Here is a 41905-nt window from a genome sequence, read left to right on the forward strand (position 1 = left end):
ACTTTGCCTCCCCTTTCCGGTTTCGCTTGGCCACTACTTGTTGATAGCCTTCCTCATATCCCTCCAATAAATCAGGGATCAGTGCAGGGGGATGCTGCAAATCAGCATCCATAATAATCACCGCGTCCCCCCTGGCGCTCTCAAGTCCGGCGAAAAGGGCAGCCTCCTTACCGAAATTGCGTGTGAATGACACATATTTCACTTCTGAATATGTATTTGCCAATGTACGGATATTCTTAAGCGTATCATCACCGCTTCCATCGTTTACAAAAACTACTTCCCACGAATAGGAAAGTCCTGCAAACTCGTTTTGCAGCGCTTCATGTACCAGCTCAATATTCTCCCCCTCATTAAATGCCGGGATGACCACTGAAACCAATAACTTTTCCATACTCTACCTCCGCACGAACGTCGTTACTAATCTGATATAAACATACCCGAGCGGAGAGAAAATGAAACTTAGGGGAAGTTATGGATTTGAAGGCTATCAACCTCTATATTGCATACATAATTCAACCCAATTACTAATCCTTATTCGTTCACCGCATACCTTAAAAAGGTGGTGTAATTTTATGGTAATATGGACATAAGGTTTTTCGGAACGTGCAGATTAATAGATTACCATTCGGTTTTATGAGGAGGAAGATATGTGATAGGAAGAATATTTAATTTGAATATGTTATATATCCTTTTGGCAATAATCGCTATCGGTTTCCTGCTGCTCCCGCGAATAATGGAAGGCATCAATCTACAATCCAAAGGGATCGGCTATCTAACAAGTAACATAGAGGATTATTATTATAAAACCTTTCCTGAAGAGGGAAAGTATACCGTAAAAATTGATTTAAATGATATAGAAAGTAACGAAGGAAAAGTGCTCTTAGAGGAAAGTGAAAATAAAATTCATGTAACAGAAGTATCACAAATGGATTCAGGATACGAAATAACTTTCAGATCAAGCGGGAGTTATGACGCGGGTGGTGCGACATTAATTTCTGGTTTGGAGCACGTACGTAATGATAACGGTTTTTCTAGTCATTTCAAAGCGGAAGCAGAAGCATTTTATAAAGGCGAAGCTTATCAATTATCCCCTTCTGGATCTTCCGGGTTGACTTACCGTGATGGGGACCAATTCGGATTTCAGTTATCCCTTCCAGACCAAATGAAAAACATTGATTTAAAAGAAGACCCTATCATAGAGGTGACGATTACTGATTTACAAGTGAATTTATGGGTGAAGAAGCCAAATAAGTAATTCGAAGGTTGATCTTCTCCAGATAAAAGAACGCAACCCTTTTAGTTAAGACTGTGTTCCATAAAATCATGCCTGATATCCTTTAAGCTCAGATGTGAAATATTAAGAAGTGCTTTGAAGTTCTGATTCTTCTTCGAAATATCCGGATTTGCTTGGCATCACAACTAACTTTATTTGCCAAATGCTTAGAACTAGCAATAAAGTCGAAGCAGCAAGGATACTGTATCTGACCGGAATGATATCACCTGTAAAACCAATCAATAAAATAAAGATGACCTGAAGAAGACTTTGAAAGATTCCGTATATGCTAGAAATCCTCCCCATCATTTTAACAGGCACGTTATTTTGATAAAAAGTCATAAATCCAGTGCCAGAAAAGGGGTTGAAAAATCCTAAGACCATAAATCCGAATGCTACTGTCCAGAATGAAAAAGAGAAAGCATAAACCAAATAACCAACCGATACCAGGAAATAGCCACTGGACATCAGAGCTCTTATAGACAATTTTTCAGCCACGAACGAAACAGTAGCTGCTCCTAAAATTGAGCCGACGCCTGTGAGACTTATGAGTAAGCCGTAGTCTGTCTCAGATAAATTTAATACCTTTTGAGTAAAGACGACCTCTTGTGCATCCATTCCAAGTGCTACAATCATAAAAAATTGAGCTAAGAAGTACACCTTTACAATAAATAGGTTGTCCTGACTGAATTTAAATACTTCTTTCCAATCACTTCTCAATATTTTCAAGCTGAGTCTGCCTCCTGTTTCATCAGCCTCAGTATTCACGTTTGGCAGTAAATACACCATTATGGCTGATATAACAAAAGAAAAAGCATTAATCCATATGGATATATGGACAGTAGTAAGGAGAAAAAGTGCTCCCGAAATAGCAGGACCGATCAAGAAAGCACTGGAAGTGATCAAACTTCTGAAAGAGTTAAACCGTTTTCGTCCATTCTCAGGAACAACGCTAGTTATATAGGTGATCGCTGCGGGTTCAAAGAAGGCTTTTGAAATGGATAGACAGAATAGACATACATAGATAAGCCATATAGAGCTGAAGAAAGGAATGATCGCTACTAAAGTTGCGCGAATGATGTCTGTTCCAATCATTATTCTTCTTATATTCAAACGATCTATCATACTCCCAGACCAAAATTTCGTTAACATCGAAGCTATAGGTCCTATAATCCATAAACCCGCTACTGCAGCAGCAGAACCGGTTAATTTCAATACTAGAACATTGATGGCGACGAGATAAATAAAGTCTCCTAAAGTAGATATGCCCAATCCAAATAGTAATAAATAAGAATTCTTTTTTTGGGAAAAGCTTTGTTGACTAATAGTAACACCCCACATAAGAATTCTTTCTACAAAAATTGGAAATCACCTGTAAATGTACATAGTTGTCACAAAACATACATAACTGAAAAAACTGCTTGCTGTGTTTTCCTCAAGATGACGGGCCATAGAAGACAGCAAGAAATACCAGTGCTAAAATAGATAATATGAGAATTTCATTGATAGGCGTACGCTTTCTAATCCAGTATTAGAAAATAGGATACTTTTCGGTAGTAAAATCCGTTATACGAATTTATCTTAAGGAGGCTTGAGGCATGGACCGGAAGGAAATCGATGAGCAAGTCATTTACCAATACAAGCAAGATGAACAAAAGATGATTTTAATTTTCGCTCAATGGTGTGTGAACAATGAATTGGACCCTTTTGAAATATATAAAAAAGCTTATCCAAATCAGTCAAACAATACTGCTTTGGCGGATGCCGCAGAATTAACACTCACTCCAAATGAAGCCTACCAGATTCCTGTAGAAACTTTATTAGAAGTGTTGTCTTTATTCGGTAATGATGACCTTGCATTTGTAGTCAATGAGGAATGGAGCCGATTGGAACGTAAAAACAAGCAATAACTGCTATTAATACCAGGCTCCGTCGATTTCCGACCGAGCCTGTTGCAACGGGGAGGTCAAGTGCATGACTTATTCAAAAGACTCTGCCACTGTGATCAGATCACCTTTTGATAAGCCCTCTACATCCCCCTTCAACTCATAGGTGATCGATCCGTCTGACCAAATCAACCGTTGAGTCCCGCCTTCGTTTCCAGCATATTGACCTGTTTGATCCCCGATAGAAACCTCTTTCGTGTCCAAGTCCTGATAGGTGATTTCACCATCCTTGACGGTCATCAGTTCCATCGTTTCATCCTTTTCGGCATGAAAGATGAATGTTAATAAGGTATCCTTCTGCTCCATGACTCCAGGTTCTATTTCTACACCATCAACTTCAAAAGGCATGACAGTCGGATACATAGGCTGATAGACTTCATCTCCGGTCCGGCTCACCAACATAGAATGATCGTATTCGTATAGTCCTTCTTCTGTTTCCACGGCCGTATCAAAAGCGTTCATCAATGATTGAGTGTCAATGTAGTGAATTCGAGTGATTTTGCCCTCTTCGTTCGTGTTCACTCTCCCACTGACCTCCGCTGACTGACCATTACTGACATCGATTTGCATCACAAAATCAAAAGCGTTTTCTGTGTCCTCGCTCTGCTCAATGCTCCTATTGCCAATCTCCATGTTAACTTCATTCCCATACGCCTTCTGGTGAAAGCCGCCAAGCAGATTGGTGTTCACCGCCTGATTCATGTACTCTTCGGTAAAGAATGATTCGAAGTGGTCCGTGTAGTAGTCAAAAACCCCTTCATAATCATCCTCTTCATAAAATCGAGTCAGCTCTTCATCAGGTCCAGAAAAAATTTGCTCCAGGACCTTTGTTACATCATCTTCTGTCGTATTCTCACCAGTAGACTGGTTAGATGCGCAACCGGCGGCTATAAGGAGCGTAATAACAATAAATAGAGTTTTTTTGATCAATAAGACGACCTCCGTTTTATCTTCTTTATACGTGTACGATTACACACTGGCTTCCGTTTCAAAAGTCGGGAATCGGGAAGCTTGGAACAGGAGACACACTGATTATATTTTTCAAAAAAAAAGCTACCAAAAAGACAGTCTAAGCCTTAATATATGCCTTGTTTGACCTTGGCATTTCCCTTTAACACTTTCTCCCCACCCCACAAAACGGTTTCGATGACAAGAGCTATTAAAACCACCCATGCCCACACAGACAGGAAATGCTCATGGAAATCATAGAGATGTTTTTTGTAAGAAGCGTTTTCATGCATTACCATTGTAAAAGCATAAAACATCCCGAACGTGAAATTTCGTGACCACTGGCTGACATTATAGGAGAAGATGCCTTTTCTCCAACCCTTTTGCCGGATTCGCTTGATAGCACGAACGACTTCCAAACCTTCCACCAGACAAAAAATTATCAGAACAAGCATCCAATAATAAAGCAGAATCTCTCCTTGGAACATTTTTGTCGAAACAATGGCAAGCCCCGTAATCGAAAGACCACCATGGATAATGCAATTGGTATTCGTCCAATCTTCTGTTAAGGACCAGTCTGTTTCAAGATATCGTTTAAAAATAAGAATCAGGCCACCGATATAAAAAAGGGCCCCCAGGGCAAATGCAGATAGACTGAAAATATCAGGCAAAGAAGGAAACAATTCATTCCATAAGATGACCACTGATTGAGTTGCTACAGCAGACAAAAGTACAACACCATGAGTGGCATGGAAAGCTGGACGAATCCACAATTGCTTGAAATTCATAAAACAAATATAAAGAAACATTACCCACAGCAATGAATTGACAACCGCCAAAGCAGCCACCATAAAATGAAGCAAAGGTAGATACCTTTCCAATACGATACTCAACACAGAAAAACCAGCAATCCACGAACCGAGAACGAAGGAATTGACTGGGTTTTTAAGTAATGAGGGAAGAAAACCTTTTTGGAAGACCTGCCGGAACAATTTTGAATATATGGCAATAGAAAGAAGCAGATAAGCAAAAACAAACCATCTACCTGCTGTTTGATTTAAAAAATGGTTCATCGCCCCTTGCAAAAAAATACCTAACGCCATGACAATCGCACCCGAGGCTGGATTGAATATTTTCCTTTTATGAACATTCATTGTACTTTTCACCTCTTTTAACTCACAAACCACCTGTTCATTGTACGGTTTCCTTCCAATAATTTAAAGAATCAGGTACGCTATAGCAATTCTACTCCTTCATCTGTGTAAAGTTCTTATTTTTTCTTATGTAAGTACTTACTTTTAATAAGCAATCGTCCACGTAGAACTCATGAATACTGCCCCAGCTTGCAAAACATGATCGGGGCGGCCTCTCGTAGAAATTAACAAAAAAAAGACGTGATAAGTAATGTATCCAGTCATTGCCGATTATGTTCATTTTTTATTGTTCCATGTCTAATTGATCTTTTTATCCTTACTTATTGTTGATTTGTCGAATAATATCCTTAGTAGCATCAATCACGATTTTCGGCTCTGATAACTGTGGAAAATGCCCACTATTTTCAGCTACAATGTGTTTACTGTTTTCTGATAAGGATAGTAATTTCAATTGATTCTCCAGGCGTTTTCGACGAGCTTCCTCTGGCATCATACGGTGTTCTTTCCCACCCGTAATTACGTACACAGGTATTTCTGGAAAAGAGTCTATTTGTTTAATTTGATTCACGGTTTTCTTAACAAAATTCACTTCGCTAAATTGTTTTTCAGATGATAAGGAGTCAAAGATTGAGAACATCTTGTTAATAGTTTTTACAATTTTCCCTTGATATTTATCGAGGCTTGTATCATTTGGATGACTGGATTCCAGAAAGATAACGCCTGCTACCTCGTTTGGATAGAGTCGGGTGAATAAATTTGCATACAAGCCCCCTAATGAGTGTCCTACAAGCAAATAAGGGGGTTCAAATCCGATCTTTTTTAGTGCCTCACGTAAATTTTCGACAATAGTTATTCCCTCTTGTGGTTTCTTTGGCTTGTCACTACCCCCGACACCAAAACGATTACAGGAAAATACTGATGCTATTTTCGATACCTCTGGTAAAACTTTCATCCAACCTTCTATTGGTCCCGAACCTCCATTAATTAATACTATATTGGGTTTACCGCTACCACTTATGTTATATTTTAATTTTCCTGCTGAAGTTTCCACTATATGTTTCTGTATTTTCAAACCATTTCACCTTTCCTTTTATAAGTTTTATGAAAATGAAATCACTATTTTGAACAAACCTGCTATGTTAGTTGAAATGCTAATTAAGGCTACCGATCCCTATTGTGGAAAACCTGATCTCGAGATATTAAAGTAGACTTTAAGTTTGATTTTTAATACGTTATAATCCCGATTAATTGAAGGTCCATTATAATCTTTATAGTGACTTTTTCAACTTATAAACATTTTGATTTGTTTACTGCATGGGACGATGTTCAAAGATCCTTTCTATATTACCGCTTTAACTATAAATGTCCCCCATCATTTATTCATTCTTCGCATTTATAGAATCCAGACATACTAATCCACCGAAAATATCCGCTTCTGCCCAAGCACCACTTCAAACAAACTTAAATGTTAAAAACCACTCAGAGCATTGACCTCTGAGCGGTTTTATAAAGGTTGGAGGGTAAACTCCCTATTAAATAACATAGCTGTATTTTTTCTCAACATATGGAGACACCATGAGGGAAAGAAGTGCTCCATAGTTCAAATTGAAGGTGACTTCATCACCAACTCTCAAGTTGCTATCTTTGGCATTAATCACTGTATGATCACTGCTTGAGCCCAGGATTTCAATATCTAATAGAGGAGTTAACCCTGAAACCATCACGTCTTGATTTCCCACACCCACGATCACTCGATTCATGAGGCCACGGTCTTGAAATTGCGGAACCTCTCCAAAAGCATTCTGCCCTATTTCTCCATAAGGCATCGAAGGTTTTACTTTTGACTCGATAACCTCTGAAATGAATGTAAATGCGTCCGTATACAATTCTGGTATCACCAATCGATTCAACGTTTCCCGTCCCAAATAGATCGATTCCCCCAAACGCAGATTATTTACTTTCCCAACATCTGCAGCACCCATAAACCACTCGTAATTGGCTGAATTCCCACCTGATACGTATGAAAGGGGCAAGGTGTATTTCGTTTCAATCATGGAAGCGAGTAAGGATAAATCATCCATTTTCCGGTTGTCTGGTTTGACCCCACCGAAACAGGCAAAATTCACGCCTATTCCCACGATTTCAATCCCCTTCAAGGTCAAAACTTCTTGAATAAAACAATCAAGATCTTCGGGCATGATCCCTTCTCTTAAATCACCCATCTCGATCATAACAATAATGTTCTGCACAATATTACTTACCAGTGCTGCCTCAGATAATTTCGTAACGACAGCAAGTTCAGTATTGATGCTTATGTCAGCATATTCAATGACCATGTCAACTTCGCTTAAAGAGGGTGATCTCAGATACACAAAATCCGCCTTGATACCAGCATCCCGCATTCTTTTAAGGTTGAGGAGCTTTGAATCAGCTAGCATTGGAATCCCCTGTTCTAACAGGACCTTAGCAATTTCAGGTGCTCCGCAAACCGTTTTCGTTACTCCCATTAATCCAATATTTTTAGCTCCATATATTCCGACTAACGTTGACGCATTATGAGCGATTTTTGCCAGGTTAATTTCAATGCGCGGAGTAAGTGATCTGGTCAATGAGTGGTGACACTTTGTTTGCTTTTTAAGGTTGGATAAGCTTCAAAGACGCTTGAGACTAATTTATCACAACCGAATTTAAGAGCATCCGTTGTTGGGAGATTCAGGTCATCTTCATATTCCGATATTGTACGATCCAACTCTTCATCAGACATATTTTCGTGATTTATTGTGACAGCAATGACTTTTGATTTCGCAAAGTTTTCGATTAAATCAATCTCACTTTTGACTGTTGGCATTTTCATATAGCTGAAATCACCAAGGTGCTCCCGTTTCGGGGCATGCTGCACAATAACGGCACCAGGTCTTGAACCTCTTATAATTCCACATGAACTGATGTATGCTGGATGACTCAATGCCCCTTGTCCTTCAACAATGATGATATCCGGCTTTTCATTTGTCCATGCTTTCATGATTTGGTTCTCGATTTCACCTGTCATGAACTGAGAAGGAATCGCATCAATCGCGACACCGTATTTTGCCCCCTGGATTAAACCGGTCTGGCCAGTAGCGATAAAGGCGACGTTTAGTCCCTGCTTGATCAAGGCATCTTCAAGCAACACAGAAGTCGTTCGTTTTCCGATGGCGCTATCAGTGCCAAGTACCGCTATGACTGGCGTATCAATTGATAGAATTCTACCTGAAAAAAGATGCATATCTTTCTTTTCCGGAGGCTTCCTAACATCGTTTATCCTGACATTACACTTTTTTGAATGCTCTACAAATTCCTGATCATTTGTAAAAAATTCATGAAGTGGATTAACGATATTCATCCCCTGTTCCATTGCATAAAACAGAAGATTTCGTTCCGCTTTTTTCAAAAATGCCTCTGAAGGCGCTATTCCATATATAAAGTGGTCTGGAACTTTCCCCAACAACTCCAAAGCATGGTGAAGATCCTTGAAGATAGGGATACCATTTTCCTTTCCAAATAGAAATTCACCGGCATCCTTCCCTGCCTTTGTACTATCAATAACTCCCACGATATCGAAGTTTCTTGAACTTCTTACGAGCCCATTGGCTGTCTTTCCATCCATTGTTCCAAATTTATCTTCACAATACACGATTGCACATTCTTTCATAAGGCTATTCCTCCCAAATCTATTTTTACTACAGTCATTCCGCGTAAAAGAGATTCTACATTTCGGCCAAGAAAACTTCGCCATATAGAATAGCCAGTAAGTGAATTTTCTAAAAAATAGCAACATTCACACGCATATACAATTATAGCACACAAACCAGGAAATTTTTGTTATTTATATTTTTTTGAAGTTTTTCATACAAAAACACCAATATAAAATGTTTCTCCTTTGACACTAAAGGTTGAAGTACTGAACAGCGAAGATCTTTGCAGCAATCAGCCAATTCAGACCTTAATGTTGTTTTTTATCCAAAAAGAAAACCGCCCTAGGCAAAGGCGGTAAATATAAATATCATTCTCTTTTTCTTTTAACGATTTCCGAAGAATTGTTCCTTATTCTTTCTCCAGTATAACAAGTGAAGATACCATTGGCACCAAACCGACTGGACTCTGAGATACAACCTTCCATCCCTCTTCAAGAAGTTGATTCAATTCACTTACGTTGTTCTTTTTATCGGATTGATAATGAACAGTGATTGCCTTTTGCATAATACACCTCCTGAACCCAATAGGCTATACATCATACTCCATTAACTTCCCATTATCATGGGAGGAAAAATAAATAAGTTTAGTCAATTATGATAACCAAAGCTTATCAGAAGATAAATCTCATGGCGATATCCAGTATTCTCAAAGTAATGATATATCGAGAATGAATATACAGGTAATAGATAAAAGTTCAACTATATATACACTACTATTTCCACCTAGTTTATAGCTATAACACAAACACAATCCGCGGATTTCATTTTCTTATAATGTATCTGGTTTTCTGAATAACCTGCTTCTCTTAAACAATCATTGATTTTTTCACCGAACTTTTTTGTGGTCTCGTTGGTGGCACCTTTCGCTCTCGGATGGATAGTAATCGCTATTTTCCCATTAGGTTTTAAACGCGCACGTAAATTTATGAGTGTGTTAATGGGGTTTTCCCAAAACATGAAGTTATTAACACTTAAAATGTAATCAAACTTTTCTTCAAAAGGTAACAAGTCAGAAACATTCCCCAATCTTAAATCCACAATGCCTTTGTTAATAGCCTGCTTATTTCTTTTACTCGCTGCTTTTATCATTACTTCAGAAATCTCAATCCCTGCAATGTAACCCTCTGTTACCTTTTGCGACAATGCTTCGATAGCTATACCAGGTCCAAAACCTACTTCCAATACCCTGGCCGATTCAGTAGGATTTAACAACGATACCGTCCAATCACTTTTTTCTGGTTCCTTAGCCATTAAATATCCTGCAACTCCCCCTAAAAAACCTTCAGGCTTCTTAAACTGTTTGAGAAATTCCTTTAATACTCCCATGCTTGTAAGAACACCCTTTCATAAAGTGTTGCTCTTGGCCGTCACTTCACCTATAGAAGATAGGCATAGCTATAAGAAAAATCTAATTCGAGCATCGGCTCACCCTCCAATAATAGATCTCTAAATCCAACCAATCCATGCGGTTAAGTCCACTCTCTTCCATGCTCATTTATGAATTTTATTTCGTTTTCATAATGCTCAAGATGTCCATCGTCTATCATTTTTTGAAAAGCAATGTCTCCTTCATTGGCCTTTCTCTTCATGTATTTACATAAGCCTTCTAATCGCAACAAAACCATCTCTAAAAAACCCTTTTCCATCCCTTCAATACCGTAGTAATCAAAAAACAATTTAACTCTTCTTTGTACTCGTTCAGCATCATGTAAAGGATTATAATAGACAGCCTCACCTGTTTCGGTATGATAAAGTCTACTTAAAGGAACGCATGTATATAGGGTGTAAGCTATGTCCCAAAGCCTTGGACCAGGAGCAGCAACATCAAAATCAATTATACCTACTGGCTGTTTATGATTAAAAATAATATTGTATATGGCAAAATCATTATGACATAAAACCTCAATGTTATCAGGGGTATTGTCAATTGGTGCCCACTCATTTAATGACGGAAAATCACTAACTGCATCATGATAGAGACGAAGCATATGTGCTATTTCTTTTAAAACATCATTAGACCACATATATTTTTTCAAAGGATAATTACCTGCTTCCCCTTCTATAAATGATAATCTCTCTCTATTTCTTTCATCAATACCTAAAAACTTAGGAGCATGATCAAAACCTTTACTTTCCAAATGCTGCAATAATTTATGAATTTTAAAACTATCAGGCTTTAATTCTCGTCGAACTGTATCTTCCGCACGATATACGTTTGATACATTCCCTCCTTTCAGTTTTTCTTCGTTTATGTTGTTTGGCATTTATAACTCCACCCCTTATTAATACGCTTATACTAATCCTTATTATTCAAACCATCCTTCACCGTTAATGAAAAAGCAATTATCCATATTGAACAATTGCTCTCTTTGTCATATCATAAAACTTGATTACAAGAAAAATCTGATAAACCTATATTAATTATCCATTGAACATGTATTATTCAGGTAACATGACTTTAGTAAATTCACTTAAGAATTTTTCATAATTAAGATTAATGGCGATCCTTGTCTTTCCTTTTTTACTTGTTGGACGAAGATCGATATAAGATTGTCCCCTGGCTTCAAATCCCTCAACTACGTTCGCATCATAATAAATGTAGTCCGCTACTTTAGGATTCTTAACAACGATGAGGGTCAGTAAATCATGCATAGGGGCACCGACAATCCCCGGCAAAGTCTTCTGATAAAACTTATAGTAATACTCAAAAATAGGAGCCATTATGAAAGAATAGATGTTTTTCTTGTTTCTAGATATTTCATCTGCAAGATTAGAAGTGATTATAGCGAATTGAGTGACATTTAATGGAGTTATCGTTAGGTTATGCGCAAACTTAAGAACATAATTAGATGAAGTTGGATCTCCATAAAAATTCGCTTCTGCCAGAGCCGTTACATTTCCTGGGACGAAGAATGCTCCACCCATGACGTAAAATGATTGCACCAATTCTATATGATCCGGGAATAAGATAAATACAGTTGCCAAGGTAGTTGAACGTCCCGTGTCTACGATAATTAACTCATTCCTATACCTCTCAATAATGAAACGAATCGTATCAAAAGTGTAAGTCTGATACTCCAAATTTCTCGGAGGCCTTATAGGACCAATCCCTTCCTTACCATGGATTTCTGGATAAAAAGCCACTTCCTCCTGTTGAACAGGACTCGAAGCTCCAGGGATAATCGGAATATCTTTTCTTCCTGCCAATTCTACTAAATATGCAGCGTTTGCTGTTGCTTGTTGTTTAGTAACGTTCCCATAACTTGTGACGATACCTACAAGTTCTATCTCGGGATCCATCAATGCGTACATAATTGCTAAAGAATCATCAATCCCAGGATCGCAGAACAAGAGAATTTTTTTCACCATAGGTATCCCCTTCCTTTATAACTATATATTCCAACACTCCATTATCCATACTTTCTTCCATATTTCCCCTTCGTTTATGTAATAGGCGAGTACTCAATACTCTATTGAGCAAGACTTTGATCGGACAAATATTTATTGTTAAAGATTCACCGTCATTTCCAGAAGACTAGACTTCAGGAAAATAATATTGTAAATACAATAATTATATGTGGATATTTTAAGGTAGCAATATATCGAAGGAAGTTATATTATGTCTAAAAAATCCTTTCAGTAAACTGTCTTATAATATTAGGCAATACTAACCAAAAAGGTATATTTATAACTAGCGGAAATGCCAAATAAAATAATGTGTCAACGTCTTTCCTTGTACTCTTATCTAGAAATAATAAAATACAAATTGTAAATATAGGATATAAAAGAAGACCAATAACCAAAGAAGCATTGAGAATATCCTTAGGACTGTTGCCAAGGAAACTAAACAAAGGATAAAAGCCTATTTCTGATAGGGAAAAGATTCCTATTGCCCACCAGAACCATGCAGGTTGCTTCCATTCTTTCATAACTTACTTCCCTCCAAAAATAAAGTCATATATAAAAAAGGATAGGAGGCAAGACGCCATTCCTCATTGGAAAATCCCTCCGTTTAATGAAACCTCAGAATCAAAAGATAAAAATGACCACTTAAAGTATTACAGATAAAACATTCGTCACCAAACTAATTTCCCCTTTATCACCTAACTATACGTTGTATAAAGCATTAAGTTTCATTTCTTACTTACTGAACTAAACAGCTTAATCAGTTAAAAATCTAAAGTGCCTGATATATCTTGTGCTTATGTAATAAAGGCGAGTTCTCTATTGAGTACTCGCCCCGATTGTTTAAGATTCGAAATCAATATAAATAAACTAAATCATTAAAATTATCTGGTGTTTTTATGATTTTTATTTACTGATCTTTAGCCAGTTCATATTCAAGATACAACCTAAATCATTTACTTGTTTGTAACTTGAAAAACTGAACACCCTCTTTTTAAATTCGTAATGAAAATAAGCTGACCCTTTCTAATTGAATATTATTGGAAAAGTAAAAATAACAAAAGCTGCCCAAAGTCCGTAGACCGGCAAATACTTTGTAACGGCATCTTGGATAGCTGAAAGTTCGGATTTGTTTTGTAAAAAACGCATATAGGAGAACATAATCCAAATTAGATTCACCCATATAAGTATGTTTATTCCTAAAACAGCAAATCTATTTGGAGTAATTCCAAAAGAAGAAAGTCTGAACACGATGGCTGACAAAGCCACACTATCGATGATGAGTGCAAGGACAATCAAGGCAACATTGATATAATCTGAAATGTTTTTTTTCTCGTCTGAATCTCTTTCGGTAATGGAAAATATGGTGACAGCCAATACACCAAGAAGAATTCCGTTGAAAGCTATCAGGAAATTGCGGTCCAGGAAGGGGTTATTACCCACCCATATAACCGTTACAAGATAGACTAGCAATGTAATAAGGACAAGAGGGCTGAAAATTTTCGCTAAATATGGTGTGATATTCTTAGCCAGTTTAAGATTCATTGATACCACTAGATACGCAGCCACAATTGCGAGAGCGGCAGCACCAAATAAAACAATATTACTAAAATAGAAATCTTCTATATCCAGGCCGACAAAGCTGAATAACCGCATGGTTAATGCTGCTAGCAACATTCCGCTGACTGCCATACTGGCATAGAGAATACCATATTCCAAGTTAAATTTAATATAAGATATTCTTCTACTGCCTTTTGAATAGCCGTCTCCTGTAAAGGCAAGCCCTACCAATATCCATAAGAAAATGGGAAGGTGTAAATATGCAAGGATAATACTGTCTGAATAGTTTAGTGGGAGCAAATTAAGATAAACCACAGAAATGATGAGCAACGCTGTAAGGGAATAAATAATACTTCTTTTCGGTGTATTACTATAAACAAAGTAGGCTACGATAAAGGGAATTATACCAAAAGCCAGGTTAACCGGAGCAATTGCTTCCTGTTCGACAAAATGGAAAATAATCCTGGTGCTTATCCCGGCAAGAATAGCTAAAAGCCCCATGAATAAGAAACTCTGTTGAAACAAGGAAGGTTTATTTGTCTTCGCTGTCTCCTCAAAATGCAACCTTTCGTACCAGACACCAAGAACCTGTGAATCAGGATGTTGTTCCCATGCGTATGAGAATGATGTTTTAAATGTTTTGGGGTCTTTCCGATACATTCTCTCCAACTCATGTGGGTCAGCAATATTTTTAAGAACCGAATTGTTCATATCCATCGTCATACCTCCTCAATAATTATTAGGTGAAGTTTCGGTATATTCATTATAAATAAATATTTATCGTTTTACAATAAATTTTTGTTTTGAAATCAATTTTTGTGTGAAGCATTAAAAGTATTTCTCATTCAATAAAGCTCTATAAACTTTTAAACTTGTACAACCATCTTGCCCCGTTCAACAGGGAGGGAGGATGCTTTTTTAATCTCCGAATGAATGATAATACCCTTTCCTTATTAAATTACTCTAAAAAAAAGACACGTAGCGTTTACGTGTCTTCCTTCTCCTGCCAGAACAGGTCATCCAGCGACTTATCAAGCACCCAGCAAATCGATAAGCAAAGCTGGAGTGACGGGTTGTATTTCCCTAGCTCAATCAGCCCGATCGTCTGCCTGGAGACACCGACTGTCTTGGCTAATTCCTGTTGGGATAAATCATGTTCGGCGCGAGCCATTTTAAGTTTTTTATTCTTCAAGTCCAATCACCGCACATCTTCATCATCATCCAATTGCGCGTCATTGACGCGATCACTTTTATTTTTTGCCAATATAAATGGCACTACTATTATCCCAAGCATCACAGGAATATAGATTGCCATGCAAGTGAAGAAGATCATCAAAAAGAAAGAAATCTCTTCGCCAGCACTATCTGCATAGCGCTGGGAGTTCCTGATTGCAAGTGTAAGCGAAAACCCAATCCCTACAACCAGACTGACAATGAAATTCTTCTTGTTCAGCTTTATTTTACTGAATCGATCATGCATCTCCACTTCATCAGAGAAAATTCCCAGGCTGGATACGCGGATCAAGTAGTAGACTCCTCCCCCGATAAGGATGATTAACTCCGTCCAAATATTCCGATCATCGTTTATCGTTTTTATAATAAGCGATAACACCCCGACAATGGCGACAAACATGTACAGCTCACGGTAGACTTTATTTTGAAGGTTGGTGACGCGCTCATCCTTCTGTTTCCTTCTGAAACCGAAATTCATCTTCATCCTCCTAGTAATCAGTTTTTGGCAGTTTGTAATAGGCGAAAAGGAATAAAAGTAGATTTACAAGTATAATCACCGTCATTTCTGAATTGGACAGCGCAAGGAATGGCACTTGGCTCGGCAGGCTGTACAGGGGAGAATAGGCGACGATATCCTTCATGAATGCTGGAATCGCCTCGACGCGGAGCACCATCCCAAGAAGCCCTGGGAGCACGAGTATGAACATCAGTGCTAACACAAGCAGGTTCATGGCTTTTTGGTAATACATCGAAATGATCATGAACAATAATGTGAAAAATGTTCCGAACAATACGTAGTGAAGAAGGGATGCACGGACATCCGTCCACATGAACGCCTGGCTGTTCCAGAGGTGGTTCACATATAACAACGCACTGCAGCCGATTCCGAAGAGAAGTGATACGACTCCGATGACGACCACGCGTGAAAGAAGGAAGCGGAGTCGGTCCTTTGTCGATTTGAAAAAAAGATAAATCGTTCCGTAATGTAAATCTGCAATAACCATTTTAGCACAATAAATCCCTAGTGCTACCGTAGCAATTGTCGCGTAAAGTCCGGCAACGTTTCTGGGCTGGAATGGGCCACCGAGCTCGTGGATCGAATAGATGATCCCCCCGCCGAGCGCAAGGGAAAGGCTGATCGATAATACCAGGTGCATGCTAATGACATTTCTTCGCAGTTCCAAAACTAGCAATTGTGAAAAGTTCATTTGGTTTCACCCTCCATATTGTCGAAATAAAAATCCTCAAGGGTCATGCTCCTTCGTTTCACTTCCCTAGGGAAAATGTCCATTTGCCCCATCTGTTTCAATAGCGGCTTCATCTCCCCATTGTAATGGAAGATCGCTGTAAAGTTATGGGTGGTGAACCCTTCGAAATCCCGCAGAAGAGGCACAGCCTCCTGAAGGTCGTGTTCATCCTCAAACGTCATATCAATCAGTTGCTCCTTTGCAGTAGAAGGCGCGTATTCACTGATCATCCGCCCATTTTTAATGACATATACACGGTCGCTGATCGCTTCGATGTCTTTCAAAATATGGCTGGAAATCAGCACCCCGATCTTGCGCTCCTTTGCCAGCTTCTTTAAATAAGCTAGGATGCTGCGGATGCCGTCCGGATCCATCCCGTTAGTCGGCTCATCGAGAATCAGATAAGCCGGTTCAGCCACCAGTGCCAGCGCAATACCGAGGCGCTGCTTCATCCCAAGCGAGTACTGCTTCACTTTTTTCTTCAGATAGGAACGAAGATCAAGGGAATTGATGATTTCTTCCACTGTCTCTTTCTTAGTGCCGTACAGTGCTCTGAAATAATCCAGATTGTAACGCCCGCTTCGGTTCGGAAAATATTTCGGTTTTTCAATCAGGCTGCCGGTTTTTTCTGAAGTTGGTAATATGGACTGGCCGTCATAACGGACAATAACCCCGGCAAGAATTTTCATCAACGTCGTTTTACCCGCTCCGTTCGGTCCCACCAATCCGACGATCTCTCCACGATTCAGTTGGAAATCAATGTCCTTAAGAGCACATTCCTTTTGGAAAATTTTAGTAACCTTGTTCATCATAATGCTCATATCCTTCTCCCCTTCAAGTCAATTTCTTGATTCATATTATAATGTATATATTACATAATGCAATATATATTGTACATTTTGCATTAAATATATGACTCCGGTCCTTTTAGGAGGAGGCACTCACATTAAATTCACATCAAAAAGAGACTTAGTTTTTTTCTAAGTCCCTTTTTGACGGAAATACCTTATGAAAGTTCCTTTACAATCCAGCATTAAAATTAAAGTGCTAATGTTTAAAAAATCCTTGAATTTATGAAAACTTACCAAAGAGGTAGTAGTCATAATGATCCTGGTGCTTTATTACTTCAATGATAAAAAATCGAAGGATCAGCACGACAAAAAAAGGAAAACACAATTAAAACTCAACTTGCCCGAGGGAGAGAAACGCTGTCATATTTGTTAGGGCAATCCTTTCAAAAATCTTAAATCCCCACTATGCTGTTTGCAAATAAAACGAAATCATCCAAATTCAAACTTTCAACTAAATAAGTTAAATTATAGCCTTTCACTTAAATATAAGAGCAATATTTTCACCTAATGTTTAAATGTATAAAATCACGTATTGGTCAAGGCCTTCTATTTATGTGGAGGTCTCTTTTTTACATTAAAAACAGAAGGATAATACTAGTGTATGCAACATATTTTCATAACAAAAGAGAGCACTGTTTATTCTTCTCTAAAAAAATCCTGAAACTTATGGGACTTCGAAGGTTGTGACTAAAGTTGATTCAAAACTGTTTCACTGACGATCGAAGTCCCTTTTAATTTTCTCTATCTATATTAGAACCAACCGACTACTACTTGAATGGTTACCCATATCGTCAAAACGGTGGTCAACACTAACACGATATTCTCCACAACATTGGCTTTATGTTTGCCTAAGTGGCTTGATTTGTTCGCAAGAATTAAAAGTCCGATAGCGACAAGCGGAACAGTAACCGCTTGCAATCCAGTGACAAAAACAGCCATAGCGACAAACCCTGGCATACCAGGAACAGACCAAATGATCGGGGATACTAGAATAAATAAGCTGACCCATTTAAACCACGGATCATCTTCGAATTTCTCTCCGAATTTTTCTCTTCGTTCTTTTTTGACAATATGCAAACAATCAATAATTACTTTAGGGAAACCATTTGCAAATCCGATCACGCTGCTGTAAAGGATTCCGAAAGCACCCAAATAAAAGACAATTCCCCCCAAATAGCCTAGCTGATTGGAAAGAGCTCTGGATATATCCTCCAGACTGTTTACTTCGATCCCATTTGGTCTAAGAATTTCAGCCCCAACAATCCATATTGCCATGTTTATTACAATAGCAGCACTAATACCGAATAAAAGATCGTTGCGCTGGAGTTTCTTATAGAATGGCCCATTCCATCCTTTTTCTCTTACATAATAAGGATAAAGAAAGTTGGCCATCGATCCGGCTACCGCTCCTATTAATGAAAGGGCGACCGCAAAAACTCCAAAGGCACCCGTATTATCCGGCACACTAAATCCAATAGTTCCTTTTATGATTCCACCAACGTCCGGAAGTGCATAGACCGCCAATCCAAGCAAAGCGATCGTTAACAGACCAAGAAAGATTTTCATGATCTTTTCAATGGTGTTGTATACATCACGTCCAATTACAAACAAACTGACCAAAACCACAATTACTGACCACAAAAATGGTGAACCAAAATTAAAAATCCAAGCAAGTGCCTGTCCCGCTCCTTTTATCATATACGCGTTGAGCAAATGACCGCTAATTAAAATAGCAATTCCCAAAAACCAGGGGAAATACTTGGATACGTCATTATATCCCTCTAGTATTGATTGACCTTTCAAATTGCACACCTGATATCTTCCCATAACGTTTACAATCACAAATCGGATAATTAAAGAAGCAGCAAGGAGCCACATCAGATTGTACCCATAATTAGATCCAGAAACGGAAGAAGTGACAAGGTCTCCAGCCCCCATCATGCTCAATACTGCTATAATTCCAGGCCCGAATTCGCGAAGGGTACTTAAAAATCCTTTCTTTTGAGGTCCCATTTTTTGAGGTCCCAATGGCGTTTCATATTTGGCTTTTTGTTCCATAAATTTTCCTCCCCTTTATAATTTAGGGTTATCTTAGAATTTCTTGATTTCCCTCCGAATTGCTTTTCATCAATACATTCTTCCATTACTTGGTAATTTAATTCTTTATACTGTATGAAGAGTTCACGAGTTCTCTTTAGATGAACCATAATTTTCCTTTCTAGCAATCAGTAAGAAACCTCTTATTAACCTTGTTTAGTAAGCGTTTTCAAAATACTTTTTGAAGAGATTAATTGCAGGGTATTTTTTAAAGGCTTCTCATTTTATTTTATAAAAAAGGCAGACCACTGTCTGCCTTTTGTTCCACTTTACTTGACGAAGACCGTTTTGATGTCCGTGAAGAATTCCTGAGCTGCTTTCCCCTGCTCGCGAGAATGAGAACTCGACTGCTTCATGCCGCCAAATGGTGCCTGCAATTCCACCCCGGCGCTTTCCGCATTCACACGAACTAGACCGGCATCCATGTCATCGATAAACGACAGCGTATGCTGTACGTTTGTCGTAAAGATTGCTGCGCTTAATCCGTAATCCACATCATTGGCAATATCTAATGCTCCTTCCATGGTGGAGAAAGGCATCAAGGCAATGACCGGACCGAATATTTCTTCCTGCGCAATTGTCATCTTATTATTTACCTGATCGAAAATGGTCGGCTCCAGGTAGTAGCCGCTGCTGTCTTCGATTTGCTTTCCTCCGCAAAGAAGTTCAGCGCCCTCTTCCTTACCCTTTTCTATATAGCTTAACGCGTTGTCCAGCTGGGACCTCGAAGCACAAGGTCCCATCCAGACATCTTTCTCCAAACTGTCGCCTACGGTGATTTTTTGAGTTTTTTCAACAAGCAACTGCTTGAACTCTTCATAGATATCCTGATGGATAATGACACGGCTGGTTGCTGTACATTTCTGGCCAGTAGACTTGAAGGCTCCGGAAATAGTGGCATCCGCAGCAGCTTCTAAATCAGCATCTTTCGCAATAATAACCGGATTCTTGCCGCCCATTTCCAATTGGTATTTTGCTCCCCGCTGCAAAGCATTTGCCCCGATAGTGCGGCCCACCGCATTGGACCCTGTGAACGTAATGCCATCGATGTCTTTATGGGTGGATAAACCGTTTCCGATGAGCGAGCCTTTGCCTGTTACAACGTTCAATACCCCGGCCGGCAGTTCTGCTTCTTCAAAGCATTCAGCAATTTTTGCGAATGTAATAGGTGATTCACTTGCCGGTTTAATAACGACCGTATTTCCATATATGAGAGCAGGGGCTGCTTTCCATAACGGAATTGCAATTGGAAAGTTCCAAGGAGTAATAACTCCCACCACTCCTAAAGGAGAACGCTTCGTAAACATTAAGGCATCTGGATCCGTGGAAGGAATTACATTGCCCTCTTCCCTCATACCTTCCCCGGCATAATATCGAAGAATGGCTACACCTCGCGCCGTTTCCCCTTTTGTTTCCGCAAGGGTTTTTCCCATTTCTCTTGTTGCAATTTCTGCAACTTCATCTGCTTTCTTTTCCAATATTTCGGCGGCTTTATATAAATATTGGCCTCTGGCGGCACCAGACAGTTTGCGCCAGGCTGTTTTCGCTTCTTTGGCACTCTGAATGGCCTGCTGTAAATCATCTTCGGTGGAGTCCTGGAAAGTTCCTACTTTATCCTGCAGATTCCCCGGGTTGATGATATCAGTCGTTTGGTTGGAGGCGCTCGCCGTCCATACACCGTTAATAAAATTTTTCATATCCATGTTGTTTCCTCCTTAAATTGATACTGTTGGATTATTTCGTCTGGAGAGAGTATTTATCGAAAGCAACATTGATAACAGCTTCCAATTCCTTATAATGAGATGATTCCACCGGCGTTAATGGTGGCCGCACCGTATTTCGGACAGGCAGACCGACAATTTCCATCCCGGCTTTGATCAAAGCGACAGCGTATCCCGGCCGTTGTTTACGGATGTCATTAATAGGAAGAATCACGTCACGATAGATATCTGTCACCGTTTCCTTATCACCATGTAGTAATGACTCATAAAATAACCTTGAGATATGAGGAATGTAATTGGATATGGCGGAGGAATACCCCTCAAAACCGAGCGGTATGTAGGCTGGCATGGTTACTTCCGCCATCGGCATGCCATTCATCCACTGCAGCCGATCTCCCACTGCCTGCGTCAGTTGGATGTTTCGTTCCATATCGCCAACCCCGTCTTTAAAACCGACCACCTGAGGAATGGTAACTAATTGCTGTAACGATTCTTTGGTTAGCAGCACGTTGTTTCTTTGATAAACAATGGAGTTCAGCTGCGTACTCTGGGCGACCTGAGAAATGTACTCCACGTTTCCCTGAGGTGTCCCTTCAACTAAATAAGGTGGCAGGATGAGATACCCGTCTGCTCCCTTTTTCTCGGATAGTTCAGCCTGCCGGACGGCGGTGCGAATATTTCCGCCAACCCCGGTGTATATTGGTACTTGGCTTTGAGTGGCTTCGTGTGCTATATCGATCATCGTCTCGTATTCGTCTTCGCTGATCGCATGAAATTCTCCGGCGCCACAGCCGATAAAAATACTTTCGAGCCCATTGCTAATTAAGAAGGAAATGTTTTTGTAAAGAGCCTGCTCGTCCAATTCGTCCTTTTCGTCAAAAGGAGCTACGGGGAAACCCAAAATGCCTGTTGGAATGTTTCGTTCGGAATCCATATTGATCACCTCACTTTTATTTGTCTTACATTATATTGTATGACAAATAAAATGTAAACGCTTTTTTGTCAGAAAAAAAAGTCTTCCTTCGTTATAGAAGGAAGACTTCTTGATATAATAACTCATTGGTTCAATACTTTATCCCGAACAAAAACCAAATGAGCATACATTTCCTGAGTTGCTTTCTGAGGATTTCTTTCTTTCAAGGACTCGTATATAGCTTCGTGATAGGCAATAGTTTTTTCCTTTTCCCTATTAGGAATTTGAATGTTCACTTTTGTATGGGTCAATAGTAACGAGTCAATCATACCTTGGATCACAGGGTTTTCTACACTTGAAGCGATGATTTGGTGAAAAGCAATGTCGTGTTCACCGTAATCGTTATCTACACTTTTCCGAATCGCGTCGATGGTCTCTCGCAAACGCTGAAGGTCTTCTTCAGTTATTTTCTCCGCTGCTAGAGCTACTAATCCTAATTCCAAGGTCATTCGAGCTTCGAGAATGGCTTCTAAATTGTTGTTCACAATCGAGAGCATAACAGAAAACGGGTGGTGGCCGATTCTTTTAGTAAAATATGTGCCACCTTTCGTCTTTCTGCTGATGATCCCCAGTGATTCCAGTGAACTCATGGCTTCCCGAAGAACCGAACGACTGACGCCAAGCATATCGATTAATTCCATTTCTGATGGCAGTTTGTCTCCGGGCTGCATCTTATCTTGCAGTAACAAACCCACGATTTTTTCTTCCACTTGTTTGGACAATGTTTTTCTGGTAAGCGGCTGATCAATTAGATGGTTATTCTCATACATTAGATTAGAAACATTAATATCCCTATCTGCATTTAATGTTTCTTCCTCCCTTTTTTAATTAATAGTAGCTATAATCCTAAAAATCATCTTTATAATTTTATTGTAATACAAATGTACTTTAATAGATACGAAGAACATTTTCAATTAATATAGATACATTTTTAAAGCGATAAACGTGGTGTACAGATAGATGCAGCATAGCGCTTCGCCAACGACCGGCGTCGAAAAAAGGCTTTCACCTCTGCTTCCACGATTTGCGTCATATTGGAAATCTTCTACGGGGTGTAATAATGCTCATACATGCACTACAGGAAATCGGCATCTGCTGGTGAAAGTCACTATGTTCCGATTTGGGGAATCGAAAGCGACAGCTCCCAGTTACGGTTCGCACATGCCATTGTGGGAATTACCCGAACCAATGGGGGCCGCATTTCTGCAAAATAATCTTCTGTTTGATTAAATTCAAAGTAATGTTGGGCTACACAGATAGCGTACAAAGTGGCCGTAGAACCCGTAAATAGTAACCCTGCTCCTTTAACACAAAAGGGGATAGCGCTGTGCAGCTACCCCCTTTTTTTACAAGACTTGAATTCGAGATATCTTGAAGTAGATCTTAAACTAACGCACTCGTTAAATTAAGACATTATTCACGATTTTTTCTCTAAATCATTAATTCTTTTTTCTAGTTCTTTTACATTATTACTACTATTCAACACTGTCGTAAAAGCAACAATACCGAAAGTGAATCCCATTATTCCAAAAACAAACCCCATAATTTCGAAAGCCCCCACATAATCACCCCCAATTTTAAACTTTAAGACAATTTCTCTTAATATATTTATTTCTCAACTACTCTGCTCAATAAGCATAATAAGCGATAGTCAATTTGCAGCTGTTCAGGAAAACTGATTTCAAGCTACCTCTGGATTACTTAATTTTCATCGGCGGAAAATGTAGTCATCAAAACTATAAAAACAGGCAATAAACTCCATAAAAAGAATCCCCATTGATGAGTCAATAAAGATAATACTAAGAAGAAAGCAAGTGCTACAATTGAAATATAAACAGAACGTCCTTGATATCTTTTCATCTTGAACACCTCTTTATAAATAACTGAAATACCCTCTCAGTTAGCTCTATTCCCCTTTTAGTCTCTGTTTGTACCATTGTACCCGAAGTTCGAAGCTTAGTTCATCAGATTGATTTACCGGGGCACTGTTCTTCTAGAAACTCCCAAGTCCTAGAGACGATCACCAATACCGAGAACGTTAGGCAGGAGAACATACTGGATATAGCAGCCAAATGATCACAGCCCTCTTACTCATATCAATAAAGGAATATATCCCTGACTCCATGATGGCATTTTCTATTACTTATACGAGTTAGTTGTTATAAAGTTTCAAAAGCTGGCAAATACCTCGAAACTGAGTCTTCAACTACCATTCCATGTAAAATTAAGAAGAGGACAATTCTTATGTTTTAGAATTGCCTCCGTTTATATAAAACTTGATTTCAAAATATTTTCCTTTATAAACAGATTACTTCTACTTTCTTGAATATATGTACTTTTGTGTAAATACTTGTTTCTCCTTTTTATGATCTTCACTGAATCGTCTTCCTTACTCGCCAATAATACAATAATGAACCAACAGAAAAATAACCGAATTCGATGACGACGATGGTTTGCACGGCTACCATCCAAAAGGTAGCATCATCAATTTCTCCCCGAAGAATATCATCTATATTCAGTGAGATGATACATATATATAGAATCGTCAATGGCATAATCCTATTAAATGTTTCATTAGTCGAATCTCACTCCTATACGATCTAAATAATCCTTCTTTGATTTACCCTGTAAAACAATCTATTTTAATTAATTTCCTCTGTATGTTTAAAAAGCCAAATAATCAATATTTATGTAACAAGCATGATCACACTATTAAGCACTTGCCCCTTTTCTTGAAGACTTGAATTCAAGATAATACAAACTATTCTTTAATATTTTAAAGCATGTTTACATTAACGTAGTATTATATTACAATTTGTATTGTCTTAAATTATTCTCACATTTTTAACCAATTTTGTGAGAACATGTAGAGAATGATCATACTTTGTTAAGGACTCCATCTATAATAGTGGGGTCCTTATTATTTTTATAAATGCTCATTCCGTAGAGCGGGTTAATAAAGTCTTTCCTCAGTGAGACGGTGCCTGCTCCCCATCTTTTACAGTGGTAAAGGATGGGGAGCAGGCACCGCCATGTGAACCACCGATTTACACGGCGGTTCAATCATTCAGTTTACGCTCGAAATATACCTGCGCAAAAAAGTTATCTTTTGTCTTCCTCAAAACGGACCGTATCTTTTAAATCATTGCCTTCTTCAATTGAATTACTGCTCGTCACTTTTTTCGCAAATTCCTTAACGGTCTTGACGCTCAAGCCAGATTCCCAGTATTCAGCGATTTCGGGTTTCACCTTGACCAGTACAACATTCGGATCATCAGCAGAAGTGTTCAGAACTTTTTCCACTATCTTATTCATGTACTCTTTCTTCTTCTTCTCATCTTGTACAAACTCAGCAGTACCGCTGATCGATACATAGGATCCGCCTGCGTAAGCCAGGTTAACGGCAGGATTATGCATGATATCCTTATATTTTTCTGTATCTTTTTCTGTAATGAACCAGATCTCCTCTTTATCCATTTCCACTTCCTGCGTGTGCATCGGACGAGACATCAGCTTACCCTCCGCGGATACCGTGGTCAGCATAGCTACCTTCTCATCCTTAATCAAGTCTTTAATATTCTTAATGGTTTTCTCGTTTGTTTGGTCTGCCATATCTATTTACCTCCTTATGGTCTTAGCAGCTGTTTCTCTCCTTAACTATGGAGCAGTCAGCTATCTATCACATCTTTTTTCCTTTTCCCGGTTAGACCTACAATTACACTTCCCCTCCTGTCTTTCCTTGTGATATAGGGGATTTTAACCTTACTTTATTTTAATCAGTCTCTTAGCCTTTAAATGAACACCAGGAATGTCATACTTCCTACTTTTCCTTTTGAGACGGTGTTTGATCTCCAATCTTTTACAGTAGTAGAGGGATGGGGGCGTTAAAAATAGCATTAGCACTACCCATAAAATCTGAAAATGTTCTCATGGGGCATGAAAATCATAATTTCTTACGTTTTCGTTCTAAAAATATGGGTGCTATATTTAGTAAGATAGAAACAATTGTCAAAAACCAAAATGCCCTTGCCATACCAGGTACTACATCCGATAAAGCCGCCCAATCTTCTGCTTTTATCCACCGATTTAGATAACTGTAATCTGCACAAATTGTTAATGCTGTAAATGATAATGCCATCGCCATAGCAAGCTTATAGTCCTTTCCTGATGCATACAAAGAAAGATTTATAACAGTTACTACTATGGCAATACCCCCTAATATTATCCACATAACTTTATCTCCAATCCCATGTTAATTTATTTTATTTTGAAAAGGTAATGTTGCTGGGAAAAGTGTTATTTCTTGACAATCAACTCAACATAGTTCCCATTATTTCAAAACCCTTCCACTTACTCAACCTTTTTCCATTAGATAATCCATTAACTCGAAATTATGTACTCAAGAAGAAGAATTCTATGCAAAAGAAAAGGCGACTATTCTTATTGAATAATCGCCCCCCATATCTTGAATATTCGAGATCGAGATATTACATGTATTAATAGTCACATGGATAAACACTATATTTTAACTATTACCATTAAGCTGTTTATACCCCGCCAATACCTGCAGCTATCCATAATAAGTAAGCAATAGCCAATACACCACCATTTCCTAATACACCCACAGCTAGCCATACCCATTTTCTTGCTATACCAGCGAGTATGGCAAATATTAACCCCAATATCCCGAGAGAACTTAAAACAGTAATTCCTAGAGAAAGGTTTGCATTAGGTCCTCTCTGAACAAGGAAGAAAATAAATGAAATCACTACTGTGAGAATTGACAAAAACCCTAAAATATGGCCGTTTTTCATATTAGGTCCTCCACTTCATAATTATCTACATTCCTCATACAAAGAGTGGCCCATTATATGTTTTAACCAGCACTGTTTTGAGGGAGACAGAATCAATTAAATGGAAATTCACTTGAACTTTTCTGCTTATCCGTCTATTCTTCTTTTGTTCCATATGCCATCGATATCGTGCCATCAGCTGAAGCTCCGTAATAATGGATCATGACCTTCACTTGGGGCAAATGGACATCTTTTTTCAAAATGTCGATGATTTCCTTCATTTTTTGCTTATCTCCATCCTCTTTGCCTCTGTCCATCCAAATCGATAGTGTAGGCGCCACATCTAAATCCTGAATTTCTGGTAAATCCGTATCTCCCAGGTATTTTCTTGCGACAGACGTCTGTTCATAGTCGGCAACGATCATCCCTGCTTTTCTAAATCGCTTTTCTACATCATCAACCATAGCATCATACAACTCTTCCTCGAAATAGCTTACCGCATAATCATCGACCATTTCCCCTGTTTCACTATCCTCGTACACAAGAAAAGATACATGATTATAATTGTTAGTTGCCTTTGCCGCATATTCAAATCCAAAATTCCCCATATTGTCATAAAGCGTATCGTAAACTTCCATTTGATTCGAATATTCCGTTTTCAGATACTCTTCTGCTTTCGCTGTAATCTTTGATTCTTCATCCTTATCCGGCGTCATCTCCACGATAAAAGCTATCACAAAAAAGCCAATTAAACCTATGACACATCCAAGAATGATGAACATCCATTTCAGCGCTTTTTTCATCCAATCCCTCCCCATCCTGCTTGAGCATGAAGGTTACCTTCCCACTTAACTGAACCTAATTATTTTTGCAAGGGTATTCCCCAATACTACCAAGCCCCACGTTAAAGAAGACAAAAGGCAGAACAATCCCTTCTATGATCAGAAGGATTTTCGAATCTTCGTTTTTGATGTTCTAGACCATTCAGTACCAGCTGCCCGCAACCATCACAACAGCCAACACATTCAGCAACACGCAGACCACCGCATTTTTTCAACAGATTACACCAGATCCTTACTTAACTACATTTCTTTTCGCTTTGTTACCTCCCAGAAAAAGACCATTAAATAGCTGCCTTGCCGAAACATACACCAATGCCCCAATCGCAACGGCGTATAAATCCAACCATAGACCATCCTGATACCGTTCAGGATGGGTAAATAGCATGGATGTTTGGAGCCCACTAATTATCAACGACGGGATCATAAAAAAGAGCCAAGGGTTTATTATCCACTTCCATTTGATTTCACCTTGCAAAGAATCATGCAGCACTTCCCCAGCCCCAGCGAGAGAGGCAATATAAAACATCACCATCCAAACACTATACAATTCAATCCCATTATCAAACTCAGGATGATAGTACTCCATGGATAAGTAAGAAATCAAACTGAGACCTGCAACGGTCAACACGACAGACCACGCGAAACGAACCAGCTTATAGGTGGGAAAAAAGGACCTCTTGAATTCCCGATTAAGCTTGCCCTCATCGCCAAATGAGTCAATTGCCAGACGCATAGCTTCCTTTTCTGAATGTCCTTGGATAAGAAGCTCTTGCACATGTTCCTGGAGGTGTCCGACCATCTCTTCTCTCAACTCTTCCTTTTCCTCATCATTCCTTTACAACGTTTAGGAACCTATTATCTGATTTAATTTATTCAACTAAAGCCCCTATACTTTAAGACTCGATTTCAAGATAATAAACGAAAAGGTTCGTTTAATTTACTTCACTCTGCCCACTGAAGCAACAGCAATTAGCCCCAAAGACAATCACAGTATTTTTTTATAAGTCAAATTACGCATGTATTTTTCTAAAGGTCCCTCAATTTGTCGATGATCCATGAAGTATGCAACTGATAAAGTAACGGCCCACATTACGATGCCCAATAATACGGAAGTTGTGACAGTTAAGACTGCCCCTAAATTGAACGCGATTGGAGATAGTATTATAACAATCAAAATTTCATGTAAGACAAAAAAAGTTAACGAACGTTTTCCCATTGCTGTGATTGCTTTTACAATGACCCCATGATAATTAATGCTTAATCCTAAGAGACCAAATAGCGCAGCATAACCTAAACCACCTGCAAATCCCGTAAGGATATGAATTCCGGCTATTACTCCTGCGATAAAGAAACTAGGAAACCAAACATCATTAATCAATACGAGTGGTAAAGCCCCTACTAGGGAAATCGCAAAACAAATAACTGTTAACTTCTTTAGTAGATTTATATAATTTTGTGGCTCCACTAGTAAATTTAATTTCCCCATCCAGATCCCCATGAGTACGGAGGGAATAACTGGGAAAAGAACATGGGTAATAAATGGAGTAAAAATAATAGCAAACAGTCGATCAGATAAGGTACTTAAGTATGTTTCTTGACCCGTTAACTCTACTGGTAATCCATAGGACTGCATACTAACCAAGAGGCCTCCCCACAAGATGGGGAGCAGGATGATGTACGGGATGGTGGAGATAATCGTATACTTTTTAATTTTCTTTGTGTCCTTCTTCAAACTATGAATTACAATAAGCCCCGTAATACCATAGGTCATTAAGATGTCTTGTCCCCCTGCGAGACCAGCAAGGATAGCCCCCAACCACACTAAATACCAGCACCTTCTCTTGATAAGGTGTTTAACCTTCTCACTCCCGTTCCTTACCCATTGCTTTCGGTGAACCATCACTAATCCATAACCAAACAGTATAGCAAATAGTGGACGTGCTCGATTATCTACAATCAATTCCATTAAAATATTTAAAACCTGGTCTAAGGGAGTTTGGCCAGCTACCTTAGTGATTACACCTGGTTCACTTGTATATAGCAGTAATGGCATATGTGCAAGGATAATTAAAAATAGCATGGACCCTCGTGCGATATCTAAAGATATGGCACGTTTTTTTTGTGTCACTTTATCGGTATATAATTCAGTCATATTAATTCTCCTACATTATAAAAGTTATTTTATTTTGTATTAGTATAGACCCCTATACTGAATGATTCGAAGCTGAGTTACCTTTTATCTTTGAGGCTTTTCACTTCATTATCAAGGCTCTCAACTTTTTGCTGTAATTCTTTACGGGGTTCAGTAATTTTTCTCCCTAATATGACCAAAAGCCCAATAAGAGCAACTACAAAAGACATCACAAAATCTAAGATAGACTACCACTTCTAAAAAGCACTTTAATTTATGTACGAATAAGTACAGATATCGTTTCAAAGGTGGCTATTATCTCGAACTGAATCACCTACAATCCTGCCCTAAACGTTAAGAAGGGTACGATTCTTTTGTTTCAGAATTGCCCCCGTTTATGTAAGACTCGAGTTCGAGATATATCTTGGGGTATCTTTTATTTTAGCACCCGTTAGCTTAGTTTAGTTTTCGTTTAAAATCTCTTGTAAACGAGGAACAATATCTGATTCGTGTGCGTCATCTAAATCTTCCATTCTTCCTTCCAAATTAAAGAGAATGCGCTCAAATTCAGTCAACTTGGCACTTTGTTGAAAGAGCACAATGCCCATAATTACATTAGTTAATAAAATTAGAATTAAAATAATATTGTATGGTTTTTTTCATTATTGTTTAACCCCCTAATTAAGGCTGCCTGCTCCGTTGTAAATAGCTAAATGCCACGATACCCCTTGTGCTTATAATAAAGGGCTAATGCTCTATTGAACAATCGCCTCTGTTTGTGTAAGATTTGATATCAAGATAATGAACCGTTAACAACAATCTTTACTACCTTTCATTTACATTACCAAAAAAATATTGAAGTAATTAAAAATGGTGAACCGAATACCCCAATCACCATCCCTAACCTCCTGTCTTCTCTATCACCTTTAGCTTTTGAAGCTACATTTAATTCAGATCTTCTAATAAAAGTTTTCGTAAGGAAAGCAGAAATTAATGCTGATACAAAACCAAATAATATTGCCTTTCTCAATATCACACCTCTTTCAAGTTATATGTCGTTTATATCCATATTTTTAACCAGTTGCATGCCAAAAAAAGCTAACAAGAAATGTTGCTTATAATTTCCCCTATTAAATTAAGACTCGAATTCGATATATATATCTTACTTGTTCTTTTACTTAAACGACTCATACCCCTACATTGGATTACATTTCCTAACATCTCCCAAAAATACCTTATGCTTTTAATCGGTCAAATAATTATTTATCCAACGCTTCTTTTAATTCCTCAGCTTGACTCGAACTGATAGTGTAATATCCTCCCGGACCATCGGTAAGAACAGCGCTACTATCTTCTTGATACCATACAAACCATCTTTCCTCTGCAGTATCTTGTTTAGTTCCACCAGACTTTGTAATCTTAAAAAAGGTATCAGGATCCCCTTCCATCTTATCTTGGGGTTTCTCAATTTTTTTGCATTTCCAACAACATCTTCAATTCTAACTATTTTTTTTGAATCATTGATTTCATGATCATTATTCTCCCAAAATGAAGAAGATGCAACAGAAATACGTAGCGCTGGTTTCAAAAATGTAGAGGTCTTACAAGAGAATACCGTTTTTGAAGATATCCAATTTATTAAAACAAAGGGCGAACACGGAAGAGGCGAAATCTTAAAAGATGCTGGACTCGTTTGTGGAGTTGTTTTTAAACACTCATCTGAGAAACATTATATATTGCTGGAGATACAGTTTGGTATGAGGCAGTTCAGGAAGTAATTGACGGACATAAGCCTAAAGTTATTGTCGTAAATGCTGGAGATAATCAATTTAATATAGGTGGTTCTCTAGTAATGGGTAAAGATGACGTATATGAAGTAAATAAAGCTGTCCATATGGAAGCTGTAAACCACTGGACGTTATCAAGGGAAGAATTAAAAAGCTTTGCTAACGAAAAAGGGATCTACTCTAATGTTTTAGTTCCAGATGATGGAGACGCATACTCATTCTAATACTGAAAACAGACAAAAATAGACCTTTCTGTCTGTTTTTAATTTATATCCATAGTTACTCCACATTTATTCAATTAAATTGCTCTGTTAGTTCATTATTTTCGTGTATATATTTAGAAATTGGAACCAACCATTAATCAAGATTAGCCCCTTTACTTTAAGACTTGATTTCAAGACATCTGTTTGATATTGGCAGGACACTCTTATCATTCACCCCTAGCGGCACGCAATAATTTAAATGGGAATGACCAAAGTGAAAATTCTTAACAGCAGGAAAAGGCATCACTTTGCTTATCACTTTCTTTAGAAAGCTCATCCAACTCAAATTAACCGCCTGTTCCTATGTAATTCCACTAAAACTATCAATATTTCCCGTTCTAATACATTAACTTATTGTAAATGCTGTTCTCCATGAAATACCTTTAATTTAAATCTCTAAGAGGTACAAAAGCAACCTAATTAATATTTGATGGTCACATAATCTATAAATGACGCTGCATGTTCAATCCCATTATTAAACTTGCCCAAGTTGATACTTCAATACCTCTTTAAGAGACTGCTTTTACATACACATTTCCCAAACACCAGTCATACCATCCGTGTTATTATAATAATATTCAGAATTTAAATACAATTCTGAATACAAATTAAAGGAGGAATTGGATGCATAAACACATGTGGAAAGTAGCCGGGATTATGTTAGTGTTTGCTTTATTCTTTTCATTCAATAACATAGCCCAAGCTTCAGTTGAAAAAGCGGCTGAGCAAAAGGCAGAGGTAGAAGAATACTTAATTGGCTTTAAATCAAAAGTGAACCAAAATGTCTTAAAAGGCGTGGGAGGGAAAGTACTTCATGAATATGAATATATGAATGTCGTACATGCTAAGCTACCGGAACAAGCAGTAAATGCCTTATCCAACAACCCTAATGTCGCCTATGTAGAGAAAGATCATACCGCACAAGCAACTAGTCAAACGACGCCCTATGGAATCTCACATATTAATGCAGATGATGTACAAGCTCAAGGAACGACTGGGAATGGTGTAAAGGTAGCTATCCTGGACTCTGGTATTGATGGAGCCCATGAGGACTTAAACGTAGTTGGCGGAGATAGTTTTGTAAGCGGTGAACCTAACCCCTTAGTGGATGGAAATGGTCATGGTACCCACGTAGCTGGAACGGTTGCAGGTGTAAATAATTCACTAGGTGTGTTGGGTGTAGCACCATCCACTGAGCTCTACGCCGTTAAAGTATTAAGTAGTGAAGGCAGCGGTTCATACAGTGGAATTGCTCAAGGGATTGAGTGGGCAATTAGCAATGACATGGACATTATTAACATGAGTCTTGGAGGAAGCCGCGGTTCGAACACTCTAGAACAAGCGGTAAACAATGCTGATGATCAGGGCGTATTAGTAGTAGCTGCTGCTGGAAACGATGGGTCTAAAGGGAAGAAAAACACAATCGGTTATCCTGCTAAATATGACGCTGCCATGGCTGTTGGTGCCGTAGACGGTGCCAATAATAGAGCCTCATTTTCCAGTGTTGGGGCTGAACTTGAAGTCATGGCTCCTGGTGTAGATATTTTAAGTTCTGTCCCAGGTAATGATTATGAGCGCTTTAACGGTACTTCCATGGCGAGTCCACATGTCGCAGGTGCAGCTGCTTTACTATTAGCTGATGATCCGGCATTAACTAATGACCAGGTCAGACAAACATTAAATGACACAGCTGTTTCTCTTGGTGATTCCTTCTCTTATGGAAACGGAGTTATCGACGTACAAGCTGCTGTTCAATAATGTTAAAAAGAAGCTCGGATACAAGTATAAAAGTACTGTTTCACATTTCTAACTAAAAGTGAAAAAGCGTATGAAATCAGATTTCTAAATCTTGATTCCATACGCTTTTCTTTTATACTATATATTGTTCCATTCACTTTAATTTGTTTAGAATAACAACATGGTAATCTATTGAAATCAAAATTTTTTCGACTCAATCTCTAAATACTAACAATAAACCTTCACGTGTAAGTTTATTAAAGTAAAGCACCCGTTAGCTCCATAACATTTACTCTGTAACATAGAAGATTTAAGATAGCTCTATTTATCATCGAGGAAATAGTTTCTCGATGGAAAATTAAATTACTCCACACATGAAATAGTGTGGAGTTCACTCGTTTACTCGTGTTTTCTTGCTTCCTTTTCCTCAGAAACTTGTACGACCGGTTCATCCCACGGATGGTTCGGGTAGATCCCTTCTTCAATTACATTTCTCAATAACGCTTCATCCCTAGGAATAGAAAATTCTATACGAAATGAAGTGACTGTCGTTTTATCTCCTACCGCTCCCTCTGTAGGAACCGCCTCATCTGATGGAACAAACTGCTCCATTCCATCCTTTGACTGCCACATAACGTTTCTGTAGTTCCCGACTTTCAAGTCATCAATGGACAGAATCCCCTGCATTACTGAATCCACATATTCTGGAATGACAAATGTTTTAACTCGGTAAATATCCACCAATTTCAATCATATAACCTCCCTTATCTTCATTTAATCACTAGCATAATCCAATATGATGAAAGTTAGTATTTATTTTTAAAGGCTTGTCATTTACTACTCTCCTCTGCCCGGTGTGATGAATAATTAATAACCCCTATATTAAAGATTTGCCCCCGTTTCTATAAGACTTGAATTCGAGATAAAATTGTTACTTTTAAATCCGTTGAGTGATGTGCTATCAAATAAAATGGTATTTAAATTTGTTTTTTTGACATTTGAAGAGAGGTTCTGTAGAAGGTATAGATTTCCATTAATAATGTCAGTATGATTTGAAATTAAGAGATAATGTTTCTTCCCATTTAAAAAGAATAGTGGATCATTGCTTAAGGAACCTATATAGGATGATTCTCGCCTTATCTTCAGTACCTTCATAACTTTATACTCGTCAAATTAAAGGTTATATATTCAAAACCCTACTTTTTTTGTGATCTGGGAAGATAGAGATCATAACAGAAAGAGATCAGCATATGATGAATTGTTATTTAGAAGAAAGGGTGATGATTTTGAATAAAGTGATTTGCTTTAAAGGCTCCCCTTATTACGTGGTAACAGAAGTCGATTCTTACTATTTCTGCCTTCGACTAAATCAACAGTTAAAGGCAGATCAGAAATTCGGCATTTCCCGAGTAAAGATACCTAAAAAGGAATGTGGAATGTACAGAACATAAAAACATGTGCTTATTTTATGCAATGAACGAAATTTTTTATAAAAAGATCGCACTTTAGAAGTTAAATTCAATAAACCTTTACGTAAAATCTATCAAAACTTAAAAAATCACATTTACAATATAAGTATATAGAAAGGAGGAAGAACAAAATGTACGAGTATATAATCAACGTAACAATCAAGGGGAAAATTTATCAAACCAATGTAATAGCTAACAAAAACAATTCAGAAAAAGAAGTGTATCAAATTGCAAAAGAACAAATTTTGAAACAATGGCCACATTAAACAGTAACATTGGTTATTAATTTCTACGATTAGAAGAAGGTTTTACTCCTTTTACTAATACATATAGACCTACATCAATGTTTTGAGACAATTGCTCTTATTGAGTAATTGCCCACGATAACTTTAGGATTTGGTTCCAAGATATTTTGCCCTTTTATTGCTAGTTACTACAGTTAAGTTCAGACTTTCAATTTCCTTTATGTCCTTAGCTTTGTTGATCGCTTCCTGCAATAAGGATCTTCCAACACCATTTATTACTTATATTATCTCGAACTGAGTCTTACTCAAGCCTGCTCGTTAGCAAAAAAGCGATTGCTCTTATTGAGCAATCGCCCCCAACACTTGTAGACACGATATCGAGATAAATAAGCTAAAAAATGGATACCTATCCTCCTACCGAAAAGGATCTTACTTATTCATAGCAGCCTCTCACCATATGTGGCCGCTCTTTGGTGTACTCATTTGTAAAGAAGTTCGGACTCCTCTCATACTCACACATTTGGATGACCTTATTTTCCTTTTTCAACTCAATATAACGATAGGTATGAGCAGGATCATCTGTAAACACAACCTTAGCAATGGTAGGCTTCGTCCGATTGGTATGCCGTTTGCCACTATGAAAGGTTTTCACTGATTCGATTTCACTTGATTTATAGCCCTCTTCCTGCAGGTGATCCTTCACTTTCCTTTTCATCAGCACGGCATTCACGGGTCTGGAGCCGGCCAAAATAAGTGCAGGAATAACAACAGCACTTATTAGAATGATACCCGTTACTTTTTTCACTTTACGGCTGGGCTGAAATTTACGAAGAAGAATATGAGCGGTTATCCCTCCAAAGAAGGCGAGAGCGGTATAGATACAGGTCCAAGTAAAAAAAAAGAAGTTTAAGTAAAGGAGTTGAGCCGAAAACGAAATGGCAAAAACGATTCCAGGGGCAATGTACAGCTTGTTGAAGTAAGCGCAGCCTATAGCGCCGAGCACGAAAGCCAGACAAGGAAATAAAAACAGGACAAGTGGAATTAAGTACATACGTAGTTTCCTCCATTCAACCTTTAGTGTAATATTACACATAAAGTAACTAATTTTCAACAATGAATACAAAGAAAAGAAAGTAGCCCTGATTGGTCAGAACTTCTGCCCTTTACGAGTTCAATGATTTTATTGACATACTACTCGATCTTTTCCACTTTTTCACATTGACAATCCATACTCCCAAACTTAGAATAACAACAATATACATAAAAAGGAAAACCTCATGAAATAAAGGAGGATATAATTGAGTCTGTCTAAGAACTATGCCTTGGTTGGAACTATTTTCTTAATTGCTTCGGCATTTTTAACTTCCGGAAGCAACGTTTATTATTCCAACAAAGTACAAGAAATAAGTCCCTTCTTCTTCACTTTTGTTAGCTTTCTTATTACTGCATTGTTTTTTCATGGAATACAGTTGAAACGATCATCCCAATATATGAAAATCGATCAACGTTTTTTAAGGGATATCGTCGGAATCAACCTAAGTACTGCAGGAGCATTCATGAGTTTTTATTTTGCCTTAAAATACATAGAACCTGCTATTGTAGGTGCTATCGAAATAGGAATTGGACCGATATCATCCTTAATTATTATTAAATTAATTTATCGTAATAAAATGAACAAGATAAATCTCCTGATCGGTTTGGGGGCAGTAATTGGCAGTCTTTTGTTGATTGTCAGTACATTGCAAGGAAGTTCAGGAATTAAATTTGACTCTATACCTGTTGCCATTTTAGGATTATCCTCTTCTATGCTGTGTGGCTTCTGTGCAGCGTTAGCAGCTGTCTTTTCCAAACGATTAAGTAACGCCCAATGGAGTTCCTCTAAAATACTTGCTCATAGATTTTATGCCATTGTTGGGTTATCTCTAATTTTTGCCATTCAACAGGGCAATTTATTGCAACAATTATCTGCCAATTGGGTATGGATTCTGATTGTATCCATATTAGGAGTCACAATGCCTCTATACTTTTTACAGATAGGCATTCAGTATTCTGATAGTTTTTTCGTCATGATGTCACTTTCGTTTATCCCGATATTTACTTTTGGTTTTCAGTTACTTGATCCTCGAATATCTACTTCTTATCATTCATTATCAGGTATAATGATTATATTATTATTTGCCTTATCCAGTGTCCTGTTAAATAATTCTCGCTACAAATTGGTTCCTAAAGAAAAAAGAAAGGCAGTCTAGTTTACTGTTCTTCCTTTTTTCTTTATTTTATATAAGCCCCCGTTACTTTAAATAAGAATAGCCCACTTTAACGAATGAATGCCATTTCTTTTTTTGCAAGAGCATCTTTTAACCATCGAGGGTGCATTTTCAATAAATCATGAGGTAGGGTTTCTTTTCCAAAAAATTCAATCTCAAGTGTTTCATCTGAATTACATCTAAGTTCTCCTCCTGTTATTTCAGCTAAAAAACAAGTTGTTATAAAATGGACTACTTTACCATTTGGATAAACAAACACTTGTGAATTAGGGTCAGAATAAACACCAATTAGCTTATTAATTCTTATATCTAAGTTTGTTTCCTCTTTTACTTCCCTAATAGCTGCTTCAGAAACAGTTTCCCCTATTTCTACATGTCCCGAAGGAATCCCCCATAACTCTAGATCTGCTCTTTTCTGTAATAAAACTTGATTCCTCTCATTCAAAATTATTACAGCAACACCAGCTTTTAATTCATCAATTTTCTCCATACAATAAACCTCCTTAGAAATAAAAAAGGTCCGAGGGGAAAGATTTCAACGCATAACAAATACGCTGAACCTTTCCCCTCGGACCTTTTATGTCAATAGGTGCCTTTTACTTTTGTAAAAGATGTAGCCCTCGGTCACAGACCTATAATAGCGGAACCCTAGCTACAATTTTCCAGTTCATAAAACGAAGATTATTATTTTTTTTACGCTTCATATTTTACAATAAATCATAAAATAATTAAAGGTGTTCTTACACTAAACTGCTCCGTTAGCAAAATAAGCGATAGCCACTGTGCAGCTATCGCCCCCGTTAACGTAAGACTCAGATTCGAGATATCTCTTACTTCTATTACTATGACCTCGTTAGCGAAACAAGGAATTAACTTTTTTTGTTTCTTGTACCTTTTGGGTACTAAGTACAAAACCAACGATTGCTGTGACGCTACAAGCATAAGGGAGTAGTGAATATCCCCAATTAGATATCACATAACCTCCAATCAATGAACCAATCGTAATACCAATATACAAAGCCGTATTATTCCAAGCCATAACAATTCCTCGTTCATTTGGGTATTCTAATGCTAACCTTGCTTGGTATGATGTGAATCCTGCATACCCCACTAAAGCCCATATAAACAAAAAGAAATAAATCCAATCGCCTGATGAGAAGAATATCCCTAAACCAATCAGGATTGCTGCCAAGAAAATTAGCGTAGCTTTTGAAATTTTCCTCTCCCCAAATTTATCAGTTAATTGACCGCTTGTTAAACTTCCTATTACAGCTCCAACACCATAAAAAGTAACAGCTAGTGCGACTTCTGACGATGAGAACCCATTTTCTGAATAAAGAGCTGCTCCCAAATAAATATAAAGGGCATACATTGAAATCGCCCAAATAGTGGTAACACTTACGGAACCAAGTGTTCTTAGCAGATTTCCTCCTAGTCGATTTCTTATTAAATCGCTTTTAGGTACATATTTCCACGTTTTGAAATTTACTACCGCCAATATAGCTCCTACAATTGCTATTACAACAAATACTGAACGCCAACCAAGAAAGTTCTCTAACACTGTTCCGACTGGCGCACCAGCCCAAAGAGCAGTTAAATGTCCTGAAACAACAATCGAAAGCCATGTTCCTCTTCGGTTTGGTGGGGCAATATCACCGATTATTGCGTATATCAAAGGGGTTATGGAAGCAACAGACAAACCAGCTAAAATGCGGCTAACAATTAGCCATAAAAATGATGGAGCAAAAGCGGTAAGTGCATTAGAAATAGAGAATAGCAATAAGCCGAATATAATAAATCTTCTCCGCCCTTTTCTATCTGAAACCCATCCAAGAAAAGGAGCCGATAAAGCATATGTGACCGCAAAAACAGTTACCATCCATCCAGTGGTCGCTGAATTAATCTTATATTCTTCTGAAATGAACGGCAACAACGGTGACACCACAAATAAGTCAGTACCTATGAGAAACAAGGTTATCCAACCGACACTTAAACTTATCTTCCCTTGTAACTCCATTAAATCTCTCCAATTTGTTTTATGTAAGTATATTCTCAAAGGTACAAAAAAAGGAGTATACATTGAAAGTCTTTTATTGTTTCGTTATAGCAACCCTTTAGCTGAATAAGAGAACACAACATTGTATTGTAAAAATTCCACTTTATTGTAAACTTATACATATATAAAGATATTTAATGGAAAGGGGAGAGGAAAATGTCTCTAATAGTTCGTACAGTTGAACCAAAACATAAGAACCAATTGTCTGAATTAATGTATCAATACATCGTAGATTTTTATAAAAGGCCAAAACCACCAATTGAAAAGGTACATAATTTAATTGAAATGTTATTAGAAAAAATAAAGGTATTCAATACGTCGCTGAACAAGAAGGTACACTTCTAGGATTTGTAACATTATATTTTAGTTTTAGCACAACCAAGGCAGATAAAATTACAGTAATGAACGATTTATTTGTTGTTGAAGACGCAAGGGGCACAGGTGTTGCCCAAGAACTATTTAAATCCAGTGAGAAATTTACAAAAGAAAATGGATATGCACATATGTCTTGGGTAACTGAAAGTGATAATAAACGTGCCCAACGATTTTATGAAAAAATGGGTGGTTCCATTGGGAACTGGTTGAATTATTCAATATAATGAAAAAATGACCTTCTTTAATTAGGAGGTCATTTATTACTAACCTGCTCCGTTAGCACAATAAGCGATAGCCACTATGCAGCTATCGCCCCCGTTTCATGAATACTCGGAATCGAGATATCCAGATTATCATTAGTCCTTAATAAGTACGAAAAAACTGTTGTATTTCATCTTTATCATTAGTAACAGTTAATATAAGCATAAGAAGAATCCGTGCCTTCTGAGGATTCAAAGATTCACCTGCTATATAATGCTGTTGATTATCCATACTTGTTCGGCTAACAATTCCCGTACTTAATCGTGAAGACCTTATGATTACAACACCTTTTTTCAAAGCATCTTGAATTCCCTGCTCTGCTTGTTTAGATATGGTATAACCCCCAGCAGTAGCCACAATAATACCTTTAGAACCTACCTGAACGGCTGCGTCATATAAATGTGGATCGTCTCCTAGATGAGAATATATAATTGGAACTTTAGGCAATTCGACAATTGATTCTACATCGAAAATCGAATCCACTGTATGAAGCCTGGTAATATCTTTATAAAAGAAGTGTACTTCCCCTCCTACAATCGCACCTATATAACCCTGTTCAAGAGCTTTAAACGAATCAACCGTTGTAGTATTCATTTTCCCTATGTACCGTGCAGAACCAACTCTATCATTTAGCACAACCAGTACACCTTTGCCATGTGACTGGCATTCACAAGCCACTTTCACCCCATTATATAGATTTAACGGACCGTCGGCACTAATTGCTGTTGCCGGTCTGACTGCCCCGACAATTACGACTGGTTTATGACTTTTAATCACTAAATGTAAAAAATAAGCTGTTTCTTCCAGTGTGTCTGTTCCATGTGTGATTACAATCCCATCTACTTCTTCATCTGACAATGTTTCATTTATGTATTTACTCAACGTCAATAAATGTTCCGTTGTCATATCCACACTATCAATATTAAACAACTGTTCTACTTCTATATTGGAAAAGTCGTTTAAGTCCGGTGTCACCTCTAATAATTCTTCAATAGTTAAGGCACCAGGTTTATATCCAGTGGTGGATGTATTTGAAGATCCAGCTCCCGCAATCGTTCCACCAGTTGCAATTATTTTAATGGTTGGCTTACTTTTCATCGTCATCCCCTCTACACCCTTCATACATCTAGCTGCTCTTTTATCCTAGATCCTTGCAAATACATGGACCTAGGATAAGAGCGGTCAATTTGATTTAATTCCTGCGCCACAAAGAGGTACGATTATTTTTTCTTCTGGTTCTTTCTTATATTTTAAATAGCCAGCATAGTTTGCGGCTGTGGTCACTTCAACATAAAAACCTTTATCACTAAGTTTCGCACGGGCACTCAGAATTTCATCTTCTTCAATCGTTATAAAATCACCATTAGTTTCGCGTACAGCTTCTAAAATTTGCGAGGAACGCGCCGGTGTTGCTATAGCTATCCCTTCTGCTAAAGTGCCTTTATTCCTAACAGGATGGGCTGATAAATCCCCATTGTTAAAAGCCTCTACTAGCGGGGAACAGTTTACTGCTTGTATGGCAATAATTTTCGGCATT

42 protein-coding genes and 3 pseudogenes (1 of these 45 only partly in view) are annotated in these 41905 nt (G+C 38.0%); 8 read left to right on the top strand and 37 right to left on the bottom strand.

The features are described 5' to 3' along the window. Positions 1-391, bottom strand: partial view of a glycosyltransferase family 2 protein gene (locus tag ACTWPX_RS16550; RefSeq protein WP_443120686.1) — the start only. The gene continues 554 nt to the left of window position 1, outside the view; only the first 391 of its 945 coding nucleotides appear in the window; it begins with the start codon at positions 389-391; the stop codon falls past the left edge of the window. A gap of 258 nt (positions 392-649) precedes the next feature. Here ACTWPX_RS16550 and ACTWPX_RS16555 point away from each other — a divergent pair, with 258 nt between their 5' ends. Further along, complete coding sequence (locus ACTWPX_RS16555) at positions 650-1255, top strand: hypothetical protein (protein WP_443120687.1); 606 nt, start codon at positions 650-652, stop codon at positions 1253-1255. A 102-nt stretch (positions 1256-1357) separates the two neighbouring features. On the opposite strand, the gene ACTWPX_RS16560 is transcribed toward ACTWPX_RS16555, so the two are convergent. Beyond that, positions 1358-2614 (bottom strand): MFS transporter, encoded by a 1257-nt coding sequence (locus ACTWPX_RS16560; protein ID WP_443120688.1) that lies wholly within the window; start codon positions 2612-2614, stop codon positions 1358-1360. A gap of 257 nt (positions 2615-2871) precedes the next feature. On the opposite strand from ACTWPX_RS16560, the gene ACTWPX_RS16565 reads away from it, so the two are divergent. Further along, complete coding sequence (locus tag ACTWPX_RS16565; RefSeq protein ID WP_443120689.1) at positions 2872-3183, top strand: hypothetical protein; 312 nt, start codon at positions 2872-2874, stop codon at positions 3181-3183. A gap of 69 nt (positions 3184-3252) precedes the next feature. Here ACTWPX_RS16565 and ACTWPX_RS16570 read toward each other — a convergent pair whose 3' ends face one another. The 29 genes and pseudogenes from ACTWPX_RS16570 to ACTWPX_RS16710 all read right to left on the bottom strand — a co-directional run bounded on the left by ACTWPX_RS16570 (position 3253) and on the right by ACTWPX_RS16710 (position 30938). Then, complete coding sequence (locus ACTWPX_RS16570; RefSeq protein ID WP_443120690.1) at positions 3253-4149, bottom strand: DUF4367 domain-containing protein; 897 nt, start codon at positions 4147-4149, stop codon at positions 3253-3255. A 146-nt stretch (positions 4150-4295) separates the two neighbouring features. After that, a complete protein-coding gene (locus ACTWPX_RS16575) occupies positions 4296-5321 on the bottom strand; it encodes a hypothetical protein (protein ID WP_443120691.1) in 1026 nt (341 codons plus the stop codon). A 316-nt stretch (positions 5322-5637) separates the two neighbouring features. Beyond that, positions 5638-6393: an alpha/beta fold hydrolase gene (locus tag ACTWPX_RS16580; RefSeq protein ID WP_443120692.1), complete on the bottom strand. Its 756-nt coding sequence runs from the start codon at positions 6391-6393 to the stop codon at positions 5638-5640. Between the two features lie 460 nt (positions 6394-6853). Next, positions 6854-7930, bottom strand: a complete 1077-nt coding sequence (locus ACTWPX_RS16585) for an alanine/ornithine racemase family PLP-dependent enzyme (protein ID WP_443120693.1) — start codon at positions 7928-7930, stop codon at positions 6854-6856. Continuing rightward, positions 7927-9012, bottom strand: a complete 1086-nt coding sequence (locus ACTWPX_RS16590; RefSeq protein ID WP_443120694.1) for a DUF1611 domain-containing protein — start codon at positions 9010-9012, stop codon at positions 7927-7929. The genes ACTWPX_RS16585 and ACTWPX_RS16590 overlap by 4 nt, the downstream gene beginning before the upstream one ends. A gap of 392 nt (positions 9013-9404) precedes the next feature. Continuing rightward, positions 9405-9560, bottom strand: a complete 156-nt coding sequence (locus tag ACTWPX_RS16595) for a hypothetical protein (RefSeq protein ID WP_443120695.1) — start codon at positions 9558-9560, stop codon at positions 9405-9407. Between the two features lie 218 nt (positions 9561-9778). Then, a complete protein-coding gene (locus tag ACTWPX_RS16600; protein WP_443120696.1) occupies positions 9779-10381 on the bottom strand; it encodes a class I SAM-dependent methyltransferase in 603 nt (200 codons plus the stop codon). Positions 10382-10524: 143 nt separating this feature from the next. After that, entirely contained in the window at positions 10525-11319 is a 795-nt protein-coding gene (locus tag ACTWPX_RS16605) for a phosphotransferase (protein ID WP_443120697.1), read from the bottom strand. Positions 11320-11494: 175 nt separating this feature from the next. Then, positions 11495-12424 (bottom strand): nucleoside hydrolase, encoded by a 930-nt coding sequence (locus tag ACTWPX_RS16610; protein WP_443120698.1) that lies wholly within the window; start codon positions 12422-12424, stop codon positions 11495-11497. A gap of 254 nt (positions 12425-12678) precedes the next feature. After that, complete coding sequence (locus ACTWPX_RS16615; protein WP_443120699.1) at positions 12679-12984, bottom strand: hypothetical protein; 306 nt, start codon at positions 12982-12984, stop codon at positions 12679-12681. 502 nt (positions 12985-13486) lie between these two features. After that, positions 13487-14737, bottom strand: a complete 1251-nt coding sequence (locus ACTWPX_RS16620; RefSeq protein ID WP_443120700.1) for a DUF4153 domain-containing protein — start codon at positions 14735-14737, stop codon at positions 13487-13489. A 268-nt stretch (positions 14738-15005) separates the two neighbouring features. Further along, a complete protein-coding gene (locus ACTWPX_RS16625; protein WP_281975192.1) occupies positions 15006-15212 on the bottom strand; it encodes a helix-turn-helix transcriptional regulator in 207 nt (68 codons plus the stop codon). Positions 15213-15218: 6 nt separating this feature from the next. Continuing rightward, positions 15219-15731: a DUF6773 family protein gene (locus ACTWPX_RS16630; protein ID WP_443120701.1), complete on the bottom strand. Its 513-nt coding sequence runs from the start codon at positions 15729-15731 to the stop codon at positions 15219-15221. A 10-nt stretch (positions 15732-15741) separates the two neighbouring features. Next, positions 15742-16461, bottom strand: coding sequence for a hypothetical protein (locus ACTWPX_RS16635; protein ID WP_443120702.1), 720 nt, complete (start codon positions 16459-16461; stop codon positions 15742-15744). Further along, positions 16458-17321 (bottom strand): ABC transporter ATP-binding protein, encoded by an 864-nt coding sequence (locus ACTWPX_RS16640; protein ID WP_443120703.1) that lies wholly within the window; start codon positions 17319-17321, stop codon positions 16458-16460. Before ACTWPX_RS16640 ends, ACTWPX_RS16635 begins: the two co-directional genes overlap by 4 nt. 780 nt (positions 17322-18101) lie before the next feature. Next, positions 18102-19409, bottom strand: coding sequence for an Nramp family divalent metal transporter (locus tag ACTWPX_RS16645; RefSeq protein ID WP_443120704.1), 1308 nt, complete (start codon positions 19407-19409; stop codon positions 18102-18104). A 308-nt stretch (positions 19410-19717) separates the two neighbouring features. Beyond that, a complete protein-coding gene (gene gucD / locus ACTWPX_RS16650) occupies positions 19718-21151 on the bottom strand; it encodes an alpha-ketoglutaric semialdehyde dehydrogenase GucD (RefSeq protein WP_443120705.1) in 1434 nt (477 codons plus the stop codon). A gap of 31 nt (positions 21152-21182) precedes the next feature. Further along, entirely contained in the window at positions 21183-22103 is a 921-nt protein-coding gene (kdgD, locus tag ACTWPX_RS16655; protein WP_443120706.1) for a 5-dehydro-4-deoxyglucarate dehydratase, read from the bottom strand. A gap of 122 nt (positions 22104-22225) precedes the next feature. Beyond that, entirely contained in the window at positions 22226-22912 is a 687-nt protein-coding gene (locus ACTWPX_RS16660; protein ID WP_128523060.1) for a FadR/GntR family transcriptional regulator, read from the bottom strand. 647 nt (positions 22913-23559) lie between these two features. Further along, positions 23560-23703, bottom strand: coding sequence for a hypothetical protein (locus ACTWPX_RS16665; protein WP_164908464.1), 144 nt, complete (start codon positions 23701-23703; stop codon positions 23560-23562). 140 nt (positions 23704-23843) lie between these two features. Then, the gene (locus ACTWPX_RS16670; protein WP_443120707.1) at positions 23844-24002 is read right to left on the bottom strand and encodes a hypothetical protein; all 159 of its coding nucleotides are present in this window, start codon (positions 24000-24002) and stop codon (positions 23844-23846) included. Positions 24003-24514: 512 nt separating this feature from the next. Then, positions 24515-24691, bottom strand: coding sequence for a hypothetical protein (locus ACTWPX_RS16675; RefSeq protein ID WP_443120708.1), 177 nt, complete (start codon positions 24689-24691; stop codon positions 24515-24517). 553 nt (positions 24692-25244) lie between these two features. Next, complete coding sequence (locus tag ACTWPX_RS16680; protein WP_443120709.1) at positions 25245-25754, bottom strand: pyridoxamine 5'-phosphate oxidase family protein; 510 nt, start codon at positions 25752-25754, stop codon at positions 25245-25247. Positions 25755-26085: 331 nt separating this feature from the next. After that, positions 26086-26373: a hypothetical protein gene (locus ACTWPX_RS16685; RefSeq protein WP_443120710.1), complete on the bottom strand. Its 288-nt coding sequence runs from the start codon at positions 26371-26373 to the stop codon at positions 26086-26088. Positions 26374-26689: 316 nt separating this feature from the next. Beyond that, positions 26690-26956: a hypothetical protein gene (locus ACTWPX_RS16690; RefSeq protein ID WP_443120711.1), complete on the bottom strand. Its 267-nt coding sequence runs from the start codon at positions 26954-26956 to the stop codon at positions 26690-26692. Between the two features lie 134 nt (positions 26957-27090). Continuing rightward, a complete protein-coding gene (locus tag ACTWPX_RS16695) occupies positions 27091-27738 on the bottom strand; it encodes a hypothetical protein (protein WP_443120712.1) in 648 nt (215 codons plus the stop codon). Positions 27739-28009: 271 nt separating this feature from the next. Next, positions 28010-28597: pseudogene (locus ACTWPX_RS16700) on the bottom strand (permease prefix domain 1-containing protein); the annotation flags it as partial. Between the two features lie 165 nt (positions 28598-28762). Beyond that, complete coding sequence (locus ACTWPX_RS16705; protein WP_443120713.1) at positions 28763-29929, bottom strand: DUF418 domain-containing protein; 1167 nt, start codon at positions 29927-29929, stop codon at positions 28763-28765. A gap of 820 nt (positions 29930-30749) precedes the next feature. Further along, complete coding sequence (locus ACTWPX_RS16710) at positions 30750-30938, bottom strand: hypothetical protein (RefSeq protein ID WP_443120714.1); 189 nt, start codon at positions 30936-30938, stop codon at positions 30750-30752. Between the two features lie 505 nt (positions 30939-31443). On the opposite strand from ACTWPX_RS16710, the pseudogene ACTWPX_RS16715 reads away from it, so the two are divergent. Continuing rightward, positions 31444-31919 (top strand): annotated as a pseudogene (locus tag ACTWPX_RS16715) (MBL fold metallo-hydrolase); the annotation flags it as partial. Positions 31920-32582: 663 nt separating this feature from the next. Next, entirely contained in the window at positions 32583-33716 is a 1134-nt protein-coding gene (locus ACTWPX_RS16720; RefSeq protein WP_443120715.1) for a S8 family peptidase, read from the top strand. 378 nt (positions 33717-34094) lie between these two features. On the opposite strand, the gene ACTWPX_RS16725 is transcribed toward ACTWPX_RS16720, so the two are convergent. Continuing rightward, positions 34095-34445, bottom strand: a complete 351-nt coding sequence (locus tag ACTWPX_RS16725) for a hypothetical protein (protein WP_443120716.1) — start codon at positions 34443-34445, stop codon at positions 34095-34097. Positions 34446-34945: 500 nt separating this feature from the next. On the opposite strand from ACTWPX_RS16725, the gene ACTWPX_RS16730 reads away from it, so the two are divergent. Beyond that, complete coding sequence (locus ACTWPX_RS16730) at positions 34946-35146, top strand: hypothetical protein (protein WP_443120717.1); 201 nt, start codon at positions 34946-34948, stop codon at positions 35144-35146. Between the two features lie 149 nt (positions 35147-35295). Continuing rightward, a complete protein-coding gene (locus tag ACTWPX_RS16735) occupies positions 35296-35430 on the top strand; it encodes a BA3454 family stress response protein (RefSeq protein WP_443120718.1) in 135 nt (44 codons plus the stop codon). A 412-nt stretch (positions 35431-35842) separates the two neighbouring features. On the opposite strand, the gene ACTWPX_RS16740 is transcribed toward ACTWPX_RS16735, so the two are convergent. Further along, complete coding sequence (locus ACTWPX_RS16740; RefSeq protein WP_443120719.1) at positions 35843-36460, bottom strand: DUF2651 family protein; 618 nt, start codon at positions 36458-36460, stop codon at positions 35843-35845. A 247-nt stretch (positions 36461-36707) separates the two neighbouring features. Between ACTWPX_RS16740 and ACTWPX_RS16745 the strand changes: the two genes are divergently transcribed. Next, a complete protein-coding gene (locus tag ACTWPX_RS16745; RefSeq protein ID WP_443120720.1) occupies positions 36708-37658 on the top strand; it encodes a DMT family transporter in 951 nt (316 codons plus the stop codon). Positions 37659-37725: 67 nt separating this feature from the next. Here the strand turns inward: ACTWPX_RS16745 and ACTWPX_RS16750 are convergent, their stop codons facing one another. Both ACTWPX_RS16750 and ACTWPX_RS16755 read right to left on the bottom strand, forming a co-directional pair. Beyond that, positions 37726-38166 carry an NUDIX domain-containing protein gene (locus ACTWPX_RS16750; RefSeq protein ID WP_443120721.1) on the bottom strand — a complete coding sequence of 147 codons (441 nt, stop codon included), beginning with the start codon at positions 38164-38166 and terminating at the stop codon, positions 37726-37728. 363 nt (positions 38167-38529) lie between these two features. Next, positions 38530-39693, bottom strand: a complete 1164-nt coding sequence (locus ACTWPX_RS16755; RefSeq protein ID WP_443120722.1) for an MFS transporter — start codon at positions 39691-39693, stop codon at positions 38530-38532. Positions 39694-39888: 195 nt separating this feature from the next. Here ACTWPX_RS16755 and ACTWPX_RS16760 point away from each other — a divergent pair. Then, positions 39889-40331, top strand: a pseudogene (locus ACTWPX_RS16760) (GNAT family N-acetyltransferase). A gap of 139 nt (positions 40332-40470) precedes the next feature. On the opposite strand, the gene ACTWPX_RS16765 reads toward ACTWPX_RS16760, so the two are convergent. Both ACTWPX_RS16765 and ACTWPX_RS16770 read right to left on the bottom strand, forming a co-directional pair. Next, a complete protein-coding gene (locus ACTWPX_RS16765; protein WP_443120723.1) occupies positions 40471-41490 on the bottom strand; it encodes a type II asparaginase in 1020 nt (339 codons plus the stop codon). A 60-nt stretch (positions 41491-41550) separates the two neighbouring features. Beyond that, positions 41551-41905: pyridoxal-phosphate dependent enzyme (locus ACTWPX_RS16770; RefSeq protein WP_443120724.1), on the bottom strand; the 355-nt coding region annotated here is incomplete at its 5' end.

This window comes from Halobacillus sp. H74, from assembly GCF_052246715.1.
Classification (GTDB): Bacteria; Bacillota; Bacilli; order Bacillales; family Halobacillaceae; genus Halobacillus; species Halobacillus litoralis_A.

Excerpts from the sequence above, each read along its gene's own strand:
- ACTWPX_RS16560 (WP_443120688.1), bottom strand. The coding sequence starts at position 2,614 with ATGTGGGGTGTTACTATTAGTCAACAAAGCTTTTCCCAAAAAAAGAAT.
- ACTWPX_RS16565 (WP_443120689.1), top strand. The coding sequence starts at position 2,872 with ATGGACCGGAAGGAAATCGATGAGCAAGTCATTTACCAATACAAGCAA.
- ACTWPX_RS16575 (WP_443120691.1), bottom strand. The coding sequence starts at position 5,321 with ATGAATGTTCATAAAAGGAAAATATTCAATCCAGCCTCGGGTGCGATT.
- ACTWPX_RS16590 (WP_443120694.1), bottom strand. The coding sequence starts at position 9,012 with ATGAAAGAATGTGCAATCGTGTATTGTGAAGATAAATTTGGAACAATG.
- ACTWPX_RS16595 (WP_443120695.1), bottom strand. The coding sequence starts at position 9,560 with ATGCAAAAGGCAATCACTGTTCATTATCAATCCGATAAAAAGAACAAC.
- ACTWPX_RS16600 (WP_443120696.1), bottom strand. The coding sequence starts at position 10,381 with ATGGGAGTATTAAAGGAATTTCTCAAACAGTTTAAGAAGCCTGAAGGT.
- ACTWPX_RS16605 (WP_443120697.1), bottom strand. The coding sequence starts at position 11,319 with ATGCCAAACAACATAAACGAAGAAAAACTGAAAGGAGGGAATGTATCA.
- ACTWPX_RS16610 (WP_443120698.1), bottom strand. The coding sequence starts at position 12,424 with ATGGTGAAAAAAATTCTCTTGTTCTGCGATCCTGGGATTGATGATTCT.
- ACTWPX_RS16615 (WP_443120699.1), bottom strand. The coding sequence starts at position 12,984 with ATGAAAGAATGGAAGCAACCTGCATGGTTCTGGTGGGCAATAGGAATC.
- ACTWPX_RS16620 (WP_443120700.1), bottom strand. The coding sequence starts at position 14,737 with ATGGATATGAACAATTCGGTTCTTAAAAATATTGCTGACCCACATGAG.
- ACTWPX_RS16630 (WP_443120701.1), bottom strand. The coding sequence starts at position 15,731 with ATGAATTTCGGTTTCAGAAGGAAACAGAAGGATGAGCGCGTCACCAAC.
- ACTWPX_RS16635 (WP_443120702.1), bottom strand. The coding sequence starts at position 16,461 with ATGAACTTTTCACAATTGCTAGTTTTGGAACTGCGAAGAAATGTCATT.
- ACTWPX_RS16640 (WP_443120703.1), bottom strand. The coding sequence starts at position 17,321 with ATGAGCATTATGATGAACAAGGTTACTAAAATTTTCCAAAAGGAATGT.
- ACTWPX_RS16645 (WP_443120704.1), bottom strand. The coding sequence starts at position 19,409 with ATGGAACAAAAAGCCAAATATGAAACGCCATTGGGACCTCAAAAAATG.
- gucD (WP_443120705.1), bottom strand. The coding sequence starts at position 21,151 with ATGGATATGAAAAATTTTATTAACGGTGTATGGACGGCGAGCGCCTCC.
- kdgD (WP_443120706.1), bottom strand. The coding sequence starts at position 22,103 with ATGGATTCCGAACGAAACATTCCAACAGGCATTTTGGGTTTCCCCGTA.
- ACTWPX_RS16660 (WP_128523060.1), bottom strand. The coding sequence starts at position 22,912 with ATGTATGAGAATAACCATCTAATTGATCAGCCGCTTACCAGAAAAACA.
- ACTWPX_RS16670 (WP_443120707.1), bottom strand. The coding sequence starts at position 24,002 with ATGAAAAGATATCAAGGACGTTCTGTTTATATTTCAATTGTAGCACTT.
- ACTWPX_RS16680 (WP_443120709.1), bottom strand. The coding sequence starts at position 25,754 with ATGGCAGACCAAACAAACGAGAAAACCATTAAGAATATTAAAGACTTG.
- ACTWPX_RS16685 (WP_443120710.1), bottom strand. The coding sequence starts at position 26,373 with ATGTGGATAATATTAGGGGGTATTGCCATAGTAGTAACTGTTATAAAT.
- ACTWPX_RS16690 (WP_443120711.1), bottom strand. The coding sequence starts at position 26,956 with ATGAAAAACGGCCATATTTTAGGGTTTTTGTCAATTCTCACAGTAGTG.
- ACTWPX_RS16695 (WP_443120712.1), bottom strand. The coding sequence starts at position 27,738 with ATGAAAAAAGCGCTGAAATGGATGTTCATCATTCTTGGATGTGTCATA.
- ACTWPX_RS16705 (WP_443120713.1), bottom strand. The coding sequence starts at position 29,929 with ATGACTGAATTATATACCGATAAAGTGACACAAAAAAAACGTGCCATA.
- ACTWPX_RS16720 (WP_443120715.1), top strand. The coding sequence starts at position 32,583 with ATGCATAAACACATGTGGAAAGTAGCCGGGATTATGTTAGTGTTTGCT.
- ACTWPX_RS16730 (WP_443120717.1), top strand. The coding sequence starts at position 34,946 with ATGATGAATTGTTATTTAGAAGAAAGGGTGATGATTTTGAATAAAGTG.
- ACTWPX_RS16735 (WP_443120718.1), top strand. The coding sequence starts at position 35,296 with ATGTACGAGTATATAATCAACGTAACAATCAAGGGGAAAATTTATCAA.
- ACTWPX_RS16740 (WP_443120719.1), bottom strand. The coding sequence starts at position 36,460 with ATGTACTTAATTCCACTTGTCCTGTTTTTATTTCCTTGTCTGGCTTTC.
- ACTWPX_RS16750 (WP_443120721.1), bottom strand. The coding sequence starts at position 38,166 with ATGGAGAAAATTGATGAATTAAAAGCTGGTGTTGCTGTAATAATTTTG.
- ACTWPX_RS16755 (WP_443120722.1), bottom strand. The coding sequence starts at position 39,693 with ATGGAGTTACAAGGGAAGATAAGTTTAAGTGTCGGTTGGATAACCTTG.
- ACTWPX_RS16765 (WP_443120723.1), bottom strand. The coding sequence starts at position 41,490 with ATGAAGGGTGTAGAGGGGATGACGATGAAAAGTAAGCCAACCATTAAA.